Genomic DNA, 57,671 nt, shown 5'->3' on the forward strand with positions numbered 1-57,671 from the left:
TTAATTGTAATTTTTATATTGTGTTCTTTATTGGTGATATAATAATTTTTACCTTTCTTTTCGTAGTGTTCTAAATTTGTTTCCCTTAGTATTTTTTCAAGAAAAATTTCAATTTCTTCTTTTGAAAAATCGATACCTAGTTTTTTATTTATCCTTTGATAAACAAGTACAGTATAACAGTGGTTATTTAGTATGTTTTCTTTAATTATTTTCATGAAAATTAATAATGAATTACGTTATTATATTACTTGAAAACCATAAGCATACGGATCATCTTCTCTATCAATAATAATCGTGTTATACCCAAATACTTTTGCCCAACCTTTTATACTTGGTATAATTGCTAGTTTACCATTTAAAGAAGTTTCTTCCTCTACACATCCAGTAAATTTGCTTCCGATATAGCTTTCATGAATAAATTTTTCTCCAATTTTTAATTTCCCTTTAGCATATAGTTGTGCTAAACGAGCTGAAGTTCCTGTGCCACAAGGGCTTCTGTCAATAGCTTTATCGCCATAAAAAACAGCATTTCTTCCTGATGATGTTGGGTCAATCGGATTGCCTGTCCATAGCATGTGAGTTACATTTCTAATAGTATTGTTTTCAGGATGAATAAACATATCAGGATATTTCTCATTAATTCTATTTCTAACAATTTGAGAATATTGAATGATTTTACTAGCGGTAAAATCATGTACTCCAGAAAAATTTTTCTGAGGATCTACTATTGCATAATAATTACCTCCGTAAGCAACATCAAAAGTAATTTCACCTAATTCTGGGCAATCAATTGTTAAGTTTTCAGCAGCTAAGTAACTTTTTACATTCGTTAATTTTACCCAATCAACTTTTTTACCAGTTTGACCATATTCAATATTTACCAAACCAGCAGGAGCTTCCATTTTTATTTTTCCAGGAATTTTTGGAGTAATTAAGCCTTCTTCAATTGCAATAGTAACGGTTCCTATAGTTCCATGACCGCACATTGGTAAACAACCAGAAGTTTCTATAAATAAAATAGCAAAATCATTTTTAGGATTGTGAGGAGGAAATAATATTGAACCACTCATCATATCATGTCCGCGAGGTTCGAACATTAATCCTTTACGAATCCAATCATATTTTTTTAAAAAATGTTGTCGCTTTTCGCTCATGTTAGCGCCAATTAAATTTGGACTACCACCAGTGATAACTCTTACGGGATTCCCGCAAGTATGCGCATCAACGCAAAAGAAAGTTTTTTTCATGCTAAATTGAATCGCCAGCTTGTATTCTTCCTAGAAAAAACCCTTCAAAATCTCTCTAATTAAGAAAAACGAAGCTGGCTTTGTTTTCAATTTCTTTAGCTTACTCAAAAGTAATATTTAGTTTTTTTGATTTTCTAAAGAAAGTGTTAATTTTTGTTAAAGTATTTGTTGTTTTGTAATGCTACCGTTAACTGTACGTAAAATCACCAAGGGGTTTTCGTTTTTTAATTCATCAGGTAATAATTCATTTGGCCAATCTTGATAACTAAAAGGACGTACCCAACGTTTTATAGAATGAATTCCAACTGCAGTAAACCTACTATCTGTAGAGGCAGGGTATGAGTCACCGTGAACCATAGATGGACAAACTTCTACACCTGTTGGAACGCCATTAAATATAATTCGTCCAACTCTGTTTTGTAAAGCAGAAATGATAGTTGGATAACTAGCAACTTCATTTTTATCAGAAATTATAGTACCTGTTAATTGGCCTTCTAATTTCGAAATTATTTTTTCTAGTTGAATTGCATTTTCACATTGTACAACCATAGAAAAAGGATCAAAGACTTCTTGATGTAGTTTTGGATTGTTTAAAAATGTTTCGCCTTTAACAGTTGTAATTACTTGGTGAGCATAATTAGATTGGACTTCGCTTTCGTAATCAGCAACAACTGTTAATCCTTTTTGAGTAATTGCCGTTTGTTTATTATTCTCATAAGCTTTTATAATATTTGGATGTAGCATACAACTAGGATTTATCGCTACAATTTTATGCCCCAAATCATTAATAAATTTTGATAAATGAGCTCCTTTAATTCCTAAAATTAAACCAGGGTTTGTACAAAATTGCCCTGTACCTACGGTTATAGAATTGGCATATGTTGTGGCTAAGGTTTCTGCTCGATTTTCTAATGCTTTAGGAAAAAGTATCACTGGGTTTACGCTTCCCATTTCTGAAAAAACAGGAATAGGTTCCTCACGTTTTGCAGCCAAATCGAACAAAGCTCTACCGCCTTTTATGCTTCCTGTAAAACCTACTGCTTTAACTTTTGGATGAGCAACTAATTGTTGTCCAACTTCAATTCCGCTAGAATTTAAATTAGAGAAAACACCATTAGGCATTCCTGTATTTTTAGCAGCCTTTATAATTGCTGATGCTATTAATTCACCGGTTCCCGCATGCATTGGATGTGATTTTACAATTACGGGGCATCCAGCAGCAAATGCGGCAGCGGTGTCACCTCCAGCGGTTGAATAAGCTAAAGGGAAGTTACTTGCTCCGAAAACAACGACTGGTCCTAAAGGAATATTCATTTTTCGGATATCTGATTTTGGTATTGGTTCTCTATTTGGAATAGCAGTATCAATTGTTGCAGAAACCCATGAACCGTCTGAAACTAAATCAGCAAAAGATCGTAGTTGATTAATAGTTCTTCCTCGTTCTCCTTTTGCTCTGCCTTCTGGCAAACCAGTTTCAGAGCAATACATTTTTATTAATTCATTATCTAAAGCTAAAATTTCATCTGCGATAGCATTTAAAAAACCAGCTTTTTGTTTTCCAGAAACAATACTGTACTCTTTAAATGCTTTTGAAGCTAAAGAAATGGCATCGTTAATTTCATTAACAGTAGCCTCTGTAAAAACAGTGTTGTTTTTCTTATTTAATTCAGGATTAAATGTGGTATATGTTGTTTTTCCTGAAGCGGATAACGTGCTTCCTATATAGTTTTTTCCTGTAATCATTTTATAAATTTTTATAATCAGTTAAGGTTGGTCTATTTTTTAATCCGTTTTCAATAATTTTTAATACTTGTGCTCTTTCGGTACCAATTAAAGGTAAACGAGGAGCACGAACATTTTCGGTACCTATACCAGTAGCCACTTCAGCTAATTTTATGTTTTGTACTAATTTAGAATTTATATCTAACTCTAGCAATGGTAAAAACCAACGATAAATTTCTAAAGCTTCTTTAATTTTTCCTGCTTTCTGTAGCTCATAAATGGCAACTGTTTCTTTAGGGAAAGCACAAACTAACCCAGCAACCCAGCCATCAGCTCCCATCAGTAAACTTTCTAAAGCTATAGTATCTACACCTGTCATAATTTTCAATCTATTTCCAAAGCGATTTTTAATTCTTGTTACATTAGATATATCCCTGGTAGATTCTTTAACTGCTTCAATATTATCACATTTTAGCAATTCATCAAACATATTTAAAGTAACTTCAACTTTATAATCAACTGGGTTGTTGTACACCATAATGGGTAAAGATGTATTGTTAGCTACAGCTTTAAAATAAGTTACAGTTTCTCTGTCTCCCGCATTGTAACGCATAGGTGGTAGCATCATTAATCCTTTAGCACCGTCTTCTTCGGCCTTTTGTGCTGCTAAAATTGCTCCTTTGGTTGTTTGTTCAGCAATATTTATTAGGACAGGAACTCTTTCTTTCACTAATGCAACAGTGGTTTTTGTAAGTGTTCTTTTTTCTTGGTCAGACAATGTACTTGCTTCTCCTAAAGTACCTCCTAAAACTATTCCGTGAACTCCAGCTTCTAATTGCGCTTTAATATTCACTTCAAACATATTAAAATCTAGAATATCCTCGTTAGTAAATTTTGTGGTTACGGCTGGCATAACTCCTTTCCAATTTATACTCATGGTGTTTTTTTAGGCAAAGTTATAATTGATACACGTAGTAGATTTCTCATTTATTATCCATATAGCATATTATTTTACCTTAAATAATAATAGTATTTAATTTTTAGGATAATATATTATAGTTTTGTTTTAAAATCTGATGAATGATAGTTTTACCATTTAAAATTCCGAAAACTAAAAACCTAGGGTTAATTTATCAAGAAGATAAAGGGTCTTTTTTTTATGATAAATTACACCAACATGAAGAAATTCAACTTTGTTATATTCTTAAAGGAGAAGGAACTTTAATTGTTGGAGATACAGTTAATGAATATAAAAAAGATGATGTTTTAGTACTTGCTGGTAATCAGCCGCATGTTTTTAAAAGTGATAATTCATTAATTAAAGAGTCTTGTATGATTTCTCTTTTTTTTACAAAAAAATCATTTGGAGATCATTTTTTTGAATTAGATGATTTTAAGGAGATTTCGATGTTTTTTAGCATGATTAAAAGTAGTTTTAGTGTAGTTTCAAATCAAAAAAAAATAAAGAAATTATTTGTAAAAATTAAAAAAAGTAGGGATATCGTTAAGTTTACTGTTTTTATTAAGATACTAACTATTATTGTGAAATCAGAGACGATATCTCTTTCATCATTTTTGGATGAAAAAAGGTATTCTGATAATGAAGGAAAAAGAATGAGGGATGTTATGGATTATACTTTGAGTAATTTTACGAATAAAATTGAGTTAGATGATATAGCAGGTGTAGCAAACATGACTTCTAATGCTTTTTGTAGATATTTTAAGCAAAGAACAAATAAAACCTTTTTCACTTTTTTAAATGAGCTTAGAATTGAAACTGCTTGTAAATTTTTAAAAAATAGTGAGTATTCAATTATTGAGGTGTCTGAAAAATCTGGATTTATAAATATTTCTAATTTTAATAGAAAATTTAAAGAATTGAAAGGAAGAACCCCATCTAATTATCGATTAAATTATTAAGATGTTAAAAAATGAAGAATAAAAGTAGTTTTTTGAGAATTAAGGAAATTTTTAAGGACTCTTGGTTATATTTGACAGCTATTTATTAGGAGAGAAATATGAAAAAAATTATTGCCTTATTTTTTGTGATTTTTATATCAAAAATTTATGGACAAGAAACATTGCCAATCTATGCAGATTATTTATCTGACAATGTTTATTTGTTGCATCCAACTGCAGCAGGTATTGGTGATTGTGGAAAGTTACGTTTAACTGCACGTCAACAATGGATTGGAGTAAAAGACGCACCTTCGTTACAAACGGCAAGTTTTCATGCTAAATTTAATGAGAACTCAAATGCAGGTTATGGGTTTATTCTTTTTAATGATAAAAACGGTTATCACTCTCAAAAAGGATTACAAGGAACTTATGCCTATCATATAGATATGGGGAATGAAAACTTGTTTAAACAGTTGTCATTTGGTCTTTCAATGTCAGTAGTTCAAAATGAAGTTGATCAACGAAATTTTGTTAACGATCCAGCAGTTAGTCAGGTTATTAATAGTGATTTTTATTTTAATGCCGATTTTGGTATGGCATACCATCATAAAGGTTTTTCATCTTATTTTACGGTGAAAAATATTATGCTGTCTGCAAAAAACGATTTAAATCCTGATTTTGAGTCTTATAATTTAAGAAATTATATTATTGGAGCAGGTTACTTTTTTGGAGATGAAGATAAGTTACAATATGAACCTTCTGTTATGTTGCAATACAAGGATAAAACTGGTGAGAAAATAGCAGATTTAAATTTTAAAGTTTATAAGCAGTTTGAAGCTACCCAATTATGGGCAGCTTTATCTTATAGAAGAAGTCTAGATAGCAGTGTTTTTGGAGTTGCAAGCTATATAACTCCTATTGTAGGTGTGAATTACAAAAACTTAATGTTTGCGTATACGTACACTCAACAAAGTGGAGAAGTGGTTTTTTCTAATGGAGGTTTTCACCAAGTTTCTTTTGGTATAGATGTTTTATGCAGAAAACGTAGAGCTTCAGCGTGTCCAAACATTAACGGGAGTTTTTAAAAATCTAAAATATCAATAGAAATTTTACTGTAATCTTTTAATAAATATTCCAATACATTTTTTTCTTTATTGATGTAAAACTTATTGATAATGTTATTTTTCGAATTAGCTAATAAATTATTTTCTAGTAAAACCTTTTTTGTTTGTTTAGCAACAGCCTCACCAGAATCAATAATTTTTATATCGTTTCCAATAATTTTTTTTATTTGAGGAATTAAATAAGGATAGTGCGTACAGCCTAAAACAATACAGTCACAATTTGATTTTAGGATAACACTTAAATGTTTTTCTAATAAGGTTGTCATTTCTGAAGAATGAATTTTTCCGTTCTCAATGAGTTCAACTAAACCATTTCCTATCTGCTCAATGATTGTAATGTTGTTGTTAATAGTAGCAGATGTTTTTTCGAATAAAGCGCTGTTAAGTGTTCCTTTTGTAGCTAAAATACCAATAATTTGAGTTTTAGTTTGAATTGAAGCCGATTTTATCGCTGGTTCAATTCCTATGATGGGAACAGTATAGTTTTTTCTTAAATATTCAATAGCGTTTGTGGTTGCCGTATTACAAGCAACTACAATTAACTTACAACCTTTATTAATTAAATACTCAGTGTTTTTAATAGATAAATTAAGTATTTCTTCTTTTGATTTTTGTCCATAAGGAGCATTTTTACTATCGGATAAGTAAATAGTGCTTTCGTTTGGAAGTAACGCATGAATCTCTTTCCAAATAGAAGTACCTCCTATACCTGAATCAAATATACCAATAGGTTGTTGCTGTTGTTTAGTCATAGATATACAAAAATAAAAATCCTGCTGAATTCAGCAGGATTTTTATAAAATATTTTAAAGGTTTTATTAGAAACCTAATTTAGCTTTTACAGCTCCGTAAATGTCTTCACCTTTATCATAAACGATTAATCCTTTACCAGGAGCAGCATCAAATACATAAATAATTCCTTTAGCAGCTGCAACATCTTTAATTGCTTGCTCAGCTTTCTTTAAAATAGGAATTGTTTTTTCTTGGTATTTTTTCTGCATCTCCTGACTAGCAGATTGCTGAGCCTGACCAATTCTTTGTCTGTCTTGCTGAATTTCAATAGCTCTTTTTTGGTTTACTTCTTGTGTTTGACTTTTACTTTCTGCTTCGTATTTTTTCATTTTAGCTTCTGCTTTTTTAGCCATAGCTTCAATGTCGTCACGGTAGGTCTTATTTAATTTCTCTAACTCAGCTTTCATAGCTTTAGTTGCAGGCATTTCAGATAATAATTTATCTGTATTTATATGTGCAGTTTTTTGTGCATTTGCCACACTACCTAATCCAATTGTGAAAATTGCAACTAATACTAACGTCTTAAAATGTTTCATCTTTGTTTTAATTTAATTTAATGTTCTCTATTCTTGATTTATTTATTCTCTTGTATTGCTTGTTTCTTAGCTTCTTCTTGTGCTTTTTTTAAGGCTTCTCTTTTTTCTATTATCAATTTTCTTTTGTTAGCCCTTTCTTGTAGCTTCGCTTGTCTTTTTTCTTCTATTAGCTTAATTTTAGCAAGCTTGTCATTTTGTTTTTTCTTTCTGAGTGCTTCTTGTTTAGCTGTTTTTGCTTTTTGCGCATCACTTAAGCCTTCATTTTTAAGTAATTCCTTTTTTGCTGCAACTTTATCTTTTTTTGCTTGTTTCTTCTGATCAATATTAATCATTTTAACAATAAGGTCGCTAATATCGTGTTTTTTGTTAGAATATAGCATTACTAACTCACCAGATTTATCAAAAACAAAATCATATTTTTTTCTTGAAGCAATTGTTTGAACAGCATTGAAAACTTGATCTTGAATAGGCTTTATTAATTGTCTTCTTAAATTATACATATCACCTTTAGAGTAAAAGTATAAAGATTCTAATCTACGTAAAGCTTCTTGTTGAATTGTAATGTCCTCTTCGCGTTCATCAATTAAATCTTTTGTTAAAATAGCTTTCTCGTTTGTTAGATCAGTTTTTAGAACTTCTATAGCTCTATTTTCTTTGTCTAACTTCGTTTTCCATTTTAAAATTTTAGCATCTAAGGAATTTTGAGCTTCTAAATATTCAGGGATATTTTGAAGTATATATTCCATATCGATATAGGCGATGCGTTGACTTTTTTGTGCAACAGCAATACTACTAGTAATAAGTAAAAGAACTATTGATAAAATGTTTTTTTTCATCTTGCTATAATGTGTTTAGAAAAAACCGTGCCAAAAAACCGGACACATCACAAATGTAAGGTTTTAGAACTGTCTTCCAATAATAAAATGTGTTTGCCAACCAGATTTTTCAATTTGTCCAGGTAGTGGATCAAATCCATGAGCAAAGTCTATACCTAGTAAACCAAATGCAGGCATAAATATACGGACACCTAACCCAGCAGAACGTTTCAGTTTAAACGGATTAAATTCGCTAAAATTGTTATAAGAGTTCCCTGCTTCTAAAAATCCTAAAGTATAAATTGATGCAGAAGGTTTGTCTGTTATGGAATAACGTAATTCCATTTGAAATTTATTATAGATAGAGCCTCCATCTACAGAAGATATTCTATTGTTTTCATAACCTCTTAATCCGATAGTTTCTCGGCCATCTAGTTGCCCTTGAGCAATTCCGTCTCCTCCAACAAAATATCTTTCAACAGGTGTTAACCCTAGCTTTTTATTATAAGATCCTAAATACCCCATTTCAAAATTAGACATTAAGACTAATTTATTATTTTGAGATAAAGAGGTATACCATTTTCCTTTTGCAGTAATTTTATAATACTCAAGCCATTTGTATTTATCAGATAAATAAGCCTGTCTTTCACTGTTAGTTGGGTTTTCAGGTTCATCATAATCTTTGCCATTGACTAATGAGTATGGAAAAGTAGCTTTGGCAGTTAACGAAAAATCTGAACCATATGAAGGAAAAATTAAACTTGGATATGTTGAATTACGACCAAAAGCAATTGTATATGCTAAGTTGTTAAGATTACCATCACTAATAACGTCATTTGAAGAACCTACACGGTATCCATAATTTTGTAACTCAATTCCTTGGTAACTTATACTTTGAGATAAAGAAAAGTAATCATCAGGCCAATTTAAACGCTTTCCTAGGCCGATTGAAGCACCTATAATACTCAAACTTTGATTTTTATCAACAGAGTTTGTATTATAGTCATATCTATATTGATCAGATAAATAAACTGAAAAAGATAAAGATTGAGGCTTTTTACCACCTAGCCAAGGTTCTGTAAAAGAGAAACTATAGGTGTTATAGGTTCTACTTGTTTGTAAACGTAATGATAATTTTTGACCATCACCCATTGGTAGTGGTTTATAGGCTTCTTTATTGAAAATATTTCTAATAGAGAAATTATTAAAAGATAATCCCAAGGTACCAATAAATGATCCACCACCATAACCACCTTGCAGTTCTATTTGACTACCGCCTTTTTCTACAACAGAAAATTCAATATCAGCAGTTTTGTTTTGATAATCAGGTTTAACATCAGGAGTTACATTCGCATCAAAAAATCCTAATTGACCAATTTCACGAATTGAACGAATAATGTTTTCACGACTAAATAAATCACCTGGTTTTACACGTAATTCTCTGTAAATAACATGGTCATTTGTTTTTTCATTACCAGCCACAGATACTTTCTTAATAGTAGCCTGCTCATCTTCACGAATACGAACTTCTACAGTAATAGAATCATTTTTTACTTTTGTTTCTATCGCGTTTATCTGAGAAAATAAATATCCGTTGTTATGGTAAAGTGTTTGAATGTCTTGAGAGTTAGGCGACCCATCTCCTGAAATACGTTCTTTTAAAACTTTTCCATTGTAGATATCTCCTTTGTCAATACGCAATAATCTCTGTAAAAATTCATCTGAGAATTTTTTATTACCTATAAATTTAATGTCATCAAAACGGTACTGACGCCCTTCTTCTAAGGTGATTTCTAAATTAATAGTATTGTCGTCATTCCAAATAAGATTGTCTGATAAAATACGAGCATCACGATATCCGTTTTCACTGTAGTTTTCAAGAATGCTTTCTAAATCTTCTTTATAATCAGCTAAGACATATTTTGAGGCTTTCCAAAAACGACCTAAAACTTTACGTTTAGTATTTTTCATGAATCCTCTTAAGGCTCCACTAGACATTGCTGTGTTTCCTGTAAAATTAATTTCTTTAATTTTTATACGTTTCCCTTTATCAACAAATATATCCATACTAACAGTGTTTATGTCAGAAGTGTCTTTTTTAGTTGTTAGAGAAACTTTAGTTTTTAAGAAACCTTTATCGGTATATTTCTTTTTGATATAATTTCTAGTAGTTACGATTAGGTTATCAGTAACCATAATACCCTTTTTAAGCTCAGTTTCTTCTTTAAGTTCTCTTGCTTTTGATTTACTAAGACCAGAAATTGAGATGTCAGCTAATTGAGGTAGTTCAGTAACATCAAATAGTAAATAAACAGTTTCTCCATCTTTTTTAGATAGATATACATCAACATCGCTAAACTGTTTGCTTTCGTAAAGTTTTTTAATAGCACTGGTAAGTTTATCTCCAGGTAACTTTATAGGCTGTCCATCTATTAAACCTGTGTAAACTCTTATGGTTTGTTCACTAAATTTTTGTAGACCAGTAACCGTAATACCTCCAAGAAAATATTGTTCTCCTTTTTTGTAGGGGATGACATTACTTGTAGCAATACTGTCTTTAGTTATGATGTCTTGTGCTTGTGTATTCGCTGATAAAAAAGCGATTAAAAATACTACTAAATAAGAATATTTATTCATTGGTCTCAATCTGTTCACTTGTTTTTCCAAATCTTCTCTCTCTGTTTTGATAATCTATTACGGCGTCAAAAAGATCTTCTCTTCTAAAATCTGGCCATAATATTTCTGTAAAATATAATTCTGCATATGCTAGTTGCCAAAGTAAAAAATTACTGATTCTTTGTTCCCCACTTGTACGTACCATTAAATCAACGTCGGGCAAATTAAACGTATATAAATGGTTATTTATAATTTTTTCATCTATTTTTTCAATATCAAGCTCGTTATTAACAACTTTTTCAGATATATTTTTGAAAGCATTAACAATTTCTTCTCTCGAACCATAGCTTAAAGCAAAGGTTAACGTGATTTTGGTATTGTCTTTAGTTTCATCAATAACTTTAGTTAAAATTTTCTGCGCATTTTTTGGTAAGCTAGTAAGATTACCAATGGCATTTATTTTTACATTTTTACGCTGAAAATCTGGAAGTTCTTTCTTTAAAGTATTGACAAGTAGGCTCATTAAGGCATCTACTTCTAACTTAGGTCTGTTCCAGTTTTCAGTAGAAAAGGCATAAAGAGTAATGAATTTAACACCAATTTCTGACGCAGCATCAGCTGTTTCTCTAATTGCAGTTAAAGCATTTCTATGACCAAAAACACGTTGCATTCCTTTACCTTTTGCCCATCTTCCATTGCCATCCATAATAACGGCAATGTGATTTGGAACTTTCTGTAAATTAATACTATGTAATTTGTCTTTCATTTTTATTCTGTTAATCCTTTATAACACGGAGGTCGTCCGAAAGAGTATACTATTGATAACCCGGTAAATACATACCAATCATTTCCTGTGCCGCCAAAATTTAAATTAGCTATTTTATCCGTTGTAAAATCAATATCATCTACTAGTGTAAAACGAACTCCTGTTTCAAATGCAATAGCTAAATGATCATCTAATCTCCCTTTAATACCAATACCTACAGGTAAAGAATATGAAAATTTATTTTTTAAACGAATTGTAGTAGGAGAAGTTCTTTTTACAGGGCTCGAGTAGTTAAAAACGGCAATTTCAGCTAATAAATAAGGTGTGAAGGTTGTATTGTAGTTGCTAATATTATAATCAAAAAAATTAAATTCTAACCCAGCGGCAAATTCATGGATATTGTTTGTAAATTGATATCCTCTTTTTTGACGGAATAAATTTTCAGCATCACTATCTTTATTAGAAACAGGGATGTATGTATAAGTTCCTCTTAACGCGATTCTGGGGTTTAGGTTGTATTTGTATATTAAACCACCTCCAATCTTATTGGGATATATGTAGTTTGTACGACCTACATCACCAATATAATTAGAGCCACCAACGAAAACACCTACTTCGTGAGTTTGCGATTGTATTGTAATTGCTGTTAAAGCAAATGATATGAATAAAAAAAGTTTCTTCATTGTAAAAATAGCGTGCAAATATAGTAAAATGAATTTGCTTTAAAAAGTTAATAATCTACCTTCTTGATTAACCTTTTTTTGAGGTTTTATTGCTATGAAGTGTATTTATAAAGATTCATTACGAGTGTCTTCTCCCCATAAAAGCTTGCCTCTTAGTGTTTTTAGATGTGATTGATTTTGAAGTAAAATACTTTTTATAGTAAAAGAAGCTCTCTGTATTTTTATTTGTGTTCCTAATGGTATCGTTGTAATACGAGAGTCTAACGAGATTAAAAAATCTTTTTCACGAGCACTTACTTCTAATTGAATTACAGTGTCGTCTGGTATTACCATTGGCCTTGCGTTTAGGTTGTGTGGTGCAATAGGGGTGATAACAAAGCTTTTAGAATCTGGTAGTATTACAGGACCATTACAACTTAAAGAATAACCAGTAGACCCAGTTGGTGTTGATATGATTAAGCCGTCTGCCCAGTAATTTGTTAAGTATTCTTGATTTAAATATGTTTTTACACCAATCATAGAAGTGGTGTTTCTACGAGCGATAGTTATTTCGTTTAAAGCAAAATCTAGTTCTGTAAATTCTTCTGTTTGTGGTGTAGTTTCTATTTGTAATAAAGACCTGTTTTGAATTGTGTAATTATTTTCTAATAACAAAGCAACAGCTTCTTCAATCTGATCTTTTTGTACTGTAGCTAAAAAACCGAGTCTACCAGTATTAATCCCTAAAAAAGGAATGTCTAAATCACGAATATAAGTTGCAGCTCTTAAGAATGTTCCGTCACCTCCAATAGTAAACATCATGTCAAAAGAGTTAGATAAATCATTGAAATGAGCGTATGTAGGATATTTTTTTGTCAAAGAATTATTTTCAACCAATAAGTCATAAAATTCTTTTTCAAAAAAAACAACAATCTTGTTTTTCTCTAATGCCGATACTAATATTTTAATTTCCTTTTCAGCAGAAATGGTATAAGCTTGACCGTAAATAGCTACTTTTTTCACTTGTAATAATTTTTTAGGATAGAGATATGTAAATTACATATCTAAGTATTTTCTTAAATAAGAGGCTCTGTCTTTTAATTCTTCTAAGTAAAAATCGTCCTCATGTTTTGTGATAACAGTATAATCGTACCTGCGAAAAGTTTGAATGATTTCATTTATTTCTTCCGTAATTATTTTTAAGGTAATTTGAATGTTATCTTGATTTTCAGAAGAAATATAGAGTCCTAATAATTTAGCGCCATTGGTTTCAATTATTTGGGCAACTTCTCCCATTGAAGCATCATTTTTGCTTTTTTCTATGGTTAAAGTGTCACTTTCGTTGTGTAAAAAAGGACTATCAGCAAAAGCATCTAAAACATCGCTTAACTCATAGTAACCAGTATACTGCATTTCTTTATTTAAAACGGGAATTAAATTACAGTCATTATCAGCAAATAGCACAATTAAATCGAGTAAGGTAGTTTTCTCGTTAGCATAAAAATGATCTAACAAATAAGCGTATTCACTAAGTTGTTGATTTTTATCTTCAATAGTTTGAATATCGCTTTCTGGTAAGCAACCAACTAACTTTCCGCTTTCAATAATAGGAATATGTGTTATAGGTAAGTTTTTACATACTTTTTGAGCACTTTTTACAGTGCTTTTTAAAGTAAGTGCTTTAATTTCTTTCAGTATAAAATCGTTGATATTCATTACTACGAATATAGTTTAAAATGTTTTAATGATTTATCTTTGTAATCTAATTTTATGAGATGACAAAGTTAAGCGTAAATATTAATAAAATTGCGACGTTGCGTAATTCTAGAGGAGGAAATACACCTGATTTATTAAAGGTAGCAGTCGATATTCAGGATTTTGGCGCAGCAGGAATTACAATTCACCCAAGGCCAGATGAGCGCCATATTCGTTACCAAGATGCTTATGATTTAAAATCGATTGTAACTACCGAATATAATATTGAAGGAAATCCGATTGATCAATTCATGAAAATGGTGTTGGCAATAAAGCCAACACAAGTAACATTGGTGCCAGATAGTGTAGATACTTTAACATCAAATGCTGGTTGGGATACTGTTGCAAATCAATCGTATTTACAAGAAGTGATTTCTGAATTTAAAAATAACGGAATTAGAACTTCAATTTTTATTGATACAGATTTAAAGTTGATTGAAGCCGCAGGCAAAACAGGAGCAGATCGTATTGAATTATATACTGAAGAATTTGCTACACAATTTGATTTAGGTAATAAAAAAGCTATAAAACCTTATACTGATGCTGCAATTTTAGCACACGAATTAGGTTTAGGTATTAACGCAGGACATGATTTAAGTTTAGAAAACATCAAATTTTTTAAAGAAAATATCCCCAATTTGGCGGAAGTTTCTATAGGGCACGCGCTTATTTCTGAGTCGTTGTATTTAGGTTTAGAAAACGTGGTAAATATGTATTTACACAGATTACAATAAGATGCAAATTTTACACTCTAGAATAGTAGGTGAAGGAAAACCGTTGTTAATTTTACACGGTTATTTTGGTATGGGTGATAATTGGAAAAGTCATGCGAACAAATTAGGTGAAGACGGATTTGAGGTGCATTTAATAGATCAACGAAATCATGGTCGTAGTTTTCATTCTGATGAATTTAATTACGAAGTAATGGTTGCCGATTTGTATAATTACATACAACATCATAATTTAGAAAAGGTAGCTTTATTAGGGCATTCTATGGGCGGAAAAACAGTAATGTTATTCGCAACTGAGTATCCAGAATTGGTAAATAAATTAATGGTTGCCGATATTTCGCCAAGAATGTATCCGCCACATCATCATGATATTTTAGAAGCTTTAAATTCGGTTGATTTTACGATTCAAAATTCACGAAAACTGATTGATGAAAAACTGTCAGGATTAATTCCAGAAGCTGGTGTGCGACAATTTTTACTGAAAAACGTGTACAGAAAAACGAAAGATGAACTAGCTTTTCGTTTTAATTTAAAATCATTAACAGAAAATAATAACGAAGTTGGAGAAGCCTTACCTTCGTTTACCGTTTTTGAAGGAGAAACCTTGTTTTTAAAAGGTGAAAATTCAGGTTATATTTCGGTAAATGAAGAGCCGATTATCAATGCGCATTTTCCGAACTCTACTATAAAAAAAATAGCCAACGCAGGGCACTGGCTACATGCAGAAAATCCGAAGGATTTTTATACAGCGCTTATCGGTTTTTTAAATTGATTTTTGGAGGTGTTTCTGTTAGCGTTTAATTACTCCAATCCAACACTCAGCATTTTTACCAAATTTTGTGAATCATCCAGCTTTAAAAAAGGATATTCCACCTTACTGAGAAAAAGACCGTTTGGATGTGCAGAATACTTAACTTTTAGCTCTCTTTTCAGGTTTAAAATTTCGTTAAATTCATCTACAGTTATTTTACAGCGTCCGACTTCTAGTAAATAATAAACACAAATTCTTACCATGCCGCGTAAAAAACGATTACCGGTAATCGTAAAGCGCATGCGTCCTTGTGCTTCATCAATAAATAATTCGCAATTACTTATCTCACACAGTGTATTATCGTATAAATGTGGTTGTTTGCATAATGCTCTAAAATCTCTAGTTTTACGAATAAGAGCCACAGCTTTTTTTATTAAGTGGAAGTCTAGTATTAAATCTTCATAAAAAGAACTATTGTGAAATAGTATTGGGTTTTTCTTCCAATGGATAAAGTAATCGTAGGTGCGTGATACTGCTCCATAACGCGCATATTGGTCTTCGTTGACTTCAAATATTTCAAAAACGGCGATGCTATTGGGTAGATTTTTGTTCAGCCTAAATTTTAAATCGAATTTAGGTGCTTCATCAATATTGATGTCTATAACATATTGGCTAGCATGTACACCAGCATCGGTTCTGCCGCAACCATAAACGCTTATTCTTTTCTTAAAGAGTTTAAAAAGTGTTTGCTCTAAGGTTTCTTGAACCGTATTTTGGGTGTTATTCTGTCTTTGCCAACCGCTGTAATCGGTACCATCGAATCCTAAGTGTATAAAATATCGCATTTGTTAATTAGAAAAATAGTGGTTTTAGTTAGCGAAGTTAGTAGAAAACGCTTTAGGAATCAACTTGATTTTTTGATGCTAAATGTATTTATATTATTTTAAAGAGGTTTCTTTTCTGATTCTACTTAACGAAGTATCGGTAATACCTAAATAAGAAGCTACGATTTTTAAAGACACGCTTTTAAGGATTTCAGGTTGCTTTTTCATTAATTTTAAATAGCGTTTTTCGGCAGAATCTTTTATCATACCTAGCATGCGATCTTTAAGGTTTGAGTAATTCAGAATCAACATCATTCTACCAAACTCTCTAAATTCAGGTATGCTATGAAAACTTTCTTGTACATCTTCGTATTTCATTTTCCATAAAACACAATCGGTAAGGCTTTGAAAATTTTCGCTACTAGGTTTTTGTTTAAAAAATGATAGAAAGTCGTTTACAAAACAAAAAGGAGAAAAAATATTGGTAGTAATTTCATTGCCATTACTATCAACTGTGTAAGATCTTACGAGTCCAGATTCTAATATATAAGTCGCTCTCGGAGTTTTGTTCTCAGTTAAAATATCAAGATTGCTTTTAATTTCAATCAATTCGAATTTTTCTGTCAATAATTTTGCTTTTTCACTAGGCATTGGCAGTATTGATTGTATGTAGTTTTGTAGATTGTCTTTGTTCATCGTTTAGGTTCGTGTGGTTAAAAAAATAAAGATATCAACTTAAAACTGACAAATTTACAGGTTATCTTTTTTGGTACGATTATCGCTTTTTATCAGTAAAACAATAAAAGTAATGAAACTATTTTTAAAATTATTGCTAACCGCGTTAGCAGTTATCGTATTAGCAAGTGTATTGCCAGGAGTAACGGTAACAAGTTATGTAACCGCAGTAATTGTTGCGTTAGTAATTTCGTTGTTAAATATGTTTGTACGTCCGTTATTAGTATTTTTCACTTTGCCAGCAACTATTGTAACGCTTGGGTTATTCTTGTTTGTAATTAACGCAGTTATTATATTATTAGCTAGTAATTTGGTGGGCGGTTTTGCCGTAAACGGATTTTTCACAGCACTCTTATTTAGTGTGTTGTTATCAATATTCAGATCATTCTTGTTCTCGTTATTAAAAGAAGAGAAGAAGTAAAAAGAGCCAAGAGGATAAGAATCAAGACGCAAGCTTAAAACAAGTCTTTGCTCTTGTAACTGATTGTCTTGTTTCTAAATAAATAAAAGAGTAATTTTGCACCCGATTTTAAAGAAACATATTTTAAGATGAATATTACAAAACAAAACGTAGATGCGTTAAACGCAGTTATAAAAGTTGATATAGTTGCTGAAGATTATCAAGCTACAGTAACAAAGCAATTAGAAGATTACCGTAAAAAAGCAAACATTCCAGGATTTAGAAAAGGTCAAGTGCCAATGGGAATGGTTAAGAAACAATACGGAAAATCAATAATGATTGATGAAGTAAATAAACTTTTACAACAATCATTAAATAAATATTTAGCCGAAGAAAAATTAGATATTTTAGGAAATCCATTACCAAGAATAGAAGATAATTTTAATTGGGATGCGGAGAAGTTTTCTTTTGAATTCGAATTAGGGCTAGCTCCTGAATTTGATGTAAACTTGAAGCCTAAAAATAAGGTTACGCAATATAACATCATCGCTACAGATGAGTTATTAACTAAAGAAGTTGAAAATATTCAAACACGTTACGGTAAAATATCACCTATTGATGCAGCTACAGAAGAAGCTAACATTACAGGTACATTTGCAAACGAAGCAGAAGAAATTAATAAAAAATCAACAATTTCTGTAAAAGATATTAAAGGTAAAACAAACATAAAGAAGTTTGTAGGTGCTAAAGTTGGTGATGTTTTAGAGTTAAAAACAAAGAGTTTATTTGAAGATGAGCACAAGTTGCAAGATGCTTTAGGTGTTGCTCATGAAGCGGTTCATGGTTTAGATGTTGCTGTTGCTTTTACAATTGAAGAAGTAACAAAAACAGAAGCTGCAGAATTAGACAAAGAATTATTTGATAAATTATTTGCTGACGGAAGTGTAAGTACAGTATCTGATTTAAAAGATAAAATTAAAGAAGACGCAGAAAAACAATTTCAGCAACAAGCAGATCAGCAATTATTAAATGCAATTACTGAAAACTTAGTAGAGAACACAAAATTTGAGTTACCTACTGAATTTTTACAAAAGTGGTTACAAACTGCAGGTGAAAAGCAATTAACTGCTGAAGAAGCTGTAGCTGAATATAATAAATCTGAAAAAGGTTTACGTTACCAATTAATCGAAGGAAAGGTTATGAAGGATAACGATATTAAGATTGATTATAAAGAATTAGTGGATTATGCAAAAGGATTTATCCGTTCGCAAATGGCACAGTTTGGTAACATGAATCCAGAAGAAAAAGAGTTAGACGATATCGCTGGTAGAGTATTACAAAACCAAGAAGAAGCTCAAAAATTACAATCTCAATTAATTAGCCAAAAATTATTAGGTTTTTATAAAGAGAACATGAGCTTTGATTCGAAAGAACTTTCTTATGAAGATTTCATTAAAGAAGTATATAAATAAATGTCATTGCGAGGAGCGAAGTAACCTGATTATTAAAAACTAGGTTGGTTGAATTAATTTTCCCTCAGTAAAGATTAAAAAACATAAGAAACCTGAATGTGAATTCAGGTTTTTTTAGCCATAAACGGTAACAATATACTAACGAAATAGTTCTTATATTTACACCATATAACCCAAAAAACATTTTTAAAATGGATTACGGAAAAGAATTTGAAAAGTACGCAACAAAGCACCACGGAATAAACAGCACATATTTAGGTAAAATAACAAGTAGTTTAACGCCATATATTATGGAAGAACGTCAGATGAACATTACCCAAATGGATGTTTTTTCTCGTTTAATGATGGACAGAATTATCTTTTTAGGTACAGGAGTTAACGACCAAGTAGCCAATGTAATTCAAGCACAATTATTGTTCTTAGAAAGTGTTGATGCGAGCAAAGATATTTCAATATACATTAATTCTCCAGGAGGAGGCGTTTATGCAGGTTTAGGTATTTACGATACCATGCAATTTATAAAGCCAGATGTAGCAACAATTTGTACAGGTATGGCAGCATCTATGGGCGCTGTTTTAATGTGTGCGGGTGCTAAAGGGAAGCGTTCTGCATTACCACATTCTCGTATTATGATTCACCAACCAATGGGAGGTGCACAAGGACAAGCTTCTGATATGGAAATTACCGTAAAAGAAATCGGGAAGTTAAAAACTGAATTATATGATATCATTGCAGATCATTCAGGACAAACTTTCGAAAAAGTACAAGAAGATTCTGATAGAGATTATTGGATGAAAGCCGACGAAGCAAAAGCGTACGGAATGGTAGATGAAATTTTAACAAGAAAATAATATATTACTGTTATAACGAGATTACGTTGTAAACTCGTTATAACGTTATAAAGTAGCATAAAATGTCGAAAGAAGAAAACTTAGAATGTTCCTTTTGTGGGCGTAAAAAACCAGAAACCGATTTATTAATTGCGGGTATGGATGCGCACATTTGCGATAAATGTATAGAGCAAGCACACGGAATAGTAGAAGAAGAAGTTAAAGGAGCTATATCAGAAGGATTATCTAAAGATTTAACGTTAAGAAAGCCAAAAGAAATTAAAGCTTTTTTAGATGAATATATCATTGGACAAAGTGAAACCAAAAGAGGAATGTCGGTAGCCGTTTATAATCACTATAAACGATTATTACAGTCTAAAGATGATGAAGATGAGGTTGAGATAGAAAAATCTAACATTGTTTTAGTAGGTGAAACAGGTACTGGTAAAACATTAATAGCACGTACAATTGCTAAAATGTTAAACGTACCATTTTCTATTGTAGATGCTACCGTTTTAACGCAAGCAGGTTACGTAGGTGAAGATGTTGAAAGTATTTTAAGTCGCTTATTACAAGCCGCAGATTACGATGTAGATAAAGCACAACGAGGTATTGTTTTTATTGATGAAATTGATAAAATAGCTCGTAAAGGAGATAACCCATCAATTACTAGAGATGTATCTGGGGAAGGTGTTCAGCAAGCGTTATTAAAATTATTAGAAGGATCTGTTGTAAATGTTGCTCCTAAAGGAGGAAGAAAGCATCCAGATCAGAAGTTTATTGAAGTAGATACCAAAGAGATTTTATTTATCGCTGGTGGTGCTTTTTCAGGAATTGATAGAATCATCAGTAAGCGTTTAAATATGCAAGCAGTTGGTTATAGTGCTTCAATAGATGAAGATAAGGTTGATGAAAGTAACTTGTTGCAATACATCATTCCGTCTGATTTAAAATCATTTGGATTAATTCCAGAAATTATCGGTCGTTTACCTGTATTAAGTTACATGAATCCATTAGATGCAAAAACATTACGCGCCATTTTAACAGAACCTAAAAATTCTATTATAAAGCAATATACAAAGTTATTTGCGATGGATGATGTTGAGTTTACTTTAACAGAAGAAGCATTACAATATATTGTTGATAAAGCAATTGAGTATAAATTGGGTGCTCGGGGATTACGTTCGTTATGTGAAGCTATTTTAACCGACGCAATGTTTGATATGCCTAGTTCTGATGAGAAAGAGTTAAAGGTAACCAAAGAATATGCAGAATCTAAAGTTACAAAATCAGCTTTAAAGAAATTAAGAGCTGTTTCGTAATTCAGTGTCAAAGCGTTATTCTGAATCTATTTTCAGAATAACATTTTTATAGTTAAAAACATTTTAGCTCGAGCAAACTTGATAAATTAAAACAAAAAAGAGACCACATTTTAATAAATGTGGTCTCTTTTATTTTGTGTTAAAAGTGCTTTAGTGCGTTATAACTTTACTATGTTTTTTAATCCATTGATTAAGTTGATCTGCAGTTAAATTATATTTTTGCTGTATTTCGCTTTTTTTCTTTTGTAAATGAGTTGCATTTAAAACAGCATATTCATATTCTTTAGCAACTGATTTTTGGAATTTTTCATAATAACTTCCTGCTGTTTCTTGTGGGTGTACAGTTTTAGCTTTAAGTGCAGAATTTCCAAGTAAATTAATCCACTCAGTAAACTCTTCAGTATTTAAATTGTACTTCTTTTGCACTTCTTCTTTTTTACTTTGTAAGTAAGAAGGTGTTAAAATAGCTTTTTCATACTCTTCTACAGCTGATTTCTTGAATTTAGAATAATAAGCAACAGAATGTTTTTGAGGTAAGCCAACATCAGTACTTTTAACAGCATTTTTATTAGCAACTAGTAAGCTTGAGTATTTATTAATCCATTCGGTTAACTGAGCTGGATTTAAATTATATTGCTGTTGTAATTCGTTCTTTTTACTTTGTAAATGTGCCGTTGTTAAAACTAATTTATCATATTCAGTAACGACAGAAAGTTGAAACTTTTCATAATAATTAGAAGCTGTTTCTTTTGATGAGCTATTCTGTACGGGTTGCGCTTTTTTAACTGGTTTTGTTACCGTTGGTTTGCTTTCTTGTACAGTTTTAACTTCAACACTTTCGTTAATGTCTAAGTTGTTTGTGTATGCAGCAGTATCGTCTTTATACCACCCTTGAGGGATATTGTTAAGTTGTTTGTCATTTACAAGAATAGCATCAATTTCGTTACTAGTAGTATCTAAACTTTCTAGTTTTGTACAACCTTTAACATCTAAGTTGGTTAAACGATTAAAGCTACAATATAAACTTTCAAGATTTTCATTTTTTCCAATAATAAGTTCTGTTAACTCATTATTATCACAACTTACATAAACTAATTCGGTGTTGTTACTAAGATCAAGACGCTCTATTTTATTATCACTACAATTTAAAAAAGTAATAGAGGTACTTTTAGATAAATCTATTTTAGTAATATTATTACCAAAGCAATCGATACGTTTTAAATTAGGAAAGCTTTCAAGACCTGTTAAATCTTTAACTTTCGAATGTACGTTTGGTAATAATTTATTGGTTATAGGGTCATTTATATTTAAATTAACGACATATCTTGCATCGCTAACTAAAATGCTTCCGTTTAAACCATTAGAGTCAATTCCTAAATCGATTAGACATTCTTCTAAACCAATATCAGGAATGGTAATTGTTTCTTGTGAAGCAACATTTAAACTTAGTAATATTGTAAATATGAATGATATATATGTTTTCATGATGGGTAATTTGTGGCAAAACTATATATTTATAAGTTTTTAGCAAATAAAATACTGATGTTATTTCTTTTTAATCAACAAAATATATAAAACGAGTATATTTGTTCGCTGTATTTTACACTATATGATAACCCAACAAACGATAGAGAAAGTTTTTGAAGCCGCCCAAGTAGCTGAGGTGATAGGAGAGTTTGTGCAATTAAAAAAATCTGGAAGTAGTTTTAAAGGTTTAAGTCCGTTTACAGATGAGAGAACTCCGTCTTTTATGGTATCGCCTGTAAAACAGATATGGAAAGATTTTAGTACAGGAAAAGGTGGGAACGCGGTTTCTTTTTTGATGGAACACGAGCATTACACATATCCAGAGGCAATTAAATGGTTAGCCAAAAAATACAATATCGAAATTGAAGAAACCGAGCAGTCTGACGAGCAAAAAGAGCAGCTGAACGAAAGAGAAAGTATGTTTTTGGCATCTAAATTTGCTAAAGATTATTTTCACGATGTATTAATGAACAGTCAAAAGGGGCGTGCAATCGGATTGTCTTACTTTAAAGAAAGAGGTTTTAGGGAAGATATTATCGAAAAATTCGATTTAGGGTATTGTAAAGATGAATGGACTAATTTTACTGATGCTGCATTAGCAAAGGGCTATGATTTAAAATATTTAAAATCTACAGGTTTAACAATTGTAAAGGAAGGTGGTGCACAAATTAAAAAATTTGATCGTTTTAAAGGTCGTGTAATGTTTCCGATACATAGTATGTCGGGGCGAATTTTAGGTTTTGGAGGTAGAATACTTACCAATGATAAAAAAGCAGCAAAATATTTAAACTCTCCAGAAAGTGATATTTACCATAAAAGTAAAATTTTATACGGAATTTATCACGCAAAGAAAGAGATCGCAAAACAAGATAACTGTTATTTGGTAGAAGGATATACCGATGTTATTTCTTTTTATCAATCGGGAGTAGAAAATGTGGTTGCTTCTTCTGGTACTGCGCTTACTTCTGATCAAATTAGATTGGTAAATCGATTAACTAAAAATATTACTGTTTTATTTGATGGTGATGCTGCCGGAATTAGAGCTTCTATTCGTGGTATCGATTTGATTCTCGAACAAGGTATGAATGTGAAAGTAGTTTCTTTTCCTGAAGGAGAAGACCCTGACAGTTTTGCAAAAGCACACTCTACAGAAGAATTAAAACAATATTTAGAAGAAAAATCACAAGATTTTATTGAGTTTAAAGTGTCTTTATTAATGGAGGACGCTGCGAACGACCCTGTAAAAAAAGCGGGATTAATTCGTGATATTGTTACCAGTATTTCTAAAATTCCTGATGGTATTCAAAGAGAAGTATACGTGCAAGAATGTGCGCGTATTATGGATATTTCTGAACGTGTTTTGTTTAGCGAATTAGCGCAGCTAATTAGTAAAGGAATGGCTAGTTCAAATAAACAGGGTCAAGGTAATAGTTCTTATCAGCCGCAAGTTGAATATTCACAGCAACAAGAAACAGCTTTAGGTCTTGTAAAAGGAGGAGGGAAAGGACGTCAAAAAATAGATCAACTTAATATTTTAGAAAAAGAAATTATAAGAATATTATTACTATACGGAAATGAAGTAATTGATTTTGTAAACTGGGTAGATGGTGTTGATGAAAAAGGACGTCCTGTTTTAGAAAAAGAAGAATATCAAAATACAGTTTCTAATGAGTTGTATTTAAATTTACAAGAAGATGAAATTGAGTTTGCCAACGAAATTTTTAAATTAACTTATTATCAATTAGTGCATCAGTTAAATCAAGATGAAAAAATTTCTATTGATCAATTAATAATGCATGAAAATCAAGAAATATCAAATTTAGTAACCAATATCTTAATGGATGAAGAAAAATATTCTTTAAGCGATTGGGAGCGAAAAGAGATTTTTGTAACAGAAACGGTGAAAATATTACCTAAACTAGTTTCAGATGCCGTGTTAAATTTAAGAAGAATTTTGATTGAAGAAAAAATTAAAGAGATTATGCACGAAGTACAAACTCAAAATGCAGTACTAGATCTCGAAGAAATTTCTAATTACACCGATTTAAAAAAGCGTTTATTTGAGAAGCTTAACCGCGTGGTTTAGGTATTAATATATAAGTGTTTATCCTCTTTTATTATATCATATATTTTCTGTAATTTCGAAACGAAAAAAAGAAAAAGATATTATGAAAAAATTGCTAGATTTTTTTGAACTACTAAGATTGATTGTACTGTTGCCGTTTAAAATTTCGAACGGACATAAAAAACGTGCGTATCAAAAGATTAAACGACAAATGCTGTTGGTTAATTTACTTTAAATTACTAGGTATTTCGCAAACAGGAATAGGTATCATTTTGTGTTGGTTAATTCGATTAAGACGAGTGTATATTTTAAATACTTCTAGTTTTCTATCAGAAAAATCAGCATTGCTTTTACCTTCATTTTGCATTTGCATTGCCCACTCTAATTCATCATACGACGCACCTATTTGATCTTCATCTGTTCTGCTATCACCAAATAAACCATCTGTAGGTTGTGCTTTTTGAATTGATTGTGGCACTTCTAAATGCGCAGCTAAGTCAAACACTTCCGATTTAACTAAATCTGCAATAGGACTTAAATCAACACCTCCATCACCATACTTGGTGTAAAAACCTACGCCAAAATCTTCTACTTTATTACCCGTTCCGGCCACTAATAATCCGTGTAAACCTGCAAAATAATACAAAGTAGTCATGCGTAAACGCGCACGTGTATTTGCTAAGGCTAAATCGGTTTTCGCTGATTTTTCAACTTTAGGAACTATGTTTTTAAAATTTTCAAAAGTACTTGTTAAGTTTACTTCACCTTCGGTAACATTACTAAAGCGCTCTTTTAACTGTTTAATATGTTCATTTGCTCTGTTTACTTGACTTTCTGCTTGATGAATTGGTAACTCAACACATAAAGTAGGTAAACCAGTTTTTGCACATAAAGTTGAGGTAACAGCACTATCTATACCACCAGAAATACCAATTACAAACCCGTTAACGCCAGCATTTGTTGCGTATTCTTTTAGCCATTGTACAATATGTTCTGAAACTTTAGGTGTATTCATAATCAGATAGATTTTTAAAGATTTATATAAAAAGGATATAAACTATTTTAGTAATTTTGACGTTGTAATATTGAATGTAAATATACTAAACTTCATGAGAAAATTTTTAGCACTTTGTGTTTTAGTTACTGGTTTAATGTCTTGTAAAAAAGAGGCAACTATTAATTTTAAGGTTGATGTTTCTAATATTGATGTTGTTGTAAATATAGATCGATTTGACGTTGATTTTTATACTACAACTTCAAATAATTTAAACGAAACAAAAAACAAATATCCGTTGTTATTTCCAGCACAACACGATAGTGTTTGGGTAAATAAAATAAATAACAAAGATGAAAGAGAATTGTTTAACGAAACTCAAAAAGTTTATAAAAACATAGATAGTTTAAGAGCTGAGTTAACATCACTTTTTAAGCATTTAAAATATTACAATCCGAAGTTTAAAAGTCCGAGAGTAATTACAATGTTAACAAATATCGATTATGATAATCGAATTGTATATGCAGATAGTTTATTGCTAATCTCTTTAGATGCTTATCTTGGTAAAAAGCATCCATTTTATAACGATTATCCTGTTTATGTAAAACAAAACAATGATAAAAAACATATTATTGTAGATGTAGCAAAAGCAATAATAAATGCACAAGTCTTTGCGGGTAAACAAAGAAGTTTTATTGATAAGATAATTCAAAAAGGAAAGAGAATGTATTTGTTAGATACCTATTTACCGATGGTTTCTGATCAAGAAAAAATAGGATACTCCCTAGTTAAATATGATTGGGCAAAAAATAATGAAGAACATATTTGGAAATATTTTATTGAAAAAGATATGCTGTATAGTACCAATAAAGAATTAGATAAACGTTTTATAGATATTGCACCTTTTTCTAAGTTTTATATGGAGCAAGATAATCAGTCACCAGGTAGAATAGGAGAGTTTATTGGTTGGCAAATTGTGCGTTCGTACATGCAAAAGAATGATGTATCTTTGCAAGAATTATTACAAAAAAACGAAGAGGAAATCTTCAAGAATTCAAAATATAAACCAAAGAAATAATGGCGATAGAGCACACTTCTAAAATAACATTTAAGGTAGGGTTAGACGAGAATAAAATTCCTGAAGAAATTTCATGGAATGCTGAAGATGGCGGAATTGATAACGAACCTTCTAAGGCAATCATGTTATCGGTTTGGGATCATAAGAAAAAAGATACTTTACGTATGGATCTTTGGACAAAAGATATGCCTGTTGATGAAATGAAGCAGTTTTATCATCAAACATTAGTATCTATGGCAGCTTCATTTGAAAGAGCTACAGACGATGCTAAAATGGCCGCAACTATGCGAGATTTTTGTGATTATTTTGCAGAGAAATTAGAATTGAAAAAATAAGAAAAAGCAGCTTTTAAGCTGCTTTTTTTAGTTGCTATAATAAATGTGATATTCATTGAGATTGTTTGACTAAATTATGTGCTCTAAAATTATATTAAAGCGAATAATTACTGTGTTTTTTAGAAAATATTTATAGCTATAAATGACTATTTTTGATTATGATTAAATTTATTTTTAAATATTTAGGACTGTGGTTGTTTCTGTGTAGCATTGTAAGTAACAGTCAAATAAATAAATTAAGAGACAACAGTATTAAAAGTGAAAAAGAATTAATTGGTGAAGCTTTTTTTCTTTTGAATAATAATGAGCCAGAAAAGGCGTATATGATGGCTAAAGAGTTAAAGAAATCGATTAAATCTCGATACGCTTTAATGAATAGTAATATGATTTTAGCCTATTATTTTAATCGAAATACAGCGATAGATTCTTCAATTTTTTATGCTAAAGAATCACTTAGATTAAATACAGAAGGAGGAGATTCCTTAAAAGCAAAAAGAAAATCAACCATTTATAATCTTTTAGGAAAAAATTACAATATAAAAGGACTGAATAGCGAAAGTAAAAAATGGTATATAAAAGGAATAGAAGAAGCTCAAAAATATAATGAAAAATACTCTTATTATGCTAACACACACGGTTTAGCTTTAACATATTACAATGATAAAGATTTAAAAAAAGCACTCAGTACCTTTAAAGAATGTTTGTCTTATGTTGAAGATAAAGAAATTACCTATGGGAGTTATATAAATATAGGTATGATTTATGGCGAATTGAAACAATACAATGCTTCTAATGAGTTTCTTAAAAAAGCATATGATATTAGTTTAATAGAAAATAACGCCAAAGCAATGGCTGTAATTCTTTTAAATTTAGCTGATAATGCAGTAGAACAAAAAAATACAGATAAGGCAAAAGAACTTTATACCGAAACAATAGCTATAAGTAATAAAGAAGGCTTTTATCAATTAAAAACAGAAGCTAAAATTGGTTTAGGTAATATATATGTTTTTCTTAAAAGCTATGAGAATGCAGGTTTAACTTATAGTGTAGCTCTTATTGATGCAATAGAGTATGGGCTGTTAGGAAGGCAATTGAAAATTTATGAAAAGCTAAAGAAATTAGCAATAAAAAGAAATAATTATAAAGATGCCTATTACCATAATTCAAATTATTTTAAAATAAGAGACTCTATTAATGAGTTACAAAAAGTTGAAAAAATTAATGAATTAGAGGTTAAATATGAAACAATAAAAAAAGAAAAAGAAATCGTATTGCTTAAGAAAGATCAAGATTTACAAGAGTTTAATTTGAAAAAAGAAAAGGAGAATAAAAAATTGATGTTGGCCTCTTTTTTAATTCTTCTAGTACTTGTTATAAGTGTGCTTGTTAATTATTATTTAAGACTTCAAGCACAAAGTGAATTAAATAAAAAAGAGAAAGAAATTAATTTGCAAAAAGTAACAACATTATATAAAGAAAAAGAATTAGAATTAATAAAGGCAAATATAACAGGAAGAGATATAGAGCGAGAAAGAATTGCTCAAGAATTACATGATAGCATTGGTGGTAATTTAGCGGCAATTAAACTTCAATTAGGAAGCACGAAAATTACAAACCCAGCACACCTTAAAAAAGTAAGCATTCAAATAGATGATACGTATACACAAGTAAGAAATATATCTCATTCATTAATTTCTGATCAAAAAAAAGGAGATGATTTCTGTGATGCTATTGAAATTTATTTAAATAACATTGGTGATTCAAGTAATATAGTTACTTCGTTTACTGTGCATCCAAAGAAAAAAATAAATGGATTGCCTCAAGATATAAAAGCAGAAGTTTTTAAAATAATTCAAGAATTAATAACCAATACACTTAAACACGCAAAGGCTTCTTTTATGGAGTTAAATGTAAATTTATCGGATAACAAACGCTTAAGTATTATGTTTGAAGATAATGGCGTAGGTTTTAACTTTTATGAAACTCCAAAAGGTTTGGGTTATGTAAATATAAAAAATCGGTTAGACAAAATAGACGGGACTTTAATGGTAGACTCTAAAAAGGGTAGAGGAACTATTATTAATATCGAAATAGAAAGAATATAATTGTTATGTAAAAGGGCATTAACCCATAAAGCCCGTAATTATAGTATGGTTTTTTATTTTATTAATGATAAGCTCATAATCTTCTGAGTTATTTACAAAGTCTAAATCAGAAACATCAATAATTAAAATATTTAGCCCTTGTTGTGTTTTTATAAAATTGCTATAACCGTCATGTATTTTTTGTAAATAACTAGCTTCTATATTTTGCTCGTAATCCCTCCCGCGCTTTTTTATGTTCTCTAACAAACGTTCTGTGTTTTGATATAAGTATACATATAAATCGGGTTTAGTGATTTCTTTGTACATTAAATCGAACATTTTACGGTATAGTTTATACTCGTCTTTTTGCAAAGTAACTTGAGCAAAAATTAAAGACTTAAAAATATAGTAATCAGAAACAATAAAGTTTTTAAATAAATCGAACTGCGCTAAATCATCTGTTAATTGCTGATACCTGTCGGCCAAAAAACTCATTTCTAACGGAAAAGCATAACGCTCATTATCCTCATAAAATTTTGGTAAAAACGGATTGTCAGCAAAACGTTCTAACACAACTTTAGCATTAAATTCGTCAGACATCATATTAGCTAAGGATGTTTTTCCTGCACCAATATTTCCTTCTATAGCAATGTAATTGTATTTTTCAGTAATAGGAGTCGGTCTTTTTAATTGCTCTTTAATAGGTGTAATTTCAGAATCGTCTGTACAGTTTTCTAAACAAATATATAAATGTTTTTTTTCTATCGGATGAATAGTGTTTCTAGCAATTTCTACTAAAGGAATTAATACAAACTTTCGATCTAACATCCGCGGATGCGGTACAATAAGATTTTTAGAGAAAATAATTTCATCTTCAAATAAAACAATATCTAAGTCAATAATTCTGTCGGCATAACCATTTGTATCTTTTCTTGCTCTTCCTAATTCTTTCTCTATGGCAAGTAAGTTTTTAATTAAGCTTTCTGGAGGTAAATAAGTGGAAACTTTAATACAAGTGTTGTAAAAATCTGCGCCATCAAAACCTAATGAAGGTGTTTTATATACGGACGCAATTTTAAGGATGGCACCAATCTTATCAGCAATTAAATTTATTGCATTTTGAATGTTATTGAACTTATCACCTTGGTTGGTTCCTATTGATAAATATGTTATTCGTTGTATTTTCATGAGTAGAATGCAAAGAAAAATAAAACTAAAATAAGATACGCGAAAAAGTAGAATTTTATTTTTTTAAAATTAAAAGTAGGGTAAAACAATGTTTTCTTGTTTTGTTATAGGGATTATTTAAAGAGTAACTATTTAGTTTAGGATTATTGGGGAATGATCAAAGTAATATACTCTTTTTATATAGGCTGCTATTTTTAGCAGCCTATTTTAGTTTAAAACAAAAAAAGACAACCATTTGGTTGCCTTTTTTAATTTATAGGAAAGATTTCTTATTCTTCTTTTCTAGGTTCTCTTGGTTTTCTGTCATCACGTCCACGATTATCTCTGCTTCTGTTATCACGCCCTCCAGAACGTTTGTCATCTCTTGGTGGTCTTGCAACAAAACCTTCTGGTTTTGGTAACAATGCTTTACGAGAAACTTTTTCTTTACGAGTTCTTGGATCTTGACCAAAATACTTCACGTCAAAAATATCACCCATATTTACTACATCGGTAACATTTTCTGTACGTTCCCAAGCTAATTCACTAACGTGTAATAAAACTTCGTTTCCTGGAGCATCCATATATTCTACAACCGCACCAAAATCTAACATTTTAATTACTTTAACCTGGTAAGCACTACCTACTTGTGGTTTAAAAAGCATAGACTCAATACGAGTAATAACTTGTTCTATTCCAGCAGGATCAGTTCCTAAGATTTCAATAATTCCTTCTTCAGTTACAGCATCTTCAGTAATTACAATTGTAGTTCCTGTTTCTTTCTGTAATTCTTGAATATGTTTACCTCCTGATCCAATAAATGCACCAATCATATCATTAGGAATACGTCTGTTAATCATTTTAGGAGCATGCTCTTTAACTTCTTCGTTTGCATCAGCAATCGTATCTGTTAATTTTTCTAAAATATGTAAACGACCGTCACGAGCTTGTTTTAATGCATTCACTAAAATCTCGTAACCTAATCCTTTTACTTTAATATCCATCTGACATGCAGTAATTCCTTCAGAAGTACCAGTTACTTTAAAGTCCATATCACCTAAGTGATCTTCATCCCCTAAAATATCAGATAAAACTGCGTAACGATCACCATCAGAAATTAATCCCATAGCAATACCAGAAACTGGTCTTGTCATTTTAACACCTGCGTCCATTAATGCCATTGTACCAGCACAAACTGTAGCCATAGAAGAAGAACCGTTAGATTCTAATACTTCAGATACAACTCTTACTGTATAAGGACAATCGTCTGGAATCATTCCTTTTAATCCACGTTGCGCTAAGTTACCATGACCAACTTCTCTACGAGATGTTCCTCTTAATGGTCTTGCTTCACCTGTACAAAAAGGAGGGAAGTTATAGTGTAAATAGAAATTTTCTTCACCTTCGTAAGATGGCATATCTATTTTCATTGCATCTCTAGATGTTCCTAAAGTTACTGTTGCTAATGCTTGTGTTTCTCCACGAGTAAAGATTGATGAACCATGTGTTGATGGTAAGTAGTCTACTTCACACCAAATTGGTCTAATTTCATCAGTCTTACGACCGTCTAAACGTAATCCTTCAGCTAAAGTTAATTCACGAACAGCAGCTTTTTGAGATTTATTGAAATATTTCCCAACTAAATCACCATAATCTGCTAATTCTTCTTCAGTAAAAGCAGCTTTTACTTCTTCTTTTACTTCAGCAAAAGCAGCAGAACGTTCTGCCTTAGATGTTCCTTTTTTAGCGATAGCATAACACTTATCGTAAGCAAGGTCATTTATTTTTGCAGCAACTTCTTCGTCTTCTCTTTCTCCTTCGTATTCTCTTGTTTCTTTCTTTCCGAAAGCTTCAGCTAAACGAACCTGAGCAGCACACTGAATCTTAATAGATTCATGAGCAAATTTAATTGCATCTGCCATTTCTTCTTCAGAAATCTCATCCATTTCACCTTCAACCATCATTACAGAATCAGCTGATGCTCCAATCATCATATCGATGTCAGATTCCGCTAATTGTGCTCTGTTTGGGTTAATTACGAATTCTCCATTTACTCTAGCAACACGTGCTTCAGAAATTGGGCATTCGAAAGGGAAATCTGATAATTGAATAGCTGCTGATGCTGCTAAACCTGCTAATGCATCTGGCATAACATCTTCATCATGAGACATTAATTGGATCATTACCTGTACTTCTGAATGGTAATCTTTTGGGAATAATGGACGTAAAACACGGTCTACAAGACGCATTGTTAATACTTCACCATCACTTGGTCTAGCTTCTCTTTTAAAGAAACCACCTGGATAACGACCTGCAGCTGCAAACTTCTCTCTATAATCTACCGTTAATGGTAAGAAATCAACTGTTCCTGCTTTGTAGCTAGATACTACAGTACATAACAACATTGCTTTTCCCATTTGAACAACAACCGAACCATGGGCTTGTTTTGCTAACTTACCCGTTTCTAATGAGATGGTTCTTCCATCTCCAAGGTCAATGACCTCTCTAAATACTTTTGGAATCATAAATTTTAATTCTAAATTGTTAAATTGTTTGTTGTTGTGTTGTTATTGTTTGTTGTTGCAATGGAAATTCAAAATTGTTGTTAAAAATTTTGAGTTTTTTATATAAATTTCTATTAGTTAGATAGAAATGAACTTTTTGTAAAATAAAAAAGAGGCACGTTTATAGAGCCTCTTTTTTTGAAAGAAATTATTTTCTAATTCCTAATTCTTTAATAATTGCACGATATCTGTTGATTTCTTTTTTCTTTAAGTAATCTAACAAGCTTCTACGCTTACCAACCATTCTAACTAATGAACGCTCTGTGTTAAAATCTTTACGATTTTGCTTTAAGTGCCCAGTTAAGTGATTAATTCTGTGTGTGAATAATGCAATTTGACCTTCTGCAGAACCGGTATCGTTTGCTCCTTTACCGTGTTTAGTGAAAATCTCTTCTTTTGTTTCTTTAGTTAAATACATACCAATATTGTTTTAAATGATTTTAATGTATACAATGCTTTTGCATTGAAGGGGCAAATGTACAACTATTTTTTAAATTCATAAAAAATGTAATAATAAAAAAGCTAGCGTTAGCTAGCTTTTTTATTATGCTCTTATAGGTTGATTCTGTATTAAATCGATATATAAGTTTACTTGTTTTTTTAAATTCTTACGTTCGTAAATTCCATCTAAGAAACCATGTTCTAATACAAATTCCGATCGTTGAAAACCTTCAGGTAATTCTTTACCTGTAGTGTCTTTTACAACACGTGCACCGGCAAAAGCAATTAAAGCATTAGGTTCAGCAATATTAATGTCTCCTAACATAGCAAATGAAGCAGTTGTTCCTCCAGTAGTAGGATCAGTACATAATGAAATATACGGAATTTTAGCTTCTGCCAATTGTGCTAGTTTAGCTGATGTTTTTACTAACTGCATTAACGATAATGATGCTTCCATCATACGTGCTCCTCCAGATTTTGAAATCATTAAGAAAGGAAGCTCGTTTTTTATAGAGTAATCAATAGCCCTTGCTATTTTTTCTCCTACAACGCTTCCCATTGATCCACCGATAAAAGCAAAATCCATAGAAGCGATAACGATATCTTTTCCGTTTGATTTTCCTACAGCTGTACGAACAGCATCTTTTAAACCTGTTTTCTTTTGAGCCGCTTTTAAACGATCTGGGTAGTTTTTAGTGTCTTCGAATTTTAAAGGATCCTTAGATGTTAATTTCGAATTTAACTCTTCAAATTTATTGTCGTCAAAAAATAATTCAAAATACTCATGACTTCCAATACGAACATGGTACCCGTCTTCCGGACTTACATATAGGTTTTTCTTTAGTTCATCTGTATCAATTACCTTACCGCTTGGTGTTTTATACCATAAGCCTTTAGGAGTGTCTTTTTTTTCTTCTGTAGGGGTTTGAATCCCCTTGTCTTTACGTTTAAACCAAGCCATAGTTTAGTTTATATTTTGTTGTTTGTTTGTAATTAACTCATTCATTTTAAGAAAATGAGCTGGCTACAAATGTAAATGATTTTTATGAACTTTAGTTTTTTCAACAAAAAAAAGCACTTAGAATATTCTAAGTGCTTTATTATAAGTAGTTAAAGCTTATAATGTGTTTACATTATTTAAATCTTCAAAAGCTTTTTTAAGACGCGCTTTAAAAGTTAATTCACCTTCTCGTAACCATTTACGTGGGTCGTAGTGTTTTTTGTTTGGTTGGTCTGCTCCATCAGGGTTTCCTATTTGACTTGCTAAATATTCTTTTTTAGCTAAAATATAATCACGAACACCTTCTGTAAAAGCATATTGTAAATCAGTATCAATATTCATTTTTATAACTCCGTAGCCAATAGCTTCTCTAATTTCTTCTAAAGTAGATCCTGATCCTCCGTGAAAAACAAAATCGATAGTATTATGAGGAACATTGTATTTTTTTGAAATATATTCCTGAGAATTTTTTAATATTTTTGGTGTTAATTTCACATTACCAGGCTTGTAAACTCCATGTACATTACCAAAAGCAGCGGCGATTGTAAATTGATCGCTTACTTTCATTAATTCTTCATAAGCAAAGGCAACTTCTTCTGGTTGTGTATATAATTTAGAAACATCAACATCCGAATTATCAACACCATCTTCTTCTCCTCCGGTAATTCCTAATTCAATTTCTAAAGTCATTCCTATTTTACTCATACGAGTTAAATATGCTTTACAAATTTCAATATTATCTTCGATTGGTTCTTCTGATAAATCAATCATATGAGAACTGTAAAGAGATTTTCCTGTTTCTTTATAAAACTGTTCACTTGCATCTAACAAGCCATCAATCCAAGGTAATAATTTTTTAGCAGCATGGTCGGTATGTAAAATAACAGGAATTCCGTAAGCTTCAGCTAATAAATGAACGTGTTTTGCTCCTGCAACAGCGCCAGCAATAGCAGCTTTTTCATTTTCGTTAGATAAACCTTTTCCTGCATTAAATTGAGCTCCTCCATTAGAGAATTGAATAATTACAGGTGAGTTTAATTCTTTTGCAGTTTCTAAAACAGCATTTACGGTATCAGACCCTACAACATTTACAGCAGGTAGCGCAAATTTTTTATCTTTTGCTAATTGAAATATTTCTTGTACTTCTTTTCCTGTAGCAACGCCAGCTTTTATCATTCTTTGAAATTTTAGTTTACAGTTGTTATTTTGAATGACAAAGCTACAAATTTTTAGCTAAGTTGCTATAATTTTTACCGATAACGTTTTAGTTAAAAAGGGTAATTAATTCCGATATTTAGAACAGAACTTTTAATATTAAAATTTTTAAACCAACGATTATCAACTAAGTATGGCTCTCGTACTTTGAATCCTAAATCTAGTCGGGCAATTAAAAATTTAAAATCATAACGGAGTCCAAAACCTGAACCAACAGCGATGTCTGTTATTGATTTTATATTTTTAAATTTAGCAGTTTCTTCTGTAAATTGAGAGTCTGTAATATCCCAAATATTTCCAGCATCAACAAATAATGCCCCTTTTAAAGATCCTAGCATGTTAAATCGATATTCGAAACTCGATAAAAACTTCATACTACCAATATTATATTCTAAACCTGTTTGTCTAGTTCCTGAGCCTAAATCATAGGTTCTCCAAGCTCTAATATCATTTGAGCCCCCTGCGAAATAACTACGAGAAAAAGGAACACTTGATTTATTGTAGGTTATAATTGCCCCTAAAAAAGTTCGGTGGGCTAAGACAGTGTTGTTTCCCAAATTCCAATATTTTTTATACTCTATATCTGTTTTAAAATACTGAGCAATAGGAATTTTAAAAACAGTTTTTTGCCCTCTGTTATTTGTTTGCTTAGATAGTATTCCCATAATATTTCCAGAATTTGCAATTCTAAGCTTTAAAAAAGAAAAATTAGCATCTTTCGCATTTTCTTGATTGTTATAAGTGTAGCTATAGGCAATTTCTGGAATTAAAAAATCAGAAGTAATTATATTGTAACGATTCAGAATGTTAAGGTTGTCTTGGTATTCCGAAGGGTTTGTGTTGGCAAAAGGGATGTCTCGTGCCACATTTTGAATAAATTGTAAAATATCTGCTGAATTACTCGGGCTGTTTTGTGGTAGTGTATGAGTAACAGTTGCGTTGTCAACCTCTTTAAGTTTTGAATACTCAGAAGCGTATACACTAAAATAATTGTCTACATTTAAATTACGAATATATTGGGTATTAAAGAACTCTAGTTGGATAGATTTTTGTTTGTTATAGTTCCATTTATAATCGATTCCAACTGTGACGTTTTGATTATCAAGACCTATGTTTTTTTGCACTCCACCACCTACAAAAAACTTTGTTCTAGGAAACATCTTTTTAGGAACCAGTCTTTGTAAGCCAAAAGGAGCCATAAAACGAGGTACTTCTAACGAAAGATCCGCACCAATTTCCCAACCAGGACCATTATTAGAATTAAAGTAAGAACCAAAAGTTGAAAATTTAAAAATCTCAGCACCTTTAAAAGTATTTCTGTTTGTTAGAGAAAATTTTAGAGAAACATCAAAATTTCGAATGTTAGAACGAGATAATTCAGAGTCTATACCTAAGGTGTACTTTTCGATAGGTGTTAAAAAAACATTCGCTTCTAATTCGTGATCATTTAATTCGTTATAACGAATAGAAGTTGATTTAAAGTTTTTTAAACCTCTTAAATGTGTACGGGTTAAATTTCTAGACACATCATTATATACCGTGTTAGGTTTAATAAATAATGATTGGGATAAGAACTTTGGATTGTATTTTAATTTTTTATGAGCATAAAAGTTAACACCTTTATATAAAGTAGAATCCTTATGAATAGAATCTCTTTTATTGTAAGTGTAATCGGTATATACATTTATTCTCTTTATTTTTTGAACTTTAAAAGGAATAACGCGATCAGAAATATTAATATCTACTCCTGTTTTTTGATAATTATTAAGCGTATCATTATCAAAAGAAATATAATTTTCATTAAAATGATAAATTCCTTTGTTTCTAAATAATTCAACCAAACGATTAGCTTCTTTTATAAAATTACCATCGTTATATTGATCGCCGGTTTTAAGAAAACTTTTTTCTTTGGATTCTTTATACAGAGAGTCTAGAATAGTAGAAGATATTTTTGTGTGAATTGAATCTAAAAATGAAGGACTCCCTTTTGTTACCGAATAAGATACAGCTCCTTTTTTATGAGCAATGGTATCTTTTTTTGAGGTTACTTTTGATCGGAAATAACCTTCAGTTTGAAAATAAGCATTTAGATTAGCCGCTGTTCTTTTTGTTTTTTTATCATCAATAACAACAGGCGCTTCTCCACTGTTTAAAAACCAATTGTTAAGGCCTATAAAAGTTTTAGCGACTGAAATACTTTGCTTCTCAGAAAAACCTTTTTTGAAAAAAGAATACGTATTTGGATGCTTTTCACCCCATTTACTAGGTGTTTTTGGCGCTTCTGGGTTTCCTAAATTATAAAAATATAAAGATAAAGGTACACCTAATGCTTTTGCATTAGGTCGTTGCATTAATAATTCAGTAATTTTTTCGCTTGAGTTTTTTACACTGTCAATATATACAGTGTTTTTTGCCAGCAATAACTCATTTTCTTTTACATACTTTATCGTATTGCAAGAACTGAATAAGACTACTAATAAAAAGAAGATAGCAAGTTTTTTCATTAACTTTACGCCTCGTATTTTAAAGATCAAAAATACTGTTTTTTAGTGGTTATAATGTGTTAAAAAAATAATAATGAGTTTATCTAAAAGCAACCTGAAGTTAATAACAAGTTTACAGCAAAAAAAGTATCGCCAAAAGCATAAATTATTTGTAGCTGAAGGTATAAAGGTTGTAAAAGAATTATTAAATTCTTCTTTAGAGGCATCACATGTTTTTACAGTAGATGAATCTTTCGTTGTTGCAAATGAAATAGCGCTTACTGTTATATCAGCTAATGAATTAAAAAAAATTAGCACTTTAAAAAAACCGAATAAGGTTTTAGGATTGTTTAAAATACCAGAAGATAAAGAAATTAATGAAACAGGTTTAATAGTGGCTTTAGATGAAGTAAATGACCCTGGTAATTTAGGAACTATTATTCGTTTATGTGATTGGTTTGGAGTATCAGAGCTTGTTTGTTCTAAAAACACGGTTGATTGTTATAACCAAAAAGTAGTGCAATCTACCATGGGGTCTTTAACTAGAGTGAATGTTTCTTATGTTGATTTACCTGATTTCTTATCTAACACTCAATTACCAATTTATACGGCAGATATGGACGGAAGTAATGTATACAAAGTCGCATTGCCAGAAAAAGCTGTTTTAGTAATGGGAAATGAAGCAAACGGAATTTCTACAGAAATTTCAGCAATTGTAAAACATAAATTAACCATTCCCAGGTTTGGTAAAATTCAGCAAACTGAGAGTTTAAATGTTGCTACTGCAACTGCTATTTTATTAAGTGAGTTTAAAAGAGGTTTAGAATAACCCGTTAATTTGAGCGTCTATTCGATCGATAATAGAACCTAAATCTTCTTGATTTTTAACGAAGTCTAAATTATCAACATCAATAATTAACAACTTTCCCTTGGTATATTTACTAACCCAAGCTTCGTATCGCTCATTTAATCGGCTTAAATAATCAATGCTAATTGAGTTTTCGTATTCACGACCACGTTTATGAATTTGCCCTACAAGTGTAGAAATATCGGCACGTAAATAAATTAATAAATCTGGTGGAGTTACCAAATTTTCCATTAATTCGAATAATGAAGAATAGTTACTATAATCACGATTTGTCATTAAACCCATTGCATGTAAGTTGGGTGCAAAAATGTGAGCATCTTCATAAATTGTTCTGTCCTGAATAATTTTTTTACCGGACTGTCTTAATTCTAAAACTTGACGAAAACGGCTGTTTAAAAAGAAAACTTGCAGATTAAAAGACCAACGTTCCATTTCACCATAAAAATCATCTAAATAAGGATTCTCATCTACCGATTCGAAATGAGGTTCCCAATTATAATGTTTGGCTAGTAATTGTGTTAATGTTGTTTTACCTGCGCCTATATTTCCGGCAATTGCTACATGCATAGTTTTTGAATTTCAAGATGGTAAAATTACATAAAAAAAGGGATTTCAAAAGGTTTTAGCAGATCAATTTATATCCGTAGCCTCGCACATTTACAATTTGAATATTTTCGTCGTGTTTTAATTTCTTACGTAATTTAGAAATAAATACATCCATGCTACGTGCGTTAAAAAAATCATCATTACCCCATAATTTTTTAAGAATAAATGAACGATCTAAAATTTCGTTTTTCTTTTGATAAAGATGAAACAATAATTCCGATTCTCTATGCGTAAGTATTATTTCGGTTGATTCATGTTGTAATACTTGTTTTTGATGATTGAAAATATAATCGCCAATAACAATTTGTTTATTATCATTTTTTAAAACCAATCTATTTAATAACGAATGAATACGAACAATAAGTTCTTCCATAGAAAATGGTTTTTTTAAATAATCATTTCCGCCATGCTCAAAGCCTTCTAAAACATCTTTTGTTTGCGATTTAGCCGTTAAAAATATAATCGGAATTTGCGCATCTTGTTGTCGAATTTCTTTGGCTAATGTAAATCCATCTTTTTTAGGCATCATTACATCTAATACTAAAATATCAGGTTGTTCTTTTTGGTATAGTTCCAATGCTATTTCTCCATTTTCGGCATGAAAAACCTCAAAATCTCTAGTTTCTAAACTTTCCTTTACAATCTGACCTAAACTAGGCTCATCTTCAGCTAAAACAATTTTTATTTTTTTAGTCATTTGGTAAATCTATTTTAAAAATGGTTCTTTTTACAACTGAACTCAAACTTATAGTTCCAAGATGTTTTTCAACGATTTTTTTGGTGTAATACAATCCAATTCCGAAGCCTTTTACATCGTGTGTATTTCCTTTCGGAACTCTATAAAATTTATCGAATATTTTTTCCTGTTGCTGTTTTTCTATTCCTTTTCCATTATCAGCAACACTAATTTCAATATTATTTAATACCGAATTAATATTAACTTCAATGATATCGCCACCATATTTTATAGCATTGTCAATTAAATTTGAAATGGCATTTTCAAAATGAAAAACATCTACATTATATACAATTTCTTTTTTGTTTGTTGAAAAATTGATGGTTTTATCGGTAGTTACAAATCGATGTTTATTTACAATACGTTCAATAACATCAGTAATATCAACCGTTTCTTTTTTAAGCATTAGTTTCTCACTATCCAACGTGGCTGTTTCCAATAATTTTTCAACCATTTGATGTAGTTTTTTCAACTGAAATGATGATAATGAAAGATATTTTTTAGTTTTTTCCTTATCATCAATCATATTAAAGTTTTCAATAGCTTCAATAGCTGTTGATATTGTTGTAATTGGTGTTTTAAATTCGTGTGTTATATTACTGATTAAATCATTTTTTATCTCAGCTAATTCTTTTTGTTGATTTATAATTTTTAGCAAATAAAACAAACTAGATATTACAGCAAGCGACAATAAAAATGATAATAGAATTCCGATTGAACTTCTTTTTAACGCCTCGTAAGTTGGGTTTGAATACTGAAGTTTAATTTGTTCATCTTTTTTCAAAAAAGAAGTTTGTGCATTGGTTTCTAAAAGAAAAGCTGTTGTATTATTTTTTAAAGATGAATTAAAAAGTGTATCCGATTTAAAATGTTTTAAACTATAATCAGATTGTATTTTTTTACTTTTTAAACGATTAGAAACTAATGAATCTAATTTTTTAATATCAATAGTATCCGACTGAATAGAAATAAATATAGTTTCTAAATTTTTCAATATTTTTAAACTATCTATTGCTTTTCTTCCCGTAAAAACAGTTGTTTTATGTTTTATGCTGTTTTTATCTGATTGATGAAAATCTTGACGAATTGTTATTAATGACTTATTTGTATCCAAGTCTTTTTTGATTCTCATACTATTAATAAAAGCCGAATCAATACTTTTAAATTCAGATGCATTATTACTACTAAAACTGATACTATTTATTTTAAAATCAACAGAATCTTTAGTTGTAATGTTTTTTTTTACAGTATTTTTCTTTCTTTTTAACCCTGGAAAGAGATTTTTAAAAATGTTTTTCCCTGTACTAGAATCAGCATCTTTTCCTCTTATAACCGCATAAAACTTATCTTTAGATAAATCAGTAAAATAACTATTTACAGCATCGTTTAAACTTATCTGTATTTCATTTAATACACGTTGTTTATTTTGGTCGTAGTTTTTATAGTTCCAATATATTTGTACACTAATTGTGGTAAGTATAGTTATAATGATAAAATATAAAATCCAACGATATTTTTTATTTTCCATGTTTCAAAGATACATGTAATACTGAATTTATAAAGGTTACTTAACATTAGTTAACACTCATTAACTTTGATAGAAGGTTTCTTTACTCATATTTGTACTATCAAACAATATAAAATTATAAAAATGAAAAAAAGCATATTTTTAGCAGCATTATTTTTAAGTGTAGTAATTAACGCACAAGAGTTTCAAGGAAAGGCAATCTATAAAACGCATAGGAAAGTAGATTTTAAAATGAAAGAAAAAAAAGGAGGTAATTCAGATATTCAGAAGCAATTACAAGCTCAGTTGATGAAGCAATTTCAAAAAACATACACCTTAAATTTTAATAAATCAGTATCTACCTATAAACAAAATGAAGAATTATCTGCTCCTCAGGCTCAAAACGGAGTAAGTTTTAAAGTTATAGGAAGTGGGGGCGGAACTGATATTTTATATAAAAATATTACTGAAAAACGATTTGTAAATAAAACTGAAATTAGCGGGAAACGATTTCTTATTAAAGACAAATTAAATGAACTTGATTGGGAAATGACTTCCGAAACAAAAAATATTGGTAATTATACTTGTTATAAAGCAACAAGGGAAAGAGAAGAAACAAGAACGTCTTTTTCTATGACAGATGGAGAAAGAGAAGAGAAAAAAGAAAAAGTAATCGTAAAAACTGTTGCTTGGTATACACCACAAATACCTGTAAGTAATGAGCCTGGAGAATTTTGGGGATTACCAGGGTTGATTTTGGAAATTCAAGACGGAAAACAAACAATAGTTTGTACCGAAATTGTAATGAATCCATCAGATAAAATTAACATCAAAGAACCATCAAAAGGAAAAAAAGTAACACAAGAAAAGTTTGATAAAATAATGGATAAGCATTCAAAAGAAATAATGGAGCGTTTTAAAAGTAAGCGTAAAAGTAAGGATGGAAATTCATTTAGTATTCAAATACAAGGATAGCATTAAACCTTTTTAGTTTTGTTGAGTCTAACACTTAATTACAATTAAGAGTTATAAAATTAAAAAGCAAAAAATGAAACAAATTACAACCATCTTTTTTCTGTGTTTATCGATTACGATTTTTTCACAAGCTAATTTTCAAGGTAAGGCAGTATATGAATCTAAGACTACTATGAATAGTGATTTTGGAGGAAGAGATATGTCTGAAGAACGAAAAAAACAAATCATGCAGCGTATGAAAAGTATGTTGGAGAAAACGTTTATTTTAAGTTTTACGAGAGAAGAATCTGTTTATAAAGAACAAGAAAAATTAGCAGCACCTACTACTGGAAGAGGCCGTAGGTTTGGAGGTTTTTCTGGAGGTGGAATAAAATACAAGAATGTAAAAGAAGGAACGTTGTTAGAATCGACAGAAGCTTTTGGTAAAAAATTTTTAATTTCTGAAGCAGCCGAAAAACCAAATTGGGAATTAGGAAGTGAAACCAAACAAATAGGTAATTACACATGTTATAAAGCAACTTTAGTAAAAAAGAATACAGCTTTTAACTGGAGAAGTATGAGAAGACCTAGAAAAAATGAGACTAAAAAAGATTCAACAAAGGTTAAAAAGGAATTAGAATTACCAAAAGAAACGATAGTTACTGCTTGGTACACTCCACAAGTGCCAGTTAGTAACGATCCTGGGAATTACTGGGGATTACCTGGATTAATTTTAGAAATTAATGAAGGAAGAACTACTATTTTGTGTTCAGAAATTACAATGAATCCATCAGAAAAAATTGAAATAACTAAACCTGAAAAAGGGAAAAAAGTTACTAGAAAAGAATACACTGAAATAATGAAAGTGAAGATGGAAGAAATGAGAGAACGTTTTAGTGGAGGAAGAAGAAGTGGCGGAAGAGGTGGTCGTTTCTAAATAACAAAACATTAAAATCATACACACATTTTACAAATGAAAAAAGCACTACTAATAGTCATTTTCTTGACTACATGGATAACCAATGCCCAAATAACGCTAAAAGGAGTTGTTAAAGATAGTATTGGAGTTCCTTTAGAAATGGCAAATGCAATCGCGATTAATACGGTTACAAAAAAATTAGATTCTTATGGATTTACAGATTCGAAAGGGAACTTTAAATTAAATCTTAAAAAGAATTCAAGTTATAGCATTAAGATAAGTTATATAGGTTTTAAAACATCTGACGTTATTATAAAAACTAAGGAACAAGATCTTGTAAAAGACATTAGTTTACAAAAAGATAATAGCTTAGATGAGGTAAATATTACCTACAAAATGCCCGTAACAGTAAAAGGCGATACGATTGTTTATAATGCGGATAGTTTTAAAAACGGAACTGAAAAAAAATTAGGAGAAATATTAGAAAACCTTCCTGGAGTTGAAGTAAATGATGATGGAGAAATAGAAGTAGAAGGAAAAGCTGTAAAGAAAATTATGGTTGAAGGAAAAGATTTCTTTGATGGTGATACTAAAATAGCAACCAAAAATATTCCTGCTGATGCGATTGATAAAATTCAGGTTTTAAAAAATCATAGTGAAGTTGGGCAAATGAGTAGCGTAACAGACAATGAAGATAACATCGTAATTAATATTAAATTAAAAGAAGGAAAGAAAAACTTTTGGTTTGGTGAGATTACTGCTGGTTTAGGAGTAGGAATGAAAAACAATAGATATATTGTAACACCTAAGTTATTTTATTACAACCCAAAATACAGTGTAAATATTATAACAGATGTAAATGATATTGGAGAAGTATCCTTTACAAGAAGAGATTATTTTAAATTTACAGGTGGTTTTAGAGGATTAAGTGAAAATAATGGAACAAACTTTAATGTAGGTTCTAGCGATATTTCTTTTTTAACAATGAAGAATAATAGAGCAAAAGAAATTGAATCTCGATTCGGAGCAGTAAACTTTAGTTATTCGCCAAAGAAAACATGGGATTTAAGCGGGTTTGCAATTTATTCGGGTAATGAAACCGATATGGAAGAGGCTACAAGTCGTGTATACTCAAATGCAGGTATAGATAGCAACAATTTACCTGCTTATGATTCGAATGACCCTTCATCAGTAAAGTATATCGATACAGAACTAACTCAGAACACAACCAATCAAACAAGTGATTTAGGATTATTTAAAATAAGTTCAAGTTATAAGCCTGATAGTAATAATCAGTTTGATTATGATATTTTTGCTAAAATTTCGAAACAAAAGCAATTACAAAACACTTTATCATCAAGAACATACTTAAATGCAGCAGATGAAATAGTACCTATTGATCAGGTTTCTGAGCAGAGTCCTTTTTCTATCAATCAGAATTTAAAGTATTATTATACGTTAAACGAAAAAAATATTTTTGCTTTTGAGGCATTGCACTTATGGCAAGATGAAGATCCTTTTTATAATGCAGAGTTAGAGAAATTATCTTTTGCAAATTTAATAGGTGCTGATGTAAATGCAAATCCGTTTAATTTAGGTCAGAATAAAAGAATAAAAACCAACAAATTTGATGCGAAATTAGATTACTTCTACGTGATTAACCCTAAAAGTAATTTAAACATCACTTTAGGTACCACACAAAGTAACCAACAATTTAACTCTGATATTTTTGAGATTTTAGGAGGTACTAAAAATGCGATAACACAGGTTAGTAGTATAAACGATGTAGATTTTACATTCAGTGATATTTATGCCGGTTTACACTATAAATTTATAACAGGAATTTTTACTTTCGATCAAGGATTTACAGCACATAATTATGTATCTAAAAACACACAGTTAGGTTCGGAGGTTAGAAATAGTTTTACGAAAATATTACCTGATGCTTCAATTAAAATTAGCTTAAAAAAATCTGAAACTTTACGATTAAGCTATAATATGCAAACTAGTTTTACTGATGTAAATCAGTTAGCAGAAGGGTATGTTTTTAATAATTATAATAGTTTGTATTCTGGTAATAGAGAACTAGAAAACTCATTATATCATAATTTGAGTTTAAACTATTTTAGTTTTAATATGTTTAATTATACGAATATTTTTGGGTCAGTAAATTATAGTAAACGAGCTGATGTGATAAAAAATAACACGCAGTTTATTGATGTGAATAGTGTAAGAACTTCTGTTAATTCAGCTTTTCCTGATGAAACAATTTCAGCAAGAGCAAATTTTCAAAAAAGTTTTAGAAAATTTAAAGTGCGTTTCGGAGGTAATGTATCACATTCTAAATCGAATAGTTTGATTTCGAATCGTCAAACGAATGTAGTTTCAAATCGATTAACAAAAACATTTTCACAATCATATACTTCAAGGTTTAGTACGAATTTTAAAAAAGCACCAAATTTTGACGTAGGTTACAATGTATCAATTAATAATTCGGATATTGGAGGAGTTGAAAATAAGTTTACAACACATAGTCCGTATGCTAATTTAGATATACTTTTCTTAAAGGAATTTATATTCACTTCTAAATACACCTTTAATAAAGTAGTTAACGGAGGTAAAACTATTGATGAATATGGTTTTTTAAGAGCAGATTTAACTTATCAGAAAAAAGATAGTAAATGGGAATTTAGGTTAAGTGCCACCAATTTATTGGATTCTAAAGCATTAAATCAAAATAGTAATAATGATATTTTCGTAAGTAATTCAACATATGTAATTCAACCTAGAATTGCAATGTTTACAGTAAAGTATAATTTATAATACCAAGATTTTTACAAATAAAAAAAGCGAGCTATTAAGCTCGCTTTTTTTATTTGTAAATTTTTATTGAATAATTATTTTCTGTGTTTTTGTTTTTCCGCCATTTTCTATTTGAAGTAAGTAAACACCGCTACTTATTTTAGGAAACTGAATTTCTTTATTGAAATTACTCGAAACTGTTGAGAAATTTTGAGTATTTAATAAATTACCAACCAAGTCAAACAATCTAATGATTGTTAAATTTTTATCTTTTACTTTAAAATCAATGGTTAATTTTCCGTCAGAAGGTATCGGATATATGTTTAAATCAGTGAATAAATTATTATCAGTAGCAAAACTTTCTTCAATATTAACGGTGTAATCTTCCGTTTCTCCCCATTCACTTTCATGATCAGAATCACAAGCTCCATCTCCATTCGATGATGTTCCTAATTCATAATATTCTATAATAACTCTCATACGAGTTTCTCCTAGTAATGCATCTTCAGGTATTGTTATGTTTAGTGTTGCCGTTGCAATATCAGCTGTTTGATTTCCTAAATCATATCTTTCTGTTGCCTTATCGAATATATAATCTTGATTCCAATCAATAAAAACATAACAATGATCTTGGTATCCATCCGTATTAAAAGTTACGCTTATTTGGTATTCTTGTTTTCTCTCAATACTTGTTGTTATCGCAGTGAAATCTTCGTATCCATCTACAGAATTATTTCCTGAAGTATTGTTAATTGTATTAAAAGTAACATTGGTTATATGTTCGGCTCCGTAGGTTTCGTCGGTAAAAGTTGAATCACAATATGACGGGGTTTCTGTCATAAACATATTGCTATTTGAAAACGAACCTTCGCCACAATTATTGATAGGTTTTACACGCCAATAATAATTTGTGACCTCAGTTAAGGACGTAGAGTGTATGTATGAATTGGTGGCCGTTGTTTCATTAATTATTATAGAATTAAAACTAGCATCTGTTGCTACTTCAATGTTATAAGAAGTTGCATTTGAATTTGCTTCCCATTCAAAATTAGGTGTAATACTAACATTTGTAGCGTTTGTTACTGGCGCAGTTAAATTTTGAGTTGAAAAATTAGTGCCAATCACTTTTAAGAGTGCTTCAGTTGTTTGAGTAACTGTATTGGCTTGCCCTTCAACTTGTATTGTATAATCTTGTTGGGGGCTTCCGTCTAAATTACTAATCGTCATTATAACATTACCGTCTGCATTAATACTGGTTGGATTAAAATTAGCTGTTGCCCCGTTTGGTAAGCCTGTAGCAGACAGATTTACTGTTTCTGTAAATCCGTTAACAAAATCAAAATTTAAAGTATAATCAACAGAATTATTATCAATATTACAAACCGTTTGTTTCTCAGTTTCATTTGAAACTAAAAATGTGGGAATGGTAGAGTTAATAGTAAAGTTAGTAGTATTTACATTGTAAAAAATATTATCGGCAGCTTCAACAAGAATACGAGCAGAAGTTGTTGGATTGTCAGGAACAACAATGTCATGGGCACCATCATTGGTAACATCTTGGTCTAAAATAATAGGAAAAGTTACTCCACCGTCAATAGAAAGTTTAATATTAACCTTAGTACAGTTAATAGGGAATTGATCTGTTGTACCTTCATTCCATCTTATTGTTTGCGTAGAACCTGTATTCCAGGTTACACTAGTATTCGGTGCAATAACCGTAAAAGCTACAGCATCGGTAACTGTAATTTTAATATTATCTCTTGCAGAGCTTCCTCCTCCCGGATGATTATCTCTTACCGTAAATGCAAAATTTAAGTCTCTAGCAACTTCAGGAAGAACTTCCCATGGGTTAGAGGTTCCGTTAACAACATTTGCAAGAGTTGGTAAGTATCTGTCAGGAGAAGAGCTAGAAGGTAAAGCTCTAAATGTAGAGCCTGCTGTATTTGTTGATTCAGGAGGCATTGTTGCTATTTCATTATCTGTTTGTTCCCAATTATAAGTTAAACTACTTAGCCCTTGCGCATCTGTAACTGTTCCTTTTAAAACAAAAGGAGTAGATTTTGGAATGCTAAAATCTGTACCAGCAGTTATTACTGGGGCATCATTGTTTGTATTTGTTTGAGTAGCACAATTACCGCTGTTTTGTACATGTGCCCACATTTGAGAAATACTTACTGCATGAAAATTAGCATGACTGTTTCCTTGAACATCAGGATCGCAAATACCAGCATATCCCATGATTGTAGAACCGCTTCCAGGCTCTACCGCAGTAGCATTTGTTCTGTTACAATCATTGTTTTGTGTATGAGTAGCACCAAATTGATGACCTATTTCATGTGCTACATAGTCAATATCAAAAGGATCTCCAATAGGCTGACTACGACCAGTAATTCCACTAGCTTTACGGTTAGTAACACAAACAGATCTTAGACTAGCTAAACCACCTCCACCAGTACTAAAAGTATGACCAATATCGTAATTAGCATCACCAATTAGATCGTCACATTTTTGTTGACTCTCATCAATTAAGTCATCAGAATTATTATTTGTTAATCCATCAGTAGCTGCATCTAAAAAAATTAAATCATCATTATTATTTACAAGAACCATTTTTACTGCTAAATCTCTTTCGTAAACTTCGTTTACACGACTCATTGTAGTATTTATAGCTGATAAAACAGCTGCTTTTTTTACAGCATCAGTTGCAGCAATATTAACTCCTTGATTATTTAAATGAAACTGTGAATATTCCCCAGTACAGGCAATAGCAATTCTAAAAGTTCTTAATTTACCATCATTAGCATTTCTTCGTTGGCTTGATGTAGTTATTGTTTTTTTAGCAGCTACAGCTTCAACATTACAGGTAAAATCATTTTTATCACTTATTATGTCATTTTTTTTATAAATGATATATTGCTTTCTGTTTTTAGTATATGGATCTATATATATGATATTATCAGTAACTGAATAAATTATAGCATGGAAACCATTGGTACCTATACTGATTTTTGCAGTTGCAGTTGGGTCATCAATTCCTTGGGCAGCATACGATTTAATCATCGGAAATTTTGCTGCTAACTTAGGTGCTAAATATGAAGTCTCTTGAATAGAAAATCTATTTAATTTCCCTTTTGAATTAGGAAGCGTAATTATTTTTTTACTATTTTTTGATTGTAAATTTGTTAGGGAGTTTTTGAAGCTATTTAAATCTAAAGAAGCTAAAGCGTATTTTTGTGGCGTATTTTTTCTAGTAAGTATTTCGTTTTCCTGAAAAGATAAAGTTTTTTTGGCTGTTTTATTCCAGTAGTTTTGAGAGAATGAATTACTAACAAACAAAATGAAAGTTAATACTACTAAAAGAACGTTTTTTCTAATCATAATTATCGAGTTATCGGGTATTTAATATAACAGCTTAAAACTATTTTTACCTACCTTTGGGGGCTTGTTTAGAACGCTAATTTATGAATAAAAAAATAACAGTCAGCGATTTAGGTCGAAAAGATTATAAAGAAACATGGAGCTATCAAACTGAGTTATTGGATGAAATTGTTGCTTTAAAAAGAAAGAAAAGGAATGCGACAGAAGAAATTGTAACGCCTAATCATTTTTTATTTGTAGAACATCCGCATGTATATACCTTAGGTAAGTCTGGCGATATCAGTAATTTATTATTAAACGAAGAAAAGTTAAAAGAAAAAAAAGCTACTTTTTATAAGATTAATAGAGGAGGAGATATAACGTATCATGGTCCCGGACAAATAGTGGGATATCCTATTATTGACTTAGAAAATTTCTTTACAGATATACATAAATACTTACGTTTACTAGAAGAAGCAATTATATTAACGATAGCAGAATATGGCTTAAAAGGAGAACGTAGCGATGGTGAAACGGGAGTTTGGCTTGGGGTTGGAACACCGTTTGCTAGAAAAATTTGCGCTATGGGAATTCGTGCAAGTAGGTGGGTTACCATGCACGGTTTTGCTTTAAACGTAAATGTAAACTTAGGGTATTTCGATAATATTATTCCGTGTGGAATTAGAGGGAAAGCAGTTACTTCTATGGAAGTTGAACTCGGTAAAAAAATATCCGAAGAAGAAGTAAAAGAAAAAATATTAAAACATTTTAAAGTACTCTTTGAGGTTGAAGAATATATTAAAGCATAAAAAAAGGGTTGACAATGTCAACCCTTTTTTTATTAGGAATTCTAAAATTATTTTTTAGCTTTAATGTCAAAAGAAATTTCCATTAAATCATTAATGAATTTATCTTTTAAAGCAGCGTCAAACTTTTTAGAGCTATAAGTTACTCCAAAATCTGTTCTGTCAATACTAAAAACATCACTTTTAAAAGTAGCAGTACCTTCGTTTTCAGTTACTGTAGCAGGAATTGTAATACTTTTTGTAGTTCCTCTAAGTGTTAAGTTACCTGTTATTTGTAATTTACCATCTTTAGTTTCTGAGCTTGCAACTACGAATTTAGCTGTTGGAAATTTAGCTACATCAAAAAAGTCTTCATTTTTTAAATGACCTTCTAATTTTTCTTTACCATTACCAGCTTCTAAATCAGTACAAGAAATTGTAGTCATATCAATTACAAATTCTCCAGCTTTAACAACACCGTTTTCAATATCAAACATACCAGTTGTAATACTAACAACTCCGTTATGAGAACCTGTTGGTTTGTTTCCTTTCCAAGTAACGGTAGATTCTGTTACATTTGCTTTATAAGAATTAAGTACGTTTTCTACTTTTGCTACCTCTTTAACTTCTTCGTTAGCAGTTACTTTATTTTTTTCTGATTTACAAGAAACAGCAGTAATTGCAATAAGAGCAATGGCTAAAATTGATTTTTTCATTATGATTTATTTTTAATAATTGAATTTATTTAGAACAAATATAATTAAAAAATAGTTTCCGTGGAGATTATTTTTTTGTTAAAATTTTATTTATAACAAATGAACTTGCTTGCAATCCAAAAGCAGCAGGCATATAACTAATAGTACCGTAAAAAGATTTTTTAAAATTAACACCGTTTGTAAGTTGTAAACTTTCAGGTATTTGAACTTCTTCAGAATAAACTGCCATTACACCTTTGTTAACATTTAGTTCTTTTAACCTCTTTTTTAGTGCGCGTGCCATTTTGCAGTTTTTAGTTTTGCTAATATCCTTAACAACCACCTTGCTTGCATCTAATTTTCCGCCGGCACCCATTGCACTAATTAGTTTTACTTTTTTTCTTCTAGCCGCAACAATTAAATTAATTTTAGGCGTAATACTATCAATACAATCTAAAACATAATCGTATTCTTTATTTACTATTTCAAAAGCTCTATCTGGCGATAAAAACTCTTCCAATACCTTTAATTCTATTTCAGGGTTTATGTCTTTAATTCTGTCTGCTATTACAGTTACTTTCGATTTACCTATGGTGCTTTTTAAAGCGGGTAATTGTCTGTTTATATTTGTTTCATCAAAAGCATCTCCATCCACAATTGTCATTTTGCCAACACCAGCTCTTGCAATAAATTCGGCTGCAAAAGAACCAACGCCACCTAAACCAACAATTAAAATATTTGAATTCTGTAGTTTTTCAATTCCTTCTTTCTGAATTAATAATTCCGTTCTCTCTAACCAACTCATTTTATAAATATCGTATTAAAATTTTGATGTATTCTCCTTGTTAATTCTTCAGTTTTTAGCTCTTTTATTGAAGCTGCTTTTTGGTAAATAGCACTAATATCAATTTCATCGGAATCAGTTTCTAAAAAAACAGCATCTAAAGAAACCTCTTTAAACGTTTTTTGCAATTTAGCAGCAGTAGTTAATGCTTTTCCGAAGGATAAAAAATAACCATTTTTTATTAGGGATAAAGCTACTTGACTGTTTTTGTTAAAACCATGAATAATCCATTTTTGTTGAGGTTTTAGTGTCTTTTTTAAATGAAATATCTCTTCAAATGATTTTACACAATGTATGATTAATGGTTTTTGATATTTTTCTGATAAATGAATCTGTTTTTTAAAGACCTTTAATTGAAGTTCATAATCCGTTTTACATAACTTATCCAAACCACATTCGCCAATAGCAAAACAATTTTCAAGTTGTAATTGTTGTTCGATAAAATTAATTTCGGAATCAATTTTTTCCTTGATAATATTCCACGGATGAATTCCGACAGAAAAAGGAATGCTAAAATCTATTGAGTTAGGTTCACAATTTAAAATTGAGATCGTTGAATTGTTATAAGATTTACGATGCGTATGTACGTTGATAAGTTTCATAATCAACGTTTTTATACCTTATCTTTAGTATCAATAATAATAGTAACAGGACCGTCGTTTAATAATTCTACTTTCATATCGGCACCAAACTCACCTGTTTGTACTTTTTTACCTAAATCTTTTTCAAACTGATGTATGAATTCTTTATATAAAGGGATTGCAATTTCTGGTTTTGCAGCTTTCATATAACTTGGGCGATTGCCTTTTTTAGTGGAGGCTTGTAGCGTAAACTGACTTACAATAATAGCATCTCCTAAACTGTCGATTAACGATTTATTCATAACGCCATTAGCATCATTAAAAATACGAAGATTGTTTATTTTTTTAGACAACCAATCAATATCTTCTTTCGTATCATCATTCGTAATCCCTAAAAGAATAAGTAATCCACTTTTAACATCAGCAACTTTTTCACCTTCAATAGTCACGCTTGCTTTAGATACTCTTTGAATAACAGCTTTCATTTATTCTTGATCTTTTTCCCAAATATCAGTACGGTAATGTTCTTCTTCTCCTTCTAAAATTTGTAAATAACTTTTATAGCGAGACCATGAAACAGTATCTTCTTCTAAAGCATCTTTTACAGCACATTTTGGCTCGTTTACGTGAATACAATTATTGAATTTACAATCTTGTTTTAACGCAAAAAACTCTGGAAAATAATCGCCTAATTCTTCTTTATCAATATCAACAACACCAAAACCTTTAATACCCGGAGTATCAATAATTCTTGCATCTTGTGAGTTTTCGAGATTTAAATCGAACATTTCAGCAAATGTAGTGGTGTGTTTTCCTTGATTATGTTGATCAGAAATTTCTTTGGTTTTTAAATTTAAAGAAGCATCAATTGCATTTACTAAAGTTGTTTTTCCTACTCCCGAATGCCCAACAAACATCGATGTTTTTTCGAGCATCATTTTTTTAATCAGCTCTACATTTGTGTTTTCTTTGGCAGATACTTCTATACAGGTATAACCAATAGTTTCGTAAATGTCTTTTAAATATAAAATCTCTCCGCGTTCTTCTATTTCGTAAGAATCTATTTTGTTAAATACTAAAATAGTGTCAATTCGATAGGCTCTTGTTGATACCAAAAAGCGATCGATAAAAGTGGTAAAAGTAGGTGGATTGTTGATGGTAATTAATAAAAAAACCTGATCGATGTTAGAAGCAATAATATGTGTTTGCTTCGATAAGTTAACAGATTTACGAACAATAAAGTTATCACGTTCGTGAATTTCTGTAATAACTCCAGTTTCTTCATTGTTTTTAGTTTCAAGGTCAAAATCAACCTTGTCGCCAACAGCAATTGGATTGGTACTTTTGATACCTTTTAAACGGAATTTTCCTTTAATTCGGCATTTGTATAAAACCTCTTCATACTTTACCAAATACCAACTTCCTGTAGATTTATAAACCGTTCCTGTCATATAAAACAAAGATGAGAAATTTCTAAATTAAAAATGTATATTCGCTTCTTAATTTTAAAAATAAATAATTACTATGAAAAATTTATTGCTATCAATTGCTTTTTTATTACTAGGTGTAGTTTCAGTAAACGCACAAAAATACGAGTATAAAGTAATCACTAGTGTTGAGTCAACTATTCCAAATGGATTAGGAAGGTCAAGATTACTTTCGTCAAACGAAAATAGAGATTATAAAAGTTTTACATCTACTAGATCAAGTGAAAAAGAAAAAGACAAAAGAAATAAATCTGATCGTTCAGAGATTAGAGTTAAGAATTTTGATGAAACAAAATTGTTAAACTTTTTTAATTTAGGAGGTATACGATTTCAAAATATTGTAGCAAATGATGCTGTAATTAGTTCTAAGATAAATACAATGGTTGAGGAAGGCTGGGATTTAGCTTTTGTAAATTCAGGTGTTGAAAGTTATGGGGGAAAAGGAGATAAAAACGGTATTTTTATTACAAGATATATTTTTAAGAGGTTAAAAAAATAAAAAAAGCGCCAATTGGCGCTTTTTTTATTTTAGATAGGTAATTTGTGTGTTTATAATATAAAGAAGAGTAAAACTATCCTTTAATAATTTTTTCTTGATGATTGATAGATTCTTGGTGAATTGCCTTAAACATTTTTAAAACAAATTCTTCACTTAAACCTCTTGTTTCACCTTCTAAAATCATTTTCCCTAAAATTTCATTCCAACGTCTAGATTGTAAAACGGCCACATTTTTCTCTTTCTTTAAAAGTCCGATTTTATCAGCAACCTTCATTCTTTTACTCATCATTTCGATAAGCTGATCATCAACTACATTTATTTGAGCTCTTAAATTATCTAAAGATTCTCTGTAAGAAGAGTCGGTTTCGGTTTCTTTACGGATTTTAAGATCTTCGGTAATTTTTTTCAAGGTATTTGGTGTTACTTGTTGAGCAGCGTCTGACCAAGCATTTTCAGGATCGAAATGTGTTTCAATCATTAATCCATCAAAATTTAAATCTAAGGCAGTTTGCGAAACATCAAAAATCATATCTCTGTTACCCGTAATATGTGAAGGGTCGCAAATTAAAGGTAGATCAGGAAATTTATTTTGAAATTCAATGGCAATTTGCCATTCTGGAATATTCCTATATTTTGATTTTTCGTAGGTAGAAAAACCTCTATGAATTGCACCTAAATTTTTTATACCTGCGTTGTATAATCTTTCAATTCCGCCTAACCATAAGGCTAAATCGGGATTTACAGGGTTTTTAACCAAAACAATTTTATCGGTTCCTTGCAAAGCATCAGCAATTTCTTGCATGATAAAAGGAGAAACGGTAGATCGTGCTCCGATCCATAGTAAATCGATATCGTGCTCTAAAGCTAATTTTACGTGGGCAGCATTGGCAACTTCGGTACAGGTTTTCATACCAGTTTCTTCCTTAACTTTTTGCAACCATTTTAAACCTAAAGCACCAACACCTTCAAAATTACCTGGACGTGTTCTTGGTTTCCAAATTCCGGCACGAAAATAATTGGTGTCAGTATCTTTTAATTCGTGTGCAATTTTTAAAACTTGTTCTTCGGTTTCGGCACTACATGGCTCGGCAATTACTAATGGATGTGCCAGTTTCATGTCGTTTAACCATGTTCTTAATTCTTTTTTGTTTTCCATCTTTTAATTATTTGTGCCGTTTTCTTAGTAAGTTGCTCTTTAGTTTTTGATAGTAATAAAATTACAGTTTTAAAAAGTACTCAAAATTACAGCTATTTTGGTTTTATTTTATTCCGTTTAATATTTTTTTTATGTGATTTGTACTTTCCATTTCATTATAAATTTCAGCAAAATCGTCTTGTAATAGCAGTTTTTTAAATTGCTGTAAATTATTAATATATTCATCAAGTGTTTCAATTACATTCTCTTTATTTTGTTTAAAAATAGGTGTCCACATGGCGGGCGAACTTTTTGCTAAACGAACGGTAGAGGCAAAGCCAGAGCCTGCCATGTCAAAAATATCGCGTTCATTTTTTTCTTTATTGATGACAGTTTTACCTAACATAAATGCACTGATGTGTGATAAATGTGATACGTAAGCAATATGTTTATCGTGCGATTCTGCATCCATATATCGAATACGCATTCCTAATTTCGAAAATATTTCTAAAGCAATTTCTTGCAGTTTAAAAGCTGTTTTTTCCACCTCACAAATGATATTTGTTTTTTGTTGAAATAAATTTTCATGAGCAGCTGTTGGTCCTGAAAATTCGGTTCCTGCAATAGGGTGGGTTGCTAAAAAATTTCTTCTCTTCGGATGATTTTTAACAACTTTACAAACTTGAGCTTTTGTAGAGCCTACATCTAAAACTAAGCAAGTATCAGAAATTGCATCTAATATTTTAGGAAGTATTTCTAGCTGAACATCAACAGGGACAGAAATAATTACAATAGCCGCTTTTTTTAAATCGTTAAATGTTGCTTTTTGTTGAATTACACCAATTTCTAACGCTTTTTTTAAATGCTCTTCGTTAGTGTCAATTCCGTAAATAACAGCTTCAGGATATTCTCTTTGAATATCTAAAACCATGCTTCCGCCAATTAAACCAACACCGATTACAAATACGTTCATTTTTTTTGTCTTTTTGATGTGCTTCTGAAAATAGATTCAGAATGCTGTTTTAAATTCTATTGATTGCTGCTTTAATCGTTTCTGTTGATACACATAATGAAAATCGAATATAGCCTTCTCCTTGAGAACCAAAAACGGTTCCGGGAGCGATAAAAATATCTTTTTGATATAAAATTTCATCAGCAATTCCTTCGGATGTTTTTCCTTCAGGAATTTTTGCCCAAACAAATAATCCTGTTGAGTTTTTATTGTAAGTACAGTTTAATTTATCTGCTAGTTTAAATACTAAATTTCTGCGTTCTTCATAAATTTTATTTTGCTCTGAAAACCAATCATCAGATAGTTGCAAGGCTTCAATTGCTCCTTTTTGAATTCCGTAAAACATACCAGAATCCATATTGCTTTTTACCTTTAAAATTGATTCAATAAAATTAGCATTTCCTAAAACCATACCAACTCGCCAACCGGCCATATTAAAGGTTTTACTTAATGAGTTTAATTCTAAAGCAGTTTCTTTAGCGCCATCAATTTGTAAAATACTAAGAGGTTTATCATTTAAAATAAAACTATACGGATTATCGTTTACAATTAAAATTTGATGTTTTTTTCCGAATGCAATTAGTTTTTTAAAAGTTGCTATAGTTGCGTTTACTCCTGTTGGCATATGCGGATAATTTACCCACATAATTTTTACATCAGCTAAATCTAACTTTTCTAATTCCTCAAAATCTGGTTGCCAATTATCTGTATCACTTAAATTATAAAAAATAGGTTCGGCACCTATTAATTTTGTGACAGAAGTATAAGTTGGGTACCCCGGATTTGGAATTAAAACTTTATCACCTTCATTTAAAAAAGCCATAGAAATATGCATCACACCTTCTTTACTGCCCATTAAAGGAAGTATCTCGTTTTCAGGATTCAAAGCAACTTTAAACTGTTGTAGGTAGAATTTGCTAATCGCATTTCTT

At 30.7% G+C, this 57,671-nt stretch carries 52 protein-coding genes (2 of these 52 running past the window's edge); 18 read left to right on the forward strand and 34 right to left on the reverse strand.

The window, feature by feature from the left end:
* The 4 genes from PG912_RS02465 to PG912_RS02480 form a co-directional block, all read right to left on the reverse strand.
* A protein-coding gene (locus tag PG912_RS02465; protein ID WP_260586360.1) for a DUF3781 domain-containing protein crosses the window boundary here: on the reverse strand, positions 1 to 215 show its 5' portion. Its footprint begins 46 nt before the window's first position; 215 of the gene's 261 nt are visible here — the first part of the coding sequence; its start codon is at positions 213 to 215; the stop codon falls past the left edge of the window.
* A gap of 24 nt (positions 216 to 239) precedes the next feature.
* Positions 240 to 1,247: a 4-hydroxyproline epimerase gene (locus tag PG912_RS02470; protein WP_275688339.1), complete on the reverse strand. Its 1,008-nt coding sequence runs from the start codon at positions 1,245 to 1,247 to the stop codon at positions 240 to 242.
* A gap of 156 nt (positions 1,248 to 1,403) precedes the next feature.
* On the reverse strand, positions 1,404 to 2,990 hold the full coding sequence (locus tag PG912_RS02475; RefSeq protein ID WP_275688340.1) for an aldehyde dehydrogenase (NADP(+)): 1,587 nt from the start codon (positions 2,988 to 2,990) through the stop codon (positions 1,404 to 1,406).
* 1 nt (position 2,991) lies between these two features.
* Positions 2,992 to 3,906: a dihydrodipicolinate synthase family protein gene (locus PG912_RS02480; protein WP_275688341.1), complete on the reverse strand. Its 915-nt coding sequence runs from the start codon at positions 3,904 to 3,906 to the stop codon at positions 2,992 to 2,994.
* A gap of 143 nt (positions 3,907 to 4,049) precedes the next feature.
* On the opposite strand from PG912_RS02480, the gene PG912_RS02485 reads away from it, so the two are divergent.
* Positions 4,050 to 4,889, forward strand: coding sequence for an AraC family transcriptional regulator (locus PG912_RS02485; protein WP_275688342.1), 840 nt, complete (start codon positions 4,050 to 4,052; stop codon positions 4,887 to 4,889).
* A 98-nt stretch (positions 4,890 to 4,987) separates the two neighbouring features.
* Positions 4,988 to 5,953, forward strand: coding sequence for a PorP/SprF family type IX secretion system membrane protein (locus tag PG912_RS02490; protein WP_275688343.1), 966 nt, complete (start codon positions 4,988 to 4,990; stop codon positions 5,951 to 5,953).
* On the opposite strand, the gene murI is transcribed toward PG912_RS02490, so the two are convergent.
* The 8 genes from murI to PG912_RS02530 all read right to left on the reverse strand — a co-directional run bounded on the left by murI (position 5,950) and on the right by PG912_RS02530 (position 13,895).
* Positions 5,950 to 6,744 carry a glutamate racemase gene (gene murI / locus PG912_RS02495; protein ID WP_260586354.1) on the reverse strand — a complete coding sequence of 265 codons (795 nt, stop codon included), beginning with the start codon at positions 6,742 to 6,744 and terminating at the stop codon, positions 5,950 to 5,952. The two genes, PG912_RS02490 and murI, sit on opposite strands and share 4 nt — an antisense overlap.
* 66 nt (positions 6,745 to 6,810) lie before the next feature.
* Positions 6,811 to 7,320 carry an OmpH family outer membrane protein gene (locus PG912_RS02500; RefSeq protein WP_260586353.1) on the reverse strand — a complete coding sequence of 170 codons (510 nt, stop codon included), beginning with the start codon at positions 7,318 to 7,320 and terminating at the stop codon, positions 6,811 to 6,813.
* Positions 7,321 to 7,358: 38 nt separating this feature from the next.
* Entirely contained in the window at positions 7,359 to 8,156 is a 798-nt protein-coding gene (locus PG912_RS02505; protein ID WP_275688344.1) for an OmpH family outer membrane protein, read from the reverse strand.
* Positions 8,157 to 8,219: 63 nt separating this feature from the next.
* Positions 8,220 to 10,772 carry an outer membrane protein assembly factor BamA gene (bamA, locus tag PG912_RS02510; protein WP_275688345.1) on the reverse strand — a complete coding sequence of 851 codons (2,553 nt, stop codon included), beginning with the start codon at positions 10,770 to 10,772 and terminating at the stop codon, positions 8,220 to 8,222.
* Positions 10,765 to 11,517, reverse strand: a complete 753-nt coding sequence (locus PG912_RS02515) for an isoprenyl transferase (protein WP_275688346.1) — start codon at positions 11,515 to 11,517, stop codon at positions 10,765 to 10,767. The genes bamA and PG912_RS02515 overlap by 8 nt, the downstream gene beginning before the upstream one ends.
* A gap of 2 nt (positions 11,518 to 11,519) precedes the next feature.
* The gene (gene porG / locus PG912_RS02520; protein ID WP_275688347.1) at positions 11,520 to 12,200 is read right to left on the reverse strand and encodes a type IX secretion system protein PorG; all 681 of its coding nucleotides are present in this window, start codon (positions 12,198 to 12,200) and stop codon (positions 11,520 to 11,522) included.
* A gap of 105 nt (positions 12,201 to 12,305) precedes the next feature.
* The gene (locus tag PG912_RS02525; RefSeq protein WP_275688348.1) at positions 12,306 to 13,202 is read right to left on the reverse strand and encodes an NAD kinase; all 897 of its coding nucleotides are present in this window, start codon (positions 13,200 to 13,202) and stop codon (positions 12,306 to 12,308) included.
* A gap of 33 nt (positions 13,203 to 13,235) precedes the next feature.
* A complete protein-coding gene (locus PG912_RS02530; protein WP_275688349.1) occupies positions 13,236 to 13,895 on the reverse strand; it encodes a CBS domain-containing protein in 660 nt (219 codons plus the stop codon).
* A gap of 59 nt (positions 13,896 to 13,954) precedes the next feature.
* Here PG912_RS02530 and PG912_RS02535 point away from each other — a divergent pair, with 59 nt between their 5' ends.
* Both PG912_RS02535 and PG912_RS02540 read left to right on the forward strand, forming a co-directional pair.
* The gene (locus PG912_RS02535) at positions 13,955 to 14,668 is read left to right on the forward strand and encodes a pyridoxine 5'-phosphate synthase (RefSeq protein WP_275688350.1); all 714 of its coding nucleotides are present in this window, start codon (positions 13,955 to 13,957) and stop codon (positions 14,666 to 14,668) included.
* Between the two features lies 1 nt (position 14,669).
* Complete coding sequence (locus tag PG912_RS02540) at positions 14,670 to 15,437, forward strand: alpha/beta fold hydrolase (RefSeq protein ID WP_275688351.1); 768 nt, start codon at positions 14,670 to 14,672, stop codon at positions 15,435 to 15,437.
* 29 nt (positions 15,438 to 15,466) lie between these two features.
* Here PG912_RS02540 and PG912_RS02545 read toward each other — a convergent pair whose 3' ends face one another.
* Both PG912_RS02545 and PG912_RS02550 read right to left on the reverse strand, forming a co-directional pair.
* Positions 15,467 to 16,261 (reverse strand): tRNA pseudouridine synthase A, encoded by a 795-nt coding sequence (locus PG912_RS02545; protein ID WP_275688352.1) that lies wholly within the window; start codon positions 16,259 to 16,261, stop codon positions 15,467 to 15,469.
* A gap of 93 nt (positions 16,262 to 16,354) precedes the next feature.
* Positions 16,355 to 16,936 carry a Crp/Fnr family transcriptional regulator gene (locus PG912_RS02550; RefSeq protein WP_275688353.1) on the reverse strand — a complete coding sequence of 194 codons (582 nt, stop codon included), beginning with the start codon at positions 16,934 to 16,936 and terminating at the stop codon, positions 16,355 to 16,357.
* Between the two features lie 112 nt (positions 16,937 to 17,048).
* Here PG912_RS02550 and PG912_RS02555 point away from each other — a divergent pair, with 112 nt between their 5' ends.
* The 4 genes from PG912_RS02555 (at position 17,049) to clpX (ending at position 20,999) form a co-directional block, all read left to right on the forward strand.
* Positions 17,049 to 17,396, forward strand: a complete 348-nt coding sequence (locus tag PG912_RS02555; RefSeq protein WP_275688354.1) for a phage holin family protein — start codon at positions 17,049 to 17,051, stop codon at positions 17,394 to 17,396.
* Between the two features lie 128 nt (positions 17,397 to 17,524).
* Positions 17,525 to 18,847, forward strand: a complete 1,323-nt coding sequence (gene tig, locus PG912_RS02560; protein WP_275688355.1) for a trigger factor — start codon at positions 17,525 to 17,527, stop codon at positions 18,845 to 18,847.
* A gap of 191 nt (positions 18,848 to 19,038) precedes the next feature.
* Entirely contained in the window at positions 19,039 to 19,698 is a 660-nt protein-coding gene (clpP, locus tag PG912_RS02565; protein ID WP_275688356.1) for an ATP-dependent Clp endopeptidase proteolytic subunit ClpP, read from the forward strand.
* 62 nt (positions 19,699 to 19,760) lie between these two features.
* Positions 19,761 to 20,999, forward strand: coding sequence for an ATP-dependent Clp protease ATP-binding subunit ClpX (gene clpX, locus PG912_RS02570; RefSeq protein WP_260586339.1), 1,239 nt, complete (start codon positions 19,761 to 19,763; stop codon positions 20,997 to 20,999).
* Between the two features lie 150 nt (positions 21,000 to 21,149).
* Here the strand turns inward: clpX and PG912_RS02575 are convergent, their stop codons facing one another.
* Positions 21,150 to 22,484 carry a leucine-rich repeat domain-containing protein gene (locus PG912_RS02575; RefSeq protein WP_275688357.1) on the reverse strand — a complete coding sequence of 445 codons (1,335 nt, stop codon included), beginning with the start codon at positions 22,482 to 22,484 and terminating at the stop codon, positions 21,150 to 21,152.
* 124 nt (positions 22,485 to 22,608) lie between these two features.
* On the opposite strand from PG912_RS02575, the gene dnaG reads away from it, so the two are divergent.
* Positions 22,609 to 24,612, forward strand: coding sequence for a DNA primase (gene dnaG / locus PG912_RS02580; protein WP_275688358.1), 2,004 nt, complete (start codon positions 22,609 to 22,611; stop codon positions 24,610 to 24,612).
* A gap of 205 nt (positions 24,613 to 24,817) precedes the next feature.
* Here dnaG and nadE read toward each other — a convergent pair whose 3' ends face one another.
* Positions 24,818 to 25,606: an NAD(+) synthase gene (gene nadE / locus PG912_RS02585; RefSeq protein ID WP_275688359.1), complete on the reverse strand. Its 789-nt coding sequence runs from the start codon at positions 25,604 to 25,606 to the stop codon at positions 24,818 to 24,820.
* Between the two features lie 94 nt (positions 25,607 to 25,700).
* Here nadE and gldB point away from each other — a divergent pair, with 94 nt between their 5' ends.
* The 3 genes from gldB to PG912_RS02600 all read left to right on the forward strand — a co-directional run bounded on the left by gldB (position 25,701) and on the right by PG912_RS02600 (position 29,103).
* On the forward strand, positions 25,701 to 26,663 hold the full coding sequence (gene gldB, locus PG912_RS02590; RefSeq protein WP_275688360.1) for a gliding motility lipoprotein GldB: 963 nt from the start codon (positions 25,701 to 25,703) through the stop codon (positions 26,661 to 26,663).
* Positions 26,663 to 26,998, forward strand: a complete 336-nt coding sequence (gldC, locus tag PG912_RS02595; RefSeq protein ID WP_275688361.1) for a gliding motility protein GldC — start codon at positions 26,663 to 26,665, stop codon at positions 26,996 to 26,998. The genes gldB and gldC overlap by 1 nt, the downstream gene beginning before the upstream one ends.
* 158 nt (positions 26,999 to 27,156) lie before the next feature.
* Positions 27,157 to 29,103 carry a tetratricopeptide repeat-containing sensor histidine kinase gene (locus PG912_RS02600; protein ID WP_275688362.1) on the forward strand — a complete coding sequence of 649 codons (1,947 nt, stop codon included), beginning with the start codon at positions 27,157 to 27,159 and terminating at the stop codon, positions 29,101 to 29,103.
* Between the two features lie 18 nt (positions 29,104 to 29,121).
* Here PG912_RS02600 and folK read toward each other — a convergent pair whose 3' ends face one another.
* The 6 genes from folK to tamL form a co-directional block, all read right to left on the reverse strand.
* Positions 29,122 to 30,270: a 2-amino-4-hydroxy-6-hydroxymethyldihydropteridine diphosphokinase gene (folK, locus tag PG912_RS02605; RefSeq protein WP_275688363.1), complete on the reverse strand. Its 1,149-nt coding sequence runs from the start codon at positions 30,268 to 30,270 to the stop codon at positions 29,122 to 29,124.
* 269 nt (positions 30,271 to 30,539) lie between these two features.
* Complete coding sequence (locus tag PG912_RS02610; protein WP_275688364.1) at positions 30,540 to 32,774, reverse strand: polyribonucleotide nucleotidyltransferase; 2,235 nt, start codon at positions 32,772 to 32,774, stop codon at positions 30,540 to 30,542.
* A 187-nt stretch (positions 32,775 to 32,961) separates the two neighbouring features.
* On the reverse strand, positions 32,962 to 33,231 hold the full coding sequence (gene rpsO, locus PG912_RS02615; protein WP_260586331.1) for a 30S ribosomal protein S15: 270 nt from the start codon (positions 33,229 to 33,231) through the stop codon (positions 32,962 to 32,964).
* Positions 33,232 to 33,357: 126 nt separating this feature from the next.
* Positions 33,358 to 34,215 (reverse strand): acetyl-CoA carboxylase, carboxyltransferase subunit beta, encoded by an 858-nt coding sequence (gene accD, locus PG912_RS02620; RefSeq protein WP_275688365.1) that lies wholly within the window; start codon positions 34,213 to 34,215, stop codon positions 33,358 to 33,360.
* Positions 34,216 to 34,371: 156 nt separating this feature from the next.
* A complete protein-coding gene (gene fbaA, locus PG912_RS02625; RefSeq protein ID WP_275688366.1) occupies positions 34,372 to 35,430 on the reverse strand; it encodes a class II fructose-bisphosphate aldolase in 1,059 nt (352 codons plus the stop codon).
* Positions 35,431 to 35,522: 92 nt separating this feature from the next.
* Entirely contained in the window at positions 35,523 to 37,973 is a 2,451-nt protein-coding gene (tamL, locus tag PG912_RS02630; RefSeq protein ID WP_275688367.1) for a translocation and assembly module lipoprotein TamL, read from the reverse strand.
* 73 nt (positions 37,974 to 38,046) lie between these two features.
* Between tamL and PG912_RS02635 the strand changes: the two genes are divergently transcribed.
* Entirely contained in the window at positions 38,047 to 38,781 is a 735-nt protein-coding gene (locus tag PG912_RS02635) for a TrmH family RNA methyltransferase (RefSeq protein ID WP_275688368.1), read from the forward strand.
* On the opposite strand, the gene PG912_RS02640 is transcribed toward PG912_RS02635, so the two are convergent.
* Genes PG912_RS02640 through PG912_RS02650 form a run of 3 tightly spaced genes read right to left on the reverse strand, consistent with a single transcriptional unit; the run spans position 38,773 to position 41,690 of the window.
* Positions 38,773 to 39,387, reverse strand: coding sequence for a deoxynucleoside kinase (locus PG912_RS02640; RefSeq protein ID WP_260586326.1), 615 nt, complete (start codon positions 39,385 to 39,387; stop codon positions 38,773 to 38,775). The two genes, PG912_RS02635 and PG912_RS02640, sit on opposite strands and share 9 nt — an antisense overlap.
* Before the next feature lie 55 nt (positions 39,388 to 39,442).
* Positions 39,443 to 40,123, reverse strand: a complete 681-nt coding sequence (locus PG912_RS02645) for a response regulator transcription factor (protein WP_260586325.1) — start codon at positions 40,121 to 40,123, stop codon at positions 39,443 to 39,445.
* Entirely contained in the window at positions 40,116 to 41,690 is a 1,575-nt protein-coding gene (locus PG912_RS02650) for a sensor histidine kinase (RefSeq protein WP_275688369.1), read from the reverse strand. The genes PG912_RS02645 and PG912_RS02650 overlap by 8 nt, the downstream gene beginning before the upstream one ends.
* 123 nt (positions 41,691 to 41,813) lie before the next feature.
* Here PG912_RS02650 and PG912_RS02655 point away from each other — a divergent pair, with 123 nt between their 5' ends.
* From PG912_RS02655 to PG912_RS02665, 3 genes are all read left to right on the forward strand, one after another.
* Complete coding sequence (locus PG912_RS02655) at positions 41,814 to 42,644, forward strand: GLPGLI family protein (RefSeq protein WP_275688370.1); 831 nt, start codon at positions 41,814 to 41,816, stop codon at positions 42,642 to 42,644.
* A gap of 73 nt (positions 42,645 to 42,717) precedes the next feature.
* Positions 42,718 to 43,560: a GLPGLI family protein gene (locus PG912_RS02660; RefSeq protein ID WP_275688371.1), complete on the forward strand. Its 843-nt coding sequence runs from the start codon at positions 42,718 to 42,720 to the stop codon at positions 43,558 to 43,560.
* A gap of 36 nt (positions 43,561 to 43,596) precedes the next feature.
* Positions 43,597 to 46,365, forward strand: coding sequence for a carboxypeptidase-like regulatory domain-containing protein (locus PG912_RS02665; protein ID WP_275688372.1), 2,769 nt, complete (start codon positions 43,597 to 43,599; stop codon positions 46,363 to 46,365).
* 63 nt (positions 46,366 to 46,428) lie between these two features.
* On the opposite strand, the gene PG912_RS02670 is transcribed toward PG912_RS02665, so the two are convergent.
* Positions 46,429 to 49,722 (reverse strand): reprolysin-like metallopeptidase, encoded by a 3,294-nt coding sequence (locus PG912_RS02670; protein WP_275688373.1) that lies wholly within the window; start codon positions 49,720 to 49,722, stop codon positions 46,429 to 46,431.
* 83 nt (positions 49,723 to 49,805) lie between these two features.
* On the opposite strand from PG912_RS02670, the gene lipB reads away from it, so the two are divergent.
* On the forward strand, positions 49,806 to 50,510 hold the full coding sequence (lipB, locus tag PG912_RS02675; protein WP_275688374.1) for a lipoyl(octanoyl) transferase LipB: 705 nt from the start codon (positions 49,806 to 49,808) through the stop codon (positions 50,508 to 50,510).
* Positions 50,511 to 50,557: 47 nt separating this feature from the next.
* Here the strand turns inward: lipB and PG912_RS02680 are convergent, their stop codons facing one another.
* The 5 genes from PG912_RS02680 to rsgA all read right to left on the reverse strand — a co-directional run bounded on the left by PG912_RS02680 (position 50,558) and on the right by rsgA (position 54,057).
* Positions 50,558 to 51,202, reverse strand: coding sequence for a YceI family protein (locus PG912_RS02680; protein WP_275688375.1), 645 nt, complete (start codon positions 51,200 to 51,202; stop codon positions 50,558 to 50,560).
* Positions 51,203 to 51,269: 67 nt separating this feature from the next.
* The gene (locus tag PG912_RS02685) at positions 51,270 to 51,986 is read right to left on the reverse strand and encodes a tRNA threonylcarbamoyladenosine dehydratase (protein WP_275688376.1); all 717 of its coding nucleotides are present in this window, start codon (positions 51,984 to 51,986) and stop codon (positions 51,270 to 51,272) included.
* Complete coding sequence (locus tag PG912_RS02690) at positions 51,983 to 52,627, reverse strand: TatD family hydrolase (RefSeq protein ID WP_275688377.1); 645 nt, start codon at positions 52,625 to 52,627, stop codon at positions 51,983 to 51,985. The genes PG912_RS02685 and PG912_RS02690 overlap by 4 nt, the downstream gene beginning before the upstream one ends.
* A gap of 11 nt (positions 52,628 to 52,638) precedes the next feature.
* The gene (dtd, locus tag PG912_RS02695) at positions 52,639 to 53,091 is read right to left on the reverse strand and encodes a D-aminoacyl-tRNA deacylase (protein WP_275688378.1); all 453 of its coding nucleotides are present in this window, start codon (positions 53,089 to 53,091) and stop codon (positions 52,639 to 52,641) included.
* On the reverse strand, positions 53,092 to 54,057 hold the full coding sequence (gene rsgA, locus PG912_RS02700) for a ribosome small subunit-dependent GTPase A (protein ID WP_275688379.1): 966 nt from the start codon (positions 54,055 to 54,057) through the stop codon (positions 53,092 to 53,094). It abuts the gene before it with no gap.
* Between the two features lie 85 nt (positions 54,058 to 54,142).
* On the opposite strand from rsgA, the gene PG912_RS02705 reads away from it, so the two are divergent.
* A complete protein-coding gene (locus tag PG912_RS02705; RefSeq protein ID WP_408648411.1) occupies positions 54,143 to 54,592 on the forward strand; it encodes a hypothetical protein in 450 nt (149 codons plus the stop codon).
* Between the two features lie 73 nt (positions 54,593 to 54,665).
* Here PG912_RS02705 and PG912_RS02710 read toward each other — a convergent pair whose 3' ends face one another.
* The 3 genes from PG912_RS02710 to PG912_RS02720 all read right to left on the reverse strand — a co-directional run.
* Entirely contained in the window at positions 54,666 to 55,748 is a 1,083-nt protein-coding gene (locus PG912_RS02710) for a bifunctional 3-deoxy-7-phosphoheptulonate synthase/chorismate mutase type II (RefSeq protein ID WP_275688381.1), read from the reverse strand.
* A gap of 103 nt (positions 55,749 to 55,851) precedes the next feature.
* Positions 55,852 to 56,700 (reverse strand): prephenate dehydrogenase, encoded by an 849-nt coding sequence (locus PG912_RS02715; RefSeq protein ID WP_275688382.1) that lies wholly within the window; start codon positions 56,698 to 56,700, stop codon positions 55,852 to 55,854.
* A 49-nt stretch (positions 56,701 to 56,749) separates the two neighbouring features.
* Positions 56,750 to 57,671: the 3' portion of a pyridoxal phosphate-dependent aminotransferase gene (locus tag PG912_RS02720; RefSeq protein WP_275688383.1), read on the reverse strand. 221 nt of this gene lie beyond the right edge of the window; the window shows 922 of its 1,143 coding nt (coding positions 222–1,143); its start codon lies beyond the right edge, outside the window; it ends in the stop codon at positions 56,750 to 56,752.

The sequence above is a fragment of the Tenacibaculum retecalamus genome, from assembly GCF_027941755.1.
GTDB classification, from domain to species: Bacteria; Bacteroidota; Bacteroidia; order Flavobacteriales; family Flavobacteriaceae; genus Polaribacter; species Polaribacter haliotis_B.

Coding starts and splice junctions, on each gene's coding strand:
- PG912_RS02485 (WP_275688342.1), top strand. CDS start 4,050: ATGATAGTTTTACCATTTAAAATTCCGAAAACTAAAAACCTAGGGTTA.
- PG912_RS02500 (WP_260586353.1), bottom strand. CDS start 7,320: ATGAAACATTTTAAGACGTTAGTATTAGTTGCAATTTTCACAATTGGA.
- porG (WP_275688347.1), bottom strand. CDS start 12,200: ATGAAGAAACTTTTTTTATTCATATCATTTGCTTTAACAGCAATTACA.
- PG912_RS02690 (WP_275688377.1), bottom strand. CDS start 52,627: ATGAAACTTATCAACGTACATACGCATCGTAAATCTTATAACAATTCA.
- PG912_RS02665 (WP_275688372.1), top strand. CDS start 43,597: ATGAAAAAAGCACTACTAATAGTCATTTTCTTGACTACATGGATAACC.
- PG912_RS02610 (WP_275688364.1), bottom strand. CDS start 32,774: ATGATTCCAAAAGTATTTAGAGAGGTCATTGACCTTGGAGATGGAAGA.
- PG912_RS02680 (WP_275688375.1), bottom strand. CDS start 51,202: ATGAAAAAATCAATTTTAGCCATTGCTCTTATTGCAATTACTGCTGTT.
- murI (WP_260586354.1), bottom strand. CDS start 6,744: ATGACTAAACAACAGCAACAACCTATTGGTATATTTGATTCAGGTATA.
- PG912_RS02640 (WP_260586326.1), bottom strand. CDS start 39,387: ATGCATGTAGCAATTGCCGGAAATATAGGCGCAGGTAAAACAACATTA.
- gldB (WP_275688360.1), top strand. CDS start 25,701: ATGAGAAAATTTTTAGCACTTTGTGTTTTAGTTACTGGTTTAATGTCT.
- nadE (WP_275688359.1), bottom strand. CDS start 25,606: ATGAATACACCTAAAGTTTCAGAACATATTGTACAATGGCTAAAAGAA.
- PG912_RS02480 (WP_275688341.1), bottom strand. CDS start 3,906: ATGAGTATAAATTGGAAAGGAGTTATGCCAGCCGTAACCACAAAATTT.
- PG912_RS02555 (WP_275688354.1), top strand. CDS start 17,049: ATGAAACTATTTTTAAAATTATTGCTAACCGCGTTAGCAGTTATCGTA.
- PG912_RS02715 (WP_275688382.1), bottom strand. CDS start 56,700: ATGAACGTATTTGTAATCGGTGTTGGTTTAATTGGCGGAAGCATGGTT.
- PG912_RS02470 (WP_275688339.1), bottom strand. CDS start 1,247: ATGAAAAAAACTTTCTTTTGCGTTGATGCGCATACTTGCGGGAATCCC.
- PG912_RS02645 (WP_260586325.1), bottom strand. CDS start 40,123: ATGACTAAAAAAATAAAAATTGTTTTAGCTGAAGATGAGCCTAGTTTA.
- PG912_RS02670 (WP_275688373.1), bottom strand. CDS start 49,722: ATGATTAGAAAAAACGTTCTTTTAGTAGTATTAACTTTCATTTTGTTT.
- bamA (WP_275688345.1), bottom strand. CDS start 10,772: ATGAATAAATATTCTTATTTAGTAGTATTTTTAATCGCTTTTTTATCA.
- PG912_RS02710 (WP_275688381.1), bottom strand. CDS start 55,748: ATGGAAAACAAAAAAGAATTAAGAACATGGTTAAACGACATGAAACTG.
- dnaG (WP_275688358.1), top strand. CDS start 22,609: ATGATAACCCAACAAACGATAGAGAAAGTTTTTGAAGCCGCCCAAGTA.
- clpP (WP_275688356.1), top strand. CDS start 19,039: ATGGATTACGGAAAAGAATTTGAAAAGTACGCAACAAAGCACCACGGA.
- accD (WP_275688365.1), bottom strand. CDS start 34,215: ATGGCTTGGTTTAAACGTAAAGACAAGGGGATTCAAACCCCTACAGAA.
- PG912_RS02660 (WP_275688371.1), top strand. CDS start 42,718: ATGAAACAAATTACAACCATCTTTTTTCTGTGTTTATCGATTACGATT.
- PG912_RS02530 (WP_275688349.1), bottom strand. CDS start 13,895: ATGAATATCAACGATTTTATACTGAAAGAAATTAAAGCACTTACTTTA.
- fbaA (WP_275688366.1), bottom strand. CDS start 35,430: ATGATAAAAGCTGGCGTTGCTACAGGAAAAGAAGTACAAGAAATATTT.
- PG912_RS02600 (WP_275688362.1), top strand. CDS start 27,157: ATGATTAAATTTATTTTTAAATATTTAGGACTGTGGTTGTTTCTGTGT.
- clpX (WP_260586339.1), top strand. CDS start 19,761: ATGTCGAAAGAAGAAAACTTAGAATGTTCCTTTTGTGGGCGTAAAAAA.
- PG912_RS02575 (WP_275688357.1), bottom strand. CDS start 22,484: ATGAAAACATATATATCATTCATATTTACAATATTACTAAGTTTAAAT.
- PG912_RS02535 (WP_275688350.1), top strand. CDS start 13,955: ATGACAAAGTTAAGCGTAAATATTAATAAAATTGCGACGTTGCGTAAT.
- gldC (WP_275688361.1), top strand. CDS start 26,663: ATGGCGATAGAGCACACTTCTAAAATAACATTTAAGGTAGGGTTAGAC.
- PG912_RS02650 (WP_275688369.1), bottom strand. CDS start 41,690: ATGGAAAATAAAAAATATCGTTGGATTTTATATTTTATCATTATAACT.
- rsgA (WP_275688379.1), bottom strand. CDS start 54,057: ATGACAGGAACGGTTTATAAATCTACAGGAAGTTGGTATTTGGTAAAG.
- dtd (WP_275688378.1), bottom strand. CDS start 53,091: ATGAAAGCTGTTATTCAAAGAGTATCTAAAGCAAGCGTGACTATTGAA.
- folK (WP_275688363.1), bottom strand. CDS start 30,270: ATGAAAATACAACGAATAACATATTTATCAATAGGAACCAACCAAGGT.
- PG912_RS02635 (WP_275688368.1), top strand. CDS start 38,047: ATGAGTTTATCTAAAAGCAACCTGAAGTTAATAACAAGTTTACAGCAA.
- PG912_RS02475 (WP_275688340.1), bottom strand. CDS start 2,990: ATGATTACAGGAAAAAACTATATAGGAAGCACGTTATCCGCTTCAGGA.
- PG912_RS02490 (WP_275688343.1), top strand. CDS start 4,988: ATGAAAAAAATTATTGCCTTATTTTTTGTGATTTTTATATCAAAAATT.
- PG912_RS02545 (WP_275688352.1), bottom strand. CDS start 16,261: ATGCGATATTTTATACACTTAGGATTCGATGGTACCGATTACAGCGGT.
- tig (WP_275688355.1), top strand. CDS start 17,525: ATGAATATTACAAAACAAAACGTAGATGCGTTAAACGCAGTTATAAAA.
- rpsO (WP_260586331.1), bottom strand. CDS start 33,231: ATGTATTTAACTAAAGAAACAAAAGAAGAGATTTTCACTAAACACGGT.
- PG912_RS02515 (WP_275688346.1), bottom strand. CDS start 11,517: ATGAAAGACAAATTACATAGTATTAATTTACAGAAAGTTCCAAATCAC.
- tamL (WP_275688367.1), bottom strand. CDS start 37,973: ATGAAAAAACTTGCTATCTTCTTTTTATTAGTAGTCTTATTCAGTTCT.
- lipB (WP_275688374.1), top strand. CDS start 49,806: ATGAATAAAAAAATAACAGTCAGCGATTTAGGTCGAAAAGATTATAAA.
- PG912_RS02655 (WP_275688370.1), top strand. CDS start 41,814: ATGAAAAAAAGCATATTTTTAGCAGCATTATTTTTAAGTGTAGTAATT.
- PG912_RS02505 (WP_275688344.1), bottom strand. CDS start 8,156: ATGAAAAAAAACATTTTATCAATAGTTCTTTTACTTATTACTAGTAGT.
- PG912_RS02540 (WP_275688351.1), top strand. CDS start 14,670: ATGCAAATTTTACACTCTAGAATAGTAGGTGAAGGAAAACCGTTGTTA.
- PG912_RS02685 (WP_275688376.1), bottom strand. CDS start 51,986: ATGAGTTGGTTAGAGAGAACGGAATTATTAATTCAGAAAGAAGGAATT.
- PG912_RS02550 (WP_275688353.1), bottom strand. CDS start 16,936: ATGAACAAAGACAATCTACAAAACTACATACAATCAATACTGCCAATG.